The organism is Streptomyces sp. NPDC018693 (assembly GCF_044391385.1).
GTDB lineage: Bacteria > Actinomycetota > Actinomycetes > Streptomycetales > Streptomycetaceae > Streptomyces.
The window spans coordinates 170975-227323 of record NZ_JBIRZZ010000006.1; the positions used below are offsets into that span (position 1 = coordinate 170975).

Annotated in this window: 56 protein-coding genes (2 of these 56 only partly in view); 41 read left to right on the forward strand and 15 right to left on the reverse strand. The window is 71.9% G+C overall.

The features are described from left to right. Positions 1-173, forward strand: the 3' portion of a protein-coding gene (gene prcB, locus ACH5AC_RS18185; RefSeq protein WP_398862876.1) for a proteasome subunit beta. The gene continues 673 nt to the left of window position 1, outside the view; only the last 173 of its 846 coding nucleotides appear in the window; its start codon lies beyond the left edge, outside the window; its stop codon occupies positions 171-173. 59 nt (positions 174-232) lie between these two features. Further along, positions 233-970 carry a proteasome subunit alpha gene (gene prcA / locus ACH5AC_RS18190; RefSeq protein WP_398862877.1) on the forward strand — a complete coding sequence of 246 codons (738 nt, stop codon included), beginning with the start codon at positions 233-235 and terminating at the stop codon, positions 968-970. 74 nt (positions 971-1044) lie between these two features. Here the strand turns inward: prcA and ACH5AC_RS18195 are convergent, their stop codons facing one another. After that, positions 1045-2061, reverse strand: a complete 1017-nt coding sequence (locus ACH5AC_RS18195; protein ID WP_398862880.1) for a LacI family DNA-binding transcriptional regulator — start codon at positions 2059-2061, stop codon at positions 1045-1047. A 135-nt stretch (positions 2062-2196) separates the two neighbouring features. Between ACH5AC_RS18195 and ACH5AC_RS18200 the strand changes: the two genes are divergently transcribed. The 17 genes from ACH5AC_RS18200 to ACH5AC_RS18280 all read left to right on the forward strand — a co-directional run bounded on the left by ACH5AC_RS18200 (position 2197) and on the right by ACH5AC_RS18280 (position 19487). Further along, positions 2197-3456 carry an MFS transporter gene (locus ACH5AC_RS18200; protein WP_398862881.1) on the forward strand — a complete coding sequence of 420 codons (1260 nt, stop codon included), beginning with the start codon at positions 2197-2199 and terminating at the stop codon, positions 3454-3456. A gap of 9 nt (positions 3457-3465) precedes the next feature. Beyond that, positions 3466-4827 carry a Pup--protein ligase gene (gene pafA, locus ACH5AC_RS18205; RefSeq protein WP_398862882.1) on the forward strand — a complete coding sequence of 454 codons (1362 nt, stop codon included), beginning with the start codon at positions 3466-3468 and terminating at the stop codon, positions 4825-4827. Positions 4828-4956: 129 nt separating this feature from the next. Further along, positions 4957-5958, forward strand: a complete 1002-nt coding sequence (locus ACH5AC_RS18210; protein ID WP_398862883.1) for an FKBP-type peptidyl-prolyl cis-trans isomerase — start codon at positions 4957-4959, stop codon at positions 5956-5958. A gap of 60 nt (positions 5959-6018) precedes the next feature. Next, a complete protein-coding gene (locus tag ACH5AC_RS18215) occupies positions 6019-6390 on the forward strand; it encodes an FKBP-type peptidyl-prolyl cis-trans isomerase (protein WP_398862885.1) in 372 nt (123 codons plus the stop codon). A 129-nt stretch (positions 6391-6519) separates the two neighbouring features. Further along, complete coding sequence (locus tag ACH5AC_RS18220) at positions 6520-7488, forward strand: helix-turn-helix transcriptional regulator (RefSeq protein ID WP_398862887.1); 969 nt, start codon at positions 6520-6522, stop codon at positions 7486-7488. Positions 7489-7507: 19 nt separating this feature from the next. Next, positions 7508-8635 (forward strand): helix-turn-helix transcriptional regulator, encoded by a 1128-nt coding sequence (locus tag ACH5AC_RS18225; RefSeq protein ID WP_398862888.1) that lies wholly within the window; start codon positions 7508-7510, stop codon positions 8633-8635. Next, positions 8632-8940, forward strand: a complete 309-nt coding sequence (locus ACH5AC_RS18230; RefSeq protein WP_398862889.1) for a hypothetical protein — start codon at positions 8632-8634, stop codon at positions 8938-8940. Before ACH5AC_RS18225 ends, ACH5AC_RS18230 begins: the two co-directional genes overlap by 4 nt. Before the next feature lie 41 nt (positions 8941-8981). Then, positions 8982-9176 (forward strand): hypothetical protein, encoded by a 195-nt coding sequence (locus ACH5AC_RS18235; RefSeq protein WP_398862890.1) that lies wholly within the window; start codon positions 8982-8984, stop codon positions 9174-9176. 260 nt (positions 9177-9436) lie between these two features. After that, complete coding sequence (gene tatA / locus ACH5AC_RS18240; protein WP_398862892.1) at positions 9437-9724, forward strand: Sec-independent protein translocase subunit TatA; 288 nt, start codon at positions 9437-9439, stop codon at positions 9722-9724. Between the two features lie 47 nt (positions 9725-9771). Then, the gene (tatC, locus tag ACH5AC_RS18245; RefSeq protein ID WP_398862893.1) at positions 9772-10719 is read left to right on the forward strand and encodes a twin-arginine translocase subunit TatC; all 948 of its coding nucleotides are present in this window, start codon (positions 9772-9774) and stop codon (positions 10717-10719) included. A 31-nt stretch (positions 10720-10750) separates the two neighbouring features. Continuing rightward, positions 10751-11641, forward strand: a complete 891-nt coding sequence (locus ACH5AC_RS18250) for a diacylglycerol kinase (RefSeq protein ID WP_398862894.1) — start codon at positions 10751-10753, stop codon at positions 11639-11641. A gap of 40 nt (positions 11642-11681) precedes the next feature. Next, on the forward strand, positions 11682-14534 hold the full coding sequence (locus ACH5AC_RS18255; RefSeq protein WP_398862895.1) for a DEAD/DEAH box helicase: 2853 nt from the start codon (positions 11682-11684) through the stop codon (positions 14532-14534). A 308-nt stretch (positions 14535-14842) separates the two neighbouring features. Continuing rightward, on the forward strand, positions 14843-16495 hold the full coding sequence (locus tag ACH5AC_RS18260) for an ATP-binding protein (RefSeq protein ID WP_398862896.1): 1653 nt from the start codon (positions 14843-14845) through the stop codon (positions 16493-16495). After that, on the forward strand, positions 16492-16899 hold the full coding sequence (locus ACH5AC_RS18265; RefSeq protein WP_398862897.1) for a roadblock/LC7 domain-containing protein: 408 nt from the start codon (positions 16492-16494) through the stop codon (positions 16897-16899). Before ACH5AC_RS18260 ends, ACH5AC_RS18265 begins: the two co-directional genes overlap by 4 nt. Further along, a complete protein-coding gene (locus ACH5AC_RS18270; RefSeq protein ID WP_398862898.1) occupies positions 16896-17321 on the forward strand; it encodes a DUF742 domain-containing protein in 426 nt (141 codons plus the stop codon). Before ACH5AC_RS18265 ends, ACH5AC_RS18270 begins: the two co-directional genes overlap by 4 nt. Beyond that, positions 17302-17922: a GTP-binding protein gene (locus ACH5AC_RS18275; RefSeq protein ID WP_398862899.1), complete on the forward strand. Its 621-nt coding sequence runs from the start codon at positions 17302-17304 to the stop codon at positions 17920-17922. Before ACH5AC_RS18270 ends, ACH5AC_RS18275 begins: the two co-directional genes overlap by 20 nt. Before the next feature lie 77 nt (positions 17923-17999). Continuing rightward, positions 18000-19487 carry a cytochrome P450 gene (locus ACH5AC_RS18280; RefSeq protein ID WP_398862900.1) on the forward strand — a complete coding sequence of 496 codons (1488 nt, stop codon included), beginning with the start codon at positions 18000-18002 and terminating at the stop codon, positions 19485-19487. A 9-nt stretch (positions 19488-19496) separates the two neighbouring features. Here the strand turns inward: ACH5AC_RS18280 and ACH5AC_RS18285 are convergent, their stop codons facing one another. After that, positions 19497-20450, reverse strand: a complete 954-nt coding sequence (locus tag ACH5AC_RS18285) for an RluA family pseudouridine synthase (protein ID WP_398862901.1) — start codon at positions 20448-20450, stop codon at positions 19497-19499. A gap of 68 nt (positions 20451-20518) precedes the next feature. Between ACH5AC_RS18285 and ACH5AC_RS18290 the strand changes: the two genes are divergently transcribed. Next, the gene (locus ACH5AC_RS18290) at positions 20519-21100 is read left to right on the forward strand and encodes a GNAT family N-acetyltransferase (RefSeq protein ID WP_398862902.1); all 582 of its coding nucleotides are present in this window, start codon (positions 20519-20521) and stop codon (positions 21098-21100) included. Positions 21101-21122: 22 nt separating this feature from the next. Here the strand turns inward: ACH5AC_RS18290 and ACH5AC_RS18295 are convergent, their stop codons facing one another. Next, positions 21123-21971 (reverse strand): siderophore-interacting protein, encoded by an 849-nt coding sequence (locus ACH5AC_RS18295; protein ID WP_398862903.1) that lies wholly within the window; start codon positions 21969-21971, stop codon positions 21123-21125. 77 nt (positions 21972-22048) lie between these two features. Next, positions 22049-22978 carry a 5'-3' exonuclease H3TH domain-containing protein gene (locus ACH5AC_RS18300; RefSeq protein WP_398863134.1) on the reverse strand — a complete coding sequence of 310 codons (930 nt, stop codon included), beginning with the start codon at positions 22976-22978 and terminating at the stop codon, positions 22049-22051. A gap of 590 nt (positions 22979-23568) precedes the next feature. On the opposite strand from ACH5AC_RS18300, the gene ACH5AC_RS18305 reads away from it, so the two are divergent. Next, positions 23569-24135 carry a helix-turn-helix domain-containing protein gene (locus ACH5AC_RS18305; RefSeq protein ID WP_398862904.1) on the forward strand — a complete coding sequence of 189 codons (567 nt, stop codon included), beginning with the start codon at positions 23569-23571 and terminating at the stop codon, positions 24133-24135. Beyond that, positions 24132-24866 carry a helical backbone metal receptor gene (locus ACH5AC_RS18310; RefSeq protein ID WP_398862905.1) on the forward strand — a complete coding sequence of 245 codons (735 nt, stop codon included), beginning with the start codon at positions 24132-24134 and terminating at the stop codon, positions 24864-24866. Before ACH5AC_RS18305 ends, ACH5AC_RS18310 begins: the two co-directional genes overlap by 4 nt. Here the strand turns inward: ACH5AC_RS18310 and ACH5AC_RS18315 are convergent. Continuing rightward, a complete protein-coding gene (locus ACH5AC_RS18315; protein ID WP_398862906.1) occupies positions 24778-25902 on the reverse strand; it encodes a TDT family transporter in 1125 nt (374 codons plus the stop codon). The genes ACH5AC_RS18310 and ACH5AC_RS18315 overlap by 89 nt on opposite strands. Before the next feature lie 70 nt (positions 25903-25972). On the opposite strand from ACH5AC_RS18315, the gene ACH5AC_RS18320 reads away from it, so the two are divergent. Then, the gene (locus tag ACH5AC_RS18320) at positions 25973-26905 is read left to right on the forward strand and encodes a LysR family transcriptional regulator (protein ID WP_398862907.1); all 933 of its coding nucleotides are present in this window, start codon (positions 25973-25975) and stop codon (positions 26903-26905) included. Positions 26906-27145: 240 nt separating this feature from the next. Here the strand turns inward: ACH5AC_RS18320 and ACH5AC_RS18325 are convergent, their stop codons facing one another. The 3 genes from ACH5AC_RS18325 to ACH5AC_RS18335 form a co-directional block, all read right to left on the reverse strand. Continuing rightward, positions 27146-27829: a gamma-glutamyl-gamma-aminobutyrate hydrolase family protein gene (locus ACH5AC_RS18325; protein WP_398862908.1), complete on the reverse strand. Its 684-nt coding sequence runs from the start codon at positions 27827-27829 to the stop codon at positions 27146-27148. A 27-nt stretch (positions 27830-27856) separates the two neighbouring features. After that, a complete protein-coding gene (gene eat / locus ACH5AC_RS18330) occupies positions 27857-29314 on the reverse strand; it encodes an ethanolamine permease (RefSeq protein ID WP_398862909.1) in 1458 nt (485 codons plus the stop codon). Positions 29315-29447: 133 nt separating this feature from the next. Then, positions 29448-30194, reverse strand: a complete 747-nt coding sequence (locus ACH5AC_RS18335; protein WP_398862910.1) for a FadR/GntR family transcriptional regulator — start codon at positions 30192-30194, stop codon at positions 29448-29450. An 85-nt stretch (positions 30195-30279) separates the two neighbouring features. On the opposite strand from ACH5AC_RS18335, the gene ACH5AC_RS18340 reads away from it, so the two are divergent. The 3 genes from ACH5AC_RS18340 to ACH5AC_RS18350 are packed head-to-tail and all read left to right on the forward strand — an operon-like array spanning position 30280 to position 33876. Further along, positions 30280-31644 carry a glutamine synthetase family protein gene (locus ACH5AC_RS18340; protein ID WP_398862911.1) on the forward strand — a complete coding sequence of 455 codons (1365 nt, stop codon included), beginning with the start codon at positions 30280-30282 and terminating at the stop codon, positions 31642-31644. Between the two features lie 34 nt (positions 31645-31678). Further along, complete coding sequence (locus ACH5AC_RS18345; RefSeq protein WP_398862912.1) at positions 31679-33070, forward strand: aldehyde dehydrogenase family protein; 1392 nt, start codon at positions 31679-31681, stop codon at positions 33068-33070. After that, positions 33067-33876, forward strand: a complete 810-nt coding sequence (locus ACH5AC_RS18350; protein WP_398862913.1) for a 3-oxoacyl-ACP reductase — start codon at positions 33067-33069, stop codon at positions 33874-33876. Before ACH5AC_RS18345 ends, ACH5AC_RS18350 begins: the two co-directional genes overlap by 4 nt. A gap of 51 nt (positions 33877-33927) precedes the next feature. Here the strand turns inward: ACH5AC_RS18350 and ACH5AC_RS18355 are convergent, their stop codons facing one another. Continuing rightward, complete coding sequence (locus tag ACH5AC_RS18355; protein ID WP_398862914.1) at positions 33928-35130, reverse strand: amino acid deaminase/aldolase; 1203 nt, start codon at positions 35128-35130, stop codon at positions 33928-33930. Positions 35131-36457: 1327 nt separating this feature from the next. Between ACH5AC_RS18355 and ACH5AC_RS18360 the strand changes: the two genes are divergently transcribed. From ACH5AC_RS18360 to ACH5AC_RS18370, 3 genes are all read left to right on the forward strand, one after another. After that, complete coding sequence (locus tag ACH5AC_RS18360) at positions 36458-37558, forward strand: hypothetical protein (RefSeq protein WP_398862915.1); 1101 nt, start codon at positions 36458-36460, stop codon at positions 37556-37558. Further along, entirely contained in the window at positions 37555-38736 is a 1182-nt protein-coding gene (gene mycP, locus ACH5AC_RS18365) for a type VII secretion-associated serine protease mycosin (RefSeq protein ID WP_398862916.1), read from the forward strand. Before ACH5AC_RS18360 ends, mycP begins: the two co-directional genes overlap by 4 nt. 61 nt (positions 38737-38797) lie before the next feature. Beyond that, complete coding sequence (locus ACH5AC_RS18370) at positions 38798-39187, forward strand: hypothetical protein (protein ID WP_398862917.1); 390 nt, start codon at positions 38798-38800, stop codon at positions 39185-39187. On the opposite strand, the gene ACH5AC_RS18375 is transcribed toward ACH5AC_RS18370, so the two are convergent. Further along, complete coding sequence (locus ACH5AC_RS18375) at positions 39173-40150, reverse strand: serine hydrolase (RefSeq protein ID WP_398862918.1); 978 nt, start codon at positions 40148-40150, stop codon at positions 39173-39175. The two genes, ACH5AC_RS18370 and ACH5AC_RS18375, sit on opposite strands and share 15 nt — an antisense overlap. A gap of 150 nt (positions 40151-40300) precedes the next feature. On the opposite strand from ACH5AC_RS18375, the gene ACH5AC_RS18380 reads away from it, so the two are divergent. Further along, the gene (locus ACH5AC_RS18380) at positions 40301-41035 is read left to right on the forward strand and encodes an SseB family protein (RefSeq protein ID WP_398862919.1); all 735 of its coding nucleotides are present in this window, start codon (positions 40301-40303) and stop codon (positions 41033-41035) included. A gap of 6 nt (positions 41036-41041) precedes the next feature. Here the strand turns inward: ACH5AC_RS18380 and ACH5AC_RS18385 are convergent, their stop codons facing one another. Then, entirely contained in the window at positions 41042-41419 is a 378-nt protein-coding gene (locus ACH5AC_RS18385; RefSeq protein ID WP_398862920.1) for a DUF1844 domain-containing protein, read from the reverse strand. Positions 41420-41813: 394 nt separating this feature from the next. Here ACH5AC_RS18385 and infC point away from each other — a divergent pair, with 394 nt between their 5' ends. From infC to ACH5AC_RS18435, 10 genes are all read left to right on the forward strand, one after another. Further along, positions 41814-42458 carry a translation initiation factor IF-3 gene (gene infC, locus ACH5AC_RS18390; RefSeq protein WP_398863135.1) on the forward strand — a complete coding sequence of 215 codons (645 nt, stop codon included), beginning with the start codon at positions 41814-41816 and terminating at the stop codon, positions 42456-42458. Between the two features lie 111 nt (positions 42459-42569). After that, positions 42570-42764: a 50S ribosomal protein L35 gene (gene rpmI / locus ACH5AC_RS18395; protein ID WP_007829094.1), complete on the forward strand. Its 195-nt coding sequence runs from the start codon at positions 42570-42572 to the stop codon at positions 42762-42764. A gap of 102 nt (positions 42765-42866) precedes the next feature. After that, positions 42867-43250, forward strand: coding sequence for a 50S ribosomal protein L20 (gene rplT, locus ACH5AC_RS18400; protein ID WP_398862921.1), 384 nt, complete (start codon positions 42867-42869; stop codon positions 43248-43250). 286 nt (positions 43251-43536) lie between these two features. Continuing rightward, positions 43537-44385 carry a TrmH family RNA methyltransferase gene (locus ACH5AC_RS18405; protein ID WP_398862922.1) on the forward strand — a complete coding sequence of 283 codons (849 nt, stop codon included), beginning with the start codon at positions 43537-43539 and terminating at the stop codon, positions 44383-44385. Between the two features lie 43 nt (positions 44386-44428). Beyond that, the gene (locus tag ACH5AC_RS18410; protein WP_398862923.1) at positions 44429-45568 is read left to right on the forward strand and encodes an ATP-binding protein; all 1140 of its coding nucleotides are present in this window, start codon (positions 44429-44431) and stop codon (positions 45566-45568) included. A 128-nt stretch (positions 45569-45696) separates the two neighbouring features. Further along, positions 45697-46818, forward strand: coding sequence for a phenylalanine--tRNA ligase subunit alpha (gene pheS, locus ACH5AC_RS18415; RefSeq protein WP_398862924.1), 1122 nt, complete (start codon positions 45697-45699; stop codon positions 46816-46818). Further along, positions 46818-49385 (forward strand): phenylalanine--tRNA ligase subunit beta, encoded by a 2568-nt coding sequence (gene pheT / locus ACH5AC_RS18420; protein ID WP_398862925.1) that lies wholly within the window; start codon positions 46818-46820, stop codon positions 49383-49385. The genes pheS and pheT overlap by 1 nt, the downstream gene beginning before the upstream one ends. Positions 49386-49618: 233 nt before the next feature. Continuing rightward, on the forward strand, positions 49619-50626 hold the full coding sequence (locus tag ACH5AC_RS18425) for a PP2C family protein-serine/threonine phosphatase (RefSeq protein WP_398862926.1): 1008 nt from the start codon (positions 49619-49621) through the stop codon (positions 50624-50626). 176 nt (positions 50627-50802) lie between these two features. Next, positions 50803-52143, forward strand: coding sequence for a transcriptional regulator (locus tag ACH5AC_RS18430; protein ID WP_398862927.1), 1341 nt, complete (start codon positions 50803-50805; stop codon positions 52141-52143). Positions 52144-52207: 64 nt separating this feature from the next. Then, entirely contained in the window at positions 52208-52738 is a 531-nt protein-coding gene (locus ACH5AC_RS18435) for an NUDIX hydrolase (RefSeq protein WP_398862929.1), read from the forward strand. Here ACH5AC_RS18435 and ACH5AC_RS18440 read toward each other — a convergent pair. Further along, positions 52735-52992, reverse strand: a complete 258-nt coding sequence (locus ACH5AC_RS18440; RefSeq protein ID WP_398862930.1) for a hypothetical protein — start codon at positions 52990-52992, stop codon at positions 52735-52737. The two genes, ACH5AC_RS18435 and ACH5AC_RS18440, sit on opposite strands and share 4 nt — an antisense overlap. Before the next feature lie 229 nt (positions 52993-53221). Next, entirely contained in the window at positions 53222-54082 is an 861-nt protein-coding gene (locus ACH5AC_RS18445) for a 3-hydroxybutyryl-CoA dehydrogenase (RefSeq protein ID WP_398862931.1), read from the reverse strand. A 181-nt stretch (positions 54083-54263) separates the two neighbouring features. Here ACH5AC_RS18445 and ACH5AC_RS18450 point away from each other — a divergent pair, with 181 nt between their 5' ends. Next, the gene (locus ACH5AC_RS18450; protein WP_398862932.1) at positions 54264-55499 is read left to right on the forward strand and encodes a glycoside hydrolase family 10 protein; all 1236 of its coding nucleotides are present in this window, start codon (positions 54264-54266) and stop codon (positions 55497-55499) included. A gap of 1 nt (position 55500) precedes the next feature. On the opposite strand, the gene ACH5AC_RS18455 is transcribed toward ACH5AC_RS18450, so the two are convergent. Together ACH5AC_RS18455 and ACH5AC_RS18460 are read right to left on the reverse strand one after the other, a co-directional pair. Beyond that, the gene (locus tag ACH5AC_RS18455; RefSeq protein ID WP_398862933.1) at positions 55501-55698 is read right to left on the reverse strand and encodes a DUF1918 domain-containing protein; all 198 of its coding nucleotides are present in this window, start codon (positions 55696-55698) and stop codon (positions 55501-55503) included. 91 nt (positions 55699-55789) lie between these two features. After that, a protein-coding gene (locus ACH5AC_RS18460) for a DMT family transporter (RefSeq protein WP_398862934.1) crosses the window boundary here: on the reverse strand, positions 55790-56349 show its 3' portion. Its footprint extends 361 nt past the window's final position; 560 of the gene's 921 nt are visible here — the last part of the coding sequence; its start codon lies off the right edge, out of view — the gene reads right to left on this strand; it ends in the stop codon at positions 55790-55792.

Below are 56349 nucleotides of genomic sequence, written 5' to 3' on the forward strand. Positions count from 1 at the left end.
ACGACTCGGCGACCGGTGGTCCCGATGTCGCCCGCCGGATCTACCCGATCGTCACCGTGATCACCGAGGACGGTTTCCGCCGGCTCACGGAGGACGAGTCCTCCGAGATCGCCCGCTCGGTGCTGGAGCGCCGGCTGGAGCAGCCGGACGGTCCGCGGGCCGCGCTGCTGTAGCCGGCCGCCGTTCTTGGCAAGGTGATCCAGTGACTTCCACAGAAAGGGACGGATAACCGGTGTCGACGCCGTTCTATGTCTCACCCCAGCAGGCGATGGCGGATCGCGCGGAGTACGCGCGCAAGGGCATCGCCCGTGGCCGCAGCCTGGTCGTCATGCAGTACGCCGACGGCATTGTGTTCGTCGGTGAGAACCCGTCCCGCGCGCTGCACAAGTTCAGCGAGATCTATGACCGGATCGGTTTCGCGGCCGCCGGCAAGTACAACGAGTACGAGAATCTGCGGATCGGCGGTGTCCGGTACGCCGACCTGCGCGGTTACACCTACGACCGGGACGATGTCACCGCCCGTGGTCTGGCCAACGTGTACGCCCAGACGCTGGGCACGATCTTCTCGTCGGCGGCTGAGAAGCCGTACGAGGTGGAGCTGGTGGTGGCCGAGGTGGGGGAGACCCCGGAGGGTGATCAGATCTATCGGCTGCCGCATGACGGTTCGATCGTGGACGAGCACGGTTCGGTCGCGGTCGGTGGTAACGCCGAGCAGATCAGCAGTTATCTGGACCAGCGTCACCAGGACGGTATGAGCCTGTCCGAGGCGCTGAAGCTGGCTGTGCAGGCGCTGTCGCGGGACACGAACGGCAGTCAGCGGGAGATTCCCGCGGAGCGTCTGGAGGTCGCGGTGCTGGACCGTACGCGGCCGCAGTCGCGCAAGTTCAAGCGGATCGTCGGCGCGCAGTTGTCGCGGCTGCTGGAGTCGGACGGTCCGGCGACCGAGGCGGAGAGTTCCGAGGAGAGCTGACCGCCGGGGGGAATCCCGACCCGCTGTGCCCTGTCCGTGCCCCGGCCGAGTCCTCGGCTGGGGCACGGGGCGTCTCAGGAGGCTCTGGGCGCCCCTGTGGAGGCTCGGACGACCAAGTCGACGGGGATGTCCCCCGCGTCCGGTGTACGGCCGTCCAGGACCGCCAGGAGGGCCCGCATGCCGCGTTCGCCGAACAGTTCGGCGTCGAGTCGGACGGTGGTGAGCTCGGGGTCGAGGGCGGCGGCGAGGGCGATGTCGTCCACGCCGGTGACCGAGATGTCGTCGGGGATGCGCAGTCCTCGTCGTCGTACGGCCTTGTAGACGCCCGCGGCGAGTTTGTCGTCGTCGCAGACGACGGCGGTGGGCAGGGGGCCGGGGGCGGCGAGTGCGGCTTCCGTGGCCGTGAGGGCGTCTTCGATGCTCAGTGGGGTGTGTGCGACGCGCAGTGACGTGCCCGGGGCGGCGGCGAGCCGGGCGGCCAGTTCGCGCTTGCGGACTTCGAAGGTCCAGGACGGGATGTCTGCGGCCACGTGGAGGAAGCGGCGGTGGCCCAGCCCGAGGAGGTGTTCCGCGGCCTGTCGGACGCCGTCGGCGATGTCCAGGTTGACGGTGGCGGCGCCGAGGCTGCCGGTGGGGTCGCTGTCGAGCATGACGAGGGGGAGTTGGTCGCCGCGGATGGCGGTGAGGGCGTCGGCGGCCATGGAGGAGGCGATGACGCCGTCGAGGGCGGCCTGGGCGGAGGCGAAGGGGTCGCGGGCGGGGCCGATGCCTTCGGGGGAGGGGTAGAGGACGACGCCGAAGCCGTGGTCGGCGGCGACGCGGGCGGCGCCGGTGTAGACGCCGGCGAAGAACTCCGTGGTGAGGGCGGGGACGACCAGGAGGACCGTGCGTGTGCGGCCCAGGCGCAGATGGCGGGCGGCGAGGTTGGGTCGGTAGCCGAGTGCGCGGGCGGCTTCGCGGACGCGTTCCGCTGTGGTCTCGGAGACGCGTCCTCGCCATTTGTCGCCGAGGACGAGTGAGACGGCGGCCTGTGACACTCCCGCGGCGTGTGCGACGTCACGGCTGGTGGGGCGGGTGCTGCCTCGTGCCACCGGGGGCCTGCGCTTTCGTCTGGGCTGGTGCACACCTGGACTGGTGAACAGCGGACATGGTACGTATGACCGTGGACGTTATACGTAAAACTCCGGGGTGGGCCGAGGCCCCGGCGAGCCGTTGGAGGCGAGGCCATGGCCGCGGGCTACCTGGAGATCCTGAGGGCGCGGCATGCGGCGCGGCTGCTCACGGGCACGCTCGTGGGCCGGCTGCCGAACGCCACCGCCGCGATCGCGATCGTGCTGTTCGTGCGCGCCGAGGGCGGCGGCTACAGCCTCGCGGGGGCGCTGGCGGCGGTGTACGGCGTGGCCAATGCCGTCGGTCAGCCGGTGCTCGGCCGGCTGGTGGATCTGCGGGGCCAGCCCCGTGTGCAGCTGCCCGCCGCGCTCGCCTCGGCGCTCGCGATGGCCGTGTTCGCGTTCACCGGCCTGGAGGCGCTGCCGCTCGCCTATGCCGCCGTCGGGGCCGCCGGTCTGTTCACGCCGCCTCTGGAGGGCGGTCTGCGGGCTCTGTGGCCGTCGGTGCTGCGCCGCGAGGACCAGGTGCACACGGCGTACGCGATGGACGCGGTGGCCCAGGAGGTGATGTTCACCGTCGGTCCGCTGCTGGTGACGCTGTGCGTGTCGGTGTGGTCCGCGCAGGCGGCGCTGCTCGTGCTGAACGCGGTGGGGGTGGTCGGCGCGTTGTCGGTGGTGCTGTCGCCGCCTTCGCGTGCGTGGCGCTCTGCGCCGCGTGAGGCGCACTGGCTGGGTGCTCTGCGCTCGCGGGGTCTGCTGGCGCTGCTCGGCGCGTTCCTGTTCGTGGGGATCGCGCTGGGCTCGATCACGGTCGCCTCTGTGCCGTACGCGGATGACCACGGTGGTGACGCGGTGTACGGCTGGCTGATGGCCGCGTTGGGGCTGGGTGCGTTGATCGGTGGCACGGTGTACGGCGCGCGGCCCTGGCCGGGGGTGCCGGAGCGGCGACTGCGGGTGCTGGTGGCGTTTCTGGCGGTGTGTTATCTGCCGCTGATGCTGATGCCGGGTGCGGTGGCGATGGTGGCGTTGACCGCGCTGGCCGGTGTGTTTCTGGCGCCGGCCATCGCGTGTGCCTTCGTCATCGTGGACCGGCACGCTCCGCGGGGGACGGTGACGGAGGCGTTCTCGTGGCTGGTGACGACGTTCACGGTGGGCCACTCGCTGGGTACGGGGCTGGCGGGGCCGGTCGTGGAGGCGGGCGGCGCGCTGTGGGGTTTCGCGGTGCCGGGGGTCGCGGGTGGTGTGTCGTTGCTGGTTTTGCTGGCCACGGGGCGGGTAATGGCGGTGTCCGCCGCGCACACGGTTGTTGCGTCTTCATCGGAAAATGATCCGAACCGAGCTGTCGAACCTCGTTTCAGCTCGGGGGATCGGGCGTAATGTTCACTCATGGACCGCCGCATTTTCGGGCTGGAGAACGAGTACGGCGTCACGTGCACGTTCAGGGGACAGCGCCGTCTGTCGCCTGACGAGGTGGCGCGGTACCTCTTCCGCCGTGTCGTGTCATGGGGCCGCAGCAGCAATGTGTTTCTGCGGAACGGAGCCCGTCTGTATCTGGACGTGGGCTCCCACCCGGAATACGCGACACCCGAATGTGACAACGTGATCGAACTGGTCACCCACGACAAGGCCGGCGAGCGCATTCTCGAAGGACTCCTGGTCGACGCGGAACGCCGCCTGCATGAGGAGGGAATCGCGGGCGACGTCTATCTGTTCAAGAACAACACCGACTCGGCGGGCAACTCCTACGGCTGCCATGAGAACTACCTGGTGGCGCGGCACGGGGAGTTCTCGCGGCTCGCGGACATCCTGATCCCGTTCCTGGTGACGCGGCAGCTGCTGTGCGGCGCCGGCAAGGTGCTGCAGACCCCGCGGGGGGCCGTGTACTGCGTCAGCCAGCGGGCCGAGCACATCTGGGAGGGCGTCTCCTCGGCGACCACCCGATCGCGGCCCATCATCAACACCCGTGACGAGCCGCACGCGGACGCCGAGCGCTATCGCCGGCTGCATGTCATCGTGGGCGATTCGAACATGTCCGAGACGACCATGCTGCTGAAGGTCGGTGCGACCGATCTGGTGCTGCGGATGATCGAGGCGGGCACGGTGATGCGCGATCTGACCCTGGAGAACCCGATCCGGGCGATCCGTGAGGTCAGTCATGACATCACCGGTCGGCGCAAGGTGCGGCTGGCGAGCGGCCGTGAGGCGTCGGCGCTGGAGGTGCAGCGCGAGTACTACGAGAAGGCCGTGGACTTCTGCGAGCGCCGCGGGATCCGCACCGGTACGGTCGAGCGGGTGCTGGAGCTGTGGGGTCGTACGCTGGACGCGATCGAGTCGGAGGACCTGGACCGTATCGGTACCGAGATCGACTGGGTGATCAAGTACAAGCTGCTGGAGCGCTACCGCGCCAAGCACAACATGACCATGTCGCATCCGCGGGTGGCGCAGATAGACCTCGCCTACCACGACATCCACCGGCGTCGTGGCCTGTACTACCTGCTGGAGAAGAAGGGTCAAGCGGCTCGTGTCTGCGACGATTTGAAGATCTTCGAGGGCAAGTCGGTGCCGCCGCAAACCACTCGGGCGCGGTTGCGCGGGGACTTCATCCGCAGGGCCCAGGAGCAGCGCCGTGACTTCACGGTCGACTGGGTGCACCTGAAGCTGAACGACCAGGCGCAGCGCACGGTGTTGTGCAAGGACCCGTTCCGTTCGGTGGACGACCGGGTGGAGAAGTTGATCGCCGGGATGTGAGCGAGGCGTTTCGCGGAGAGGTTCGGAACGCAACACGGGCGCCGTACGTTTCGCGTACGGCGCCCTTCTCACGCCGTAGAGTTGCGCGCACTGCCATCCGCAAGATCGATCGATTACGAGGCCCCCACCGTGCGCCGACGCTCTCTTCTTCTCGCCGCCGTTCCCGCAGGACTGGTCACGCTCGCCGGATGCGGTGACGACAAGTCCGACTCCGAGGCGAGCGACAGCGCGTCGCCCTCCGCCCCGGCGGACACAGCGGTGCCCGCGCCGAAGATCGTGGACGGTCCGCTGCCGGCCATCACGGCGGGTGCGAAGTTCGACGAGAAGCCGACGGTCGCCAAGGGCAGCGGGGATCCGTCCGACCAGCTCGCGGTGAAGACGGTCGTCGCGGGTGGCGGTCGTACGATCGCGGAGAAGGACTTCGTCGTCGCCCATTACCTCGGTCAGATCTGGGACAGCGCGAAGGTCTTCGACAACTCCTACGACCGTAAGGCGCGGCTGGCGATCCAGCTGTCCGAGGGCACCATCATCGATGGCTGGCGGTATGCGCTGGCGGGGAAGAAGGCGGGCAGCCGGGTCGAGTTCTCGGTGCCGCCGACCTGGGGTTATGGCACGAGCGGCAATGAGCAGGCGGGCATCAAGGGGACCGACACGCTGGTGTTCGTGGTCGATGTGAAGGACACCTTCCCGACCAACAGCTCCGCCAAGGGCAAGGAGGTCGCCCAGGACGACGCCGCGCTGCCGAAGGCCGGTACCAACACCGACGGCAAGGCGCCGTCCATCGAGATTCCCAAGGCGGAGCCGCCGAAGAAGCTCGTGGCGAACTACGTCCTGGAGGGTGACGGTGAGGAGCTGACGGCCGACAGCAGCGCCCTGGTGCAGTACAAGGGCGTGGTGTGGAACACGGGCAAGGAGTTCGACTCCAGCTATGCGCGCAGCTCGCTGGCGTCGTTCGGGCTCGGTGAGGTCGTGAAGGGCTGGGCGCAGGGTCTGACGGGCAAGAAGGTGGGCAGCAGGGTTCTCATCGTGATTCCGCCGGAGCTGGGTTACGGCGACAATCCGCCGCAGGGCAGCGGGATCGAGAAGGACTCCACGATGGTGTTCACGGTGGACATCCTCGCGAAGCTGTGACGGCGTCGGGATGCAAGACTGTGGGTGTTGCCTTTCCGACAACAAGCAGGAGCTAGAGACGTGAGCATCGACAAGCCCGAGATCGACTTCCCCGGCGGCGAGCCCCCGGCGGACCTCGAGATCAAGGACATCTGGGAGGGCGACGGCGAGGTGGCCAAGGCGGGTCAGACCGTCACGGTCCACTATGTGGGTGTCGCCTTCAGCACGGGCGAGGAGTTCGACGCGAGCTGGAACCGGGGCACCCCGTTCCGCTTCCCGCTGGGCGGGGGCCGCGTCATCAAGGGCTGGGACCTGGGTGTGCAGGGCATGAAGGTCGGCGGCCGCCGTCAGCTGACAATTCCGGCGCACCTCGCCTACGGCAACCAGAGCCCCACCCCGGCGATCAAGCCCGGCGAGACGCTGATCTTCGTGGTGGACCTGCTCGGGGTCTGAGCAGTCTCCGATCGGAGCCGATCACCTCGGGTCCATGCCTGTCCGGGCATGGGCCCTCGGCTTTTGCCGCGCCACTTCGGGGCGGTACGGTCATCGTTCGTAAGCACCTTAGGGAGGCGAAGGGCGTCGATGGCCATTGCCAAGGCCGAGCGGCTGATGAACCTGGCGCTGTGTCTGCTCGGGACGCGTCGGCCGCTCAGCAAGCGTGAGCTGCGCGAGTCCATCGAGGCTTACGTGGAGGCATTCGGGTCGGGCGCAGGAGGCGACGACTCCTTCAACCGCATGTTCGAGCGGGACAAGGACGATCTGCGGGAGCTCGGCCTGGTCATCGAGACCGTGGAGAGCGTCGACGGCGAGGTCGGCTATCTCGCCCGCCGCGACAGCAACCGCCTCCCGCCCATCACCCTGGACGCCGAGGAAGCCGCCGCGCTCGGCCTGGCCGCCAAGGTGTGGCAGCAGGCCCGACTCGCCGGGGCCGCCTCCGGCGCTCTGCAGAAGCTGCGCGCGGCCGGCCTGCCCGAGGACGTCGACCCGTACGGCGCGCACAGCGCGCTGGAGCCCCGTATCCCGGTGCACGAGGCGGCGTTCGAGCCGCTGATGCTGGCCTGCCGGGACCGCCGCCCGGTCGTGTTCGACTACCGCAAGGCCACCGCCGCGCACCCCGAGCCCCGGCATGTCGAGCCGTGGGCCCTGGAGTGCTGGCGCGGCCACTGGTACCTGGCGGGTTTTGACCGCGAGCGGGGCGCGGAGCGGGTGTTCCGGCTGTCGCGGATCACCGGCAAGGTCCGCTCCCGCGGCGGCCGCTTCACCGCGCCCGTCCCCGACGTCGTCACCGTGCGTGAGACCGTGGCGAGCTGGGCGGGCGAGACCGCCGACCGCAGCGCGCGGATCCGGCTGCGTTCGGGCGCCGGTTACCCCCTTCGGGCGAAGGCCACCGCCGTACGGGAACTCGGTGACGGCTGGGACGAGTTGGAGATTCCGTACGGGCACGGGCTGGACGCCTGGCTGGTGGAGTTCGGGCCGGACGTGGTCGTCATGGAGCCCGCGGAGCTGCGGGCGGACGTCGTGGACCGGCTACGGGCCGTGGCCAAGGGCTGAGGGGGAGCGGAGCAAGACAGTGGCAGGCAAACCGGTCAGACCGGCGAACGCGATCGACCAGACCCGGCGGATGCTCTCCCTGGTGACGTATCTCAGGGAGCGCCCCGGCGCGCGCGTCGAGGACGTGGCCCGTGCCTTCGGGATCACCGAGGACGAGCTGGTCTCGGACCTCGATGTGCTGCCGATGTGCGGCACCAGCTTCCGCGGCGGCGATCTGCTCGACATCGACACCGACGGCGAGCGCATCTGGTGGCACAACCCGGCCGCGCTGGGCGCCGAGGCCGCCGAACCGCTGCGGCTGGCCGCGGACGAGGCCACCGCGCTGCTGGTGGCGGCCCGCGCGGTGGCGACGCTGCCCGGGCTGCGGGAGAGCGACCGGCAGGCCCTGCTGCGGGCCACCGCGAAGGTCGAGACCGCGGCCGGAGAGGCGGCGGGCGCCAGCTCCCGGCTGTCGGTGACCTTCGAGTCGGAGGGCGGGGTCTTCGCCGATGTCGACCGGGCCATCTCCGAGCGCCGCCGGCTGTGGATCCGCTACTACTCGCCCGCGCGGGACGAGGTGACCGAGCGCGAGATCGACCCCATCCGCCTGGTCAGCGTCGGGCACACCTATGTGGAGGCGTGGTGCCGCCGCTCCGAGGCGCGCCGCACCTTCCGGCTGGACCGGGTGGCCGAGATCAGAATCCTGGACGAGCCGTCCGCGCCACCGGAGATCGAGCTGCGGGACCTCTCGGAGGCCCTGGTGCAGCCGGCCGCCGAGGACCCGGAGGTCGTCGTCGAGGTCGGCCCGGCCGGCCGCTGGGTCGCCGAGTACTACCCGCACGACAGCGCGGACGAGCTCCCGGACGGCGGGCTGCGCATCACCCTGCGCACGCCCGACCCGGCCTCGCTCAGACGCCTGGCCCTGCGGCTCGGCCGCGACGGCCGGATCGTCGCGCCGCAGGACCTCGCCGACAGCGCCCGCCGGGCCGCCCGCGAGGCGCTCGCCGCGTATGACGGGATCGACGCGGAGTCGGCGAGTACGGGAGGTGAGGCGTCGGGCACGCGGCACGGCGCGCTGGGCGCGTCGCATGATGTGCCGGCCACGCCGCATGGCGCGTCGGGTGCCGGGCTGACCAGGCAGTTCGACGGACAGGAGCAGGGGCTGTGAGTGAGTCGGCGGCGTCCGGTGCCCGGGGGGTCTCGGTGGCCTCCGCGTTCGCGGGGATGCGGCACGCGGCCCCGGCCGTGCTGGCCCCGATGGTGTTCCGGGCCGGCTGCCCGGACTGCCGCGGTCGCTTCGAGCTCGCCGCGGGCGCTCTGATGCTGGCCATCGGCGCCACCAGCCGCAGCACCTTCTACTCCTTCACCTGCCCCGACTGTGGCGCGGCCGTGCGCAAGCCGGCGGGGGAACGGATCGTGGACCTCCTCACCCGGGGCGGGGTGCGGACCCTGCGGCTGCAGTCCACGGTCTGAGCGGGTCGGTCCACGGTTCCCAAGGGTCTAGGCTCGGGGCCATGTTCTGGCCGATGTTCGCGGTAGCCGTGGGTTTTGTGGGACTCCTCGTCCTGGGGGTGCTCGCCGTACGGGTCTTCCTGGAGGCACAGCGGCTCGGCCGGCAGGTCGCGGACTCGGCGCGTCGCATCAACCGGGCGGCCGAGGATCTGGAGCGGGCGGCGGTGAGCGCGGCCCGCACTGTGGACTCGCTGTGAGTCCTGCCGTGAGGACTCTGTGAGTCCTGCGTGGAATGCGATGTGGGCGACTTCTCCCTCCCACGCCGGTGGTCACGGCAGGTACGCTGCTGGTCGCGGCCCGGAGAACGAGGCCCGGTCCGCTGACGGGAGTACGCACGGGGATTGCCTCAGGTTTACCCCTGAGCGTTACGATCGCTGCCAAGACGATCGTTCGGACAGGTGTCCGACCGGTCGGACAGCAGCCCCACCCAGCCGCCTCGGTGAGAAGGTAAAGACTTATGTTCGGAAAGCTCGGTGCCCCCGAGATCATTCTCATCCTCGTCGTCATCATCTTGCTGTTCGGCGCGAAGAAGCTTCCGGACATGGCCCGTTCGCTCGGCAAGTCCGCGCGCATCCTCAAGAGCGAGGCCAAGGCGATGAAGGAAGAGGGCAACAGCAACCCGGCGCCGACCGCCCCGCCGAACCCCGGTGAGGAGCCCCCCGCGCAGCGCACCATCCAGGCCGCTCCCGGCGATGTGACCAGCTCCCGCCCGGTCACCGAGCCGACGGACACCACCAAGCGCTGACGCAGGGCCGGTGACCTCCGGCCCGCCGCACGAGATGGGAACGTGGGTTGCTGAAGCCTGCCCGCAACAAGGAGAAGGATCCCGAGGGGCGGATGCCCCTCGCGGAACACCTTCGTGAGCTCCGCAACCGGCTCGCGAAGGCGCTGCTGGCCATCGTCCTGATCACGGTGGTCGCCGCCTTCTTCTACAAGGACATCATCAACTTCCTCACCCAGCCGATCCTCGACTCGGTCGGCTGTGAGAAGACCTTCGAAGAGCTGGCGAACACCTCGGGCGAGGACCAGTGCGCCCGGATCACCATCAACGGCCTCCTCACGCCGTTCACGCTGGCCCTCCAGGTCTCGCTGATGGCCGGCATCGTGTTCGCCTCGCCGGTCTGGCTCTACCAGCTGTGGGCGTTCATCGCCCCGGGCCTGCACAAGCACGAGCGCAAGTACGCCTACGCCTTCGTCGGCACCGGTGTGCCGCTCTTCCTCGGCGGCGGCTACTTCGCCTACCGGGTGCTGCCCACCACCGCGAGCGTGCTCATCGAGTTCACGCCGAACGGCGTCGACAACCTGCTGCCGCTCGACGACCTGCTCCAGCTCGTCACGCGCATGGTGGTCGTCTTCGGTCTCTCCTTCGAGCTGCCGCTGCTGCTGGTCATGCTCAACATGACCGGCGCCATCACCGGCAAGCGGATGCTCGGCTGGTGGCGTGCCATGATCATCGGCATCACCGTCTTCGCCGCGGTCGCCACGCCCAGCACCGACCCCATCTCGATGCTGGCGCTCGCCGGGCCGATCTGGGTGCTGTACTTCGGCGCGGTCGCCTTCTCGCTGCTGAACGACCGGCGCCGGCGCCGCCGCGAGGCCCTGGGCCCCGCCGACGACGAGGCGGCGGAGCTGGACCTCACCCCCGAGGACATCGGCGAGGTCGAGACGGTCGCCGCGAGCCGCGCCCTGCCCGAGCAGTCGCGCACGGACCGGGTCAACGGTTATGACGACGTGACCTGAGGACCGTAAGGGAGCTCTTAGGGTCACTCCCGTGACCAGCGAGATCACTCTCTTCGTCAACCCCACCGCGGGTCGCGGCCGGGGCGCCGACGCGGCGCAGCCGGCCGCTTCCGCTTTCCGGGACGCCGGCTATTCGGTGCGCACGGTCGTCGGCGAGGACGCCCCCGACGCCCTCGCACGCGCGCGTGCCGCCGTCGCCGACGGCACCGGCGCCCTGGTCGCCGTCGGCGGGGACGGACTGGTCCACCTCGCTCTGCAGGCCGTCGCCGGCACCCGCACCCCGCTCGGCGTGGTCGCCGTCGGCACCGGCAACGACTTCGCCCGCACCCTCGGCCTGCCGGTGGGCGCACCGGACACCGCCGGCCGGCTGATGGCCGAGGGTCTCAAGGGCTCCCACGTCCGGGACATCGACCTCGGCCGGGTCGGCGACCGCTGGTTCGGCACCGTCCTCGCCTCCGGCTTCGACTCCCGGGTCAACGACCGCGGCAACCGCATGAGATGGCCCGCCGGCCGCGCCAAGTACGACCTGGCGATGCTCGCCGAGCTGGCCGCGTTCCGGCCCTTCCCCTACCGGATCCGGCTGGACGGCGGCGAGGTCCGGGAGATCGAGGCCACCCTCGTCGCGGTCGGCAACGGATCGTCGTACGGCGGCGGCATGCGCATCTGCCCCGGCGCCGATCCCGCCGACGGTCTCTTCGACGTCACCGTGGTCGGCGACTGCTCCCGCAGGACGCTGCTGCGGGTCTTCCCGCGCGTGTACCGGGGCACCCACGTCGAGCATTCCAAGGTCACCGTGTTCCGGGCGGCCGAGGTGGAGATCGCGGCGCCGGGCGTGACGGGGTACGCCGACGGGGAGCCGCTGGGCGCACTGCCGCTCACCGCGCGCTGCGTGCCCGGGGCGGTGCGGGTCATAGGCCCCTGAGCTGCGCGGATCCAAGGTTTGCGCGAGCCCGATCCGGATAATGATCGTCCTGTTGTCAGTATGGCCCGGTACGCTCGAAAGCACGATGACACAGGACCTCTCACCGGCCGAGCGGTACGCGGCTGCGCGCAGGCGCGCTGTCGAGCAGGCCACCGCGCTCGCGTCCTTCCGCGAGATGTACGACTTCGGCCTCGACCCCTTCCAGATCGAGGCGTGCCAGGCCCTCGAGGCGGGCAAGGGCGTCCTGGTGGCCGCACCCACCGGCTCGGGCAAGACGATCGTGGGCGAGTTCGCCGTCCACCTCGCCCTGCGGCAGGGCAAGAAGTGCTTCTACACCACGCCCATCAAGGCGCTGTCCAACCAGAAGTACGCCGACCTGTGCCGCCGCTACGGCGCGGCCAAGGTCGGCCTGCTCACCGGTGACAACAGCGTCAACTCCGACGCCCCGGTGGTCGTGATGACCACCGAGGTCCTGCGCAACATGCTCTACGCCGGGTCGCAGACCCTCATAGGGCTGGGCCATGTGGTCATGGACGAGGTGCACTACCTCTCCGACCGCTTCCGCGGCGCCGTCTGGGAGGAAGTCATCATCCACCTCCCCGAGTCGGTCACCCTGGTCTCCCTCTCCGCCACCGTGTCCAACGCCGAGGAGTTCGGCGACTGGCTGGACACCGTGCGCGGCGACACCGAGGTGATCGTCTCCGAGCACCGCCCGGTGCCGCTGTTCCAGCATGTGCTGGCCGGACGGCGGATGTACGACCTGTTCGAGGAGGGCGAGGGCCACCGCAGGGCCGTCAACCCCGACCTCACCCGGCTGGCCCGCATGGAGGCGAGCCGCCCGTCGTACCAGGACCGCAGGCGCGGGCGCGCCATGCGCGAGGCCGACCGCGAGCGGGAGCGCCGGCAGCGCTCCCGGGTGTGGACGCCGGGCCGCCCCGAGGTCATCGAGCGCCTCGACGCCGAGGGTCTGCTGCCGGCCATCACCTTCATCTTCAGCCGCGCCGCCTGCGAGGCCGCCGTCCAGCAGTGCCTGTACGCGGGCCTGCGGCTCAACGACGAGGTGGCACGCGAACAGGTCCGCGCCCTCGTCGAGGAGCGCACCGCCGCCATCCCCAGCGAGGACCTGCACGTCCTCGGCTACTACGAGTGGCTGGAGGGCCTGGAGCGCGGCATCGCCGCCCACCACGCGGGCATGCTCCCGACGTTCAAGGAGGTCGTCGAGGAGCTGTTCGTCCGCGGTCTGGTCAAGGCCGTCTTCGCCACGGAGACCCTGGCGCTGGGCATCAACATGCCCGCCCGCTCGGTGGTCCTGGAGAAGCTCGTCAAGTGGAACGGCGAGCAGCACGCCGACATCACCCCGGGCGAGTACACCCAGCTGACGGGGCGTGCGGGCCGCCGGGGCATCGATGTCGAGGGCCACGCGGTCGTGCTGTGGCAGCGCGGCATGAACCCCGACCAGCTGGCCGGCCTCGCGGGCACGCGCACGTACCCGCTGCGGTCCAGCTTCAAGCCGTCGTACAACATGGCGGTCAACCTGGTCGAGCAGTTCGGCCGGCACCGCTCACGCGAACTGCTGGAGACCTCGTTCGCGCAGTTCCAGGCCGACCGCTCGGTCGTCGGGATCTCCCGGCAGGTGCAGCGCAACGAGGAGGGGCTCGCGGGCTACAAGGAGTCCATGACCTGCCACCTCGGCGACTTCGAGGAGTACGCGCGCCTGCGGCGTGAGCTGAAGGACCGTGAGACCGAGCTGGCCCGGCAGGGCGCGGCCCAACGCCGCGCCGAGGCCGCGGTCGCCCTGGAGCGGCTCAAGCCGGGCGACGTGATCCATGTGCCGACGGGCAAGTACGCGGGGCTGGCGCTGGTCCTGGACCCGGGTCTGCCCGCCGGCCGGGCCAACGGCCACCGCGGCTTCGAGCACCACGACGGGCCGCGCCCGCTCGTCCTCACCGCCGAGCGGCAGGTCAAGCGGCTGGCGTCGATCGACTTCCCGGTGCCGGTGGAGCCGCTGGACCGGATGCGCATCCCGAAGTCCTTCAACCCGCGCTCGCCGCAGTCCCGCCGCGACCTCGCCTCCGCGCTGCGCACCAAGGCCGGGCACATCCCCCCGGACCGCCACCGCAAGCGGCGCTCGCAGGCCGCCGACGACCGGGAGATCGCCCGGCTGCGCACCGCCCTGCGGGCCCACCCCTGCCACGGGTGCGACGAGCGAGAGGACCACGCCCGCTGGGCCGAGCGCTACCACCGGCTGCTGCGCGACACCTCGCAGCTGGAGCGCCGTATCGAGGGGCGGACGAACACCATCGCGCGCACCTTCGACCGGATCGTCGCCCTGCTGACCGAGCTGGACTATCTGCGGGGCGACGAGGTCACCGAGCACGGCAAGCGCCTCGCCCGGCTCTACGGCGAACTCGACCTGCTGGCCAGCGAATGCCTGCGCGCCGGCGTCTGGGAGGGCCTCGCCCCGGCCGAACTCGCCGCATGTGTCTCGGCGTTGGTGTACGAGGCGCGGGTCGGCGACGACGCCCTCGCCCCCAAGCTGCCGTCCGGCAAGGCGAAGGCCGCGCTGGGGGAGATGGTGCGGATCTGGGGCCGACTGGACGCCCTGGAGGAGGAGTTCCGCATCAACCAGACCGAGGGCGTCGGCCAGCGCGAACCCGATCTCGGCTTCGCCTGGGCCGCCTACATGTGGGCCTCCGGCAAGGGCCTGGACGAGGTGCTGCGCGAGGCGGAGATGCCGGCGGGCGACTTCGTGCGGTGGTGCAAGCAGGTCATCGACGTCCTGGGGCAGATCCAGGCGGCGGCTCCCGCCGCGGGGTCGAGCGTGCCCAAGGCCGCGCGCAAGGCCGTTGAGGGGTTGCTGCGGGGAGTGGTCGCCTACTCGTCGGTGGGCTGACGCCCGTCTCGCCGGTGCGGGGCGCGGGGACTGGTCGTGCCGGTTCCCGCGCCCTTTCGTATGCCCGTACGCCACTACTCACTGTGTTCGAATGAAGTCGCAGCGTGTAAATGGGACTGAGCCTACTGCAGTCCCGAGGTGGGTTTCAGGCGGTCGCCGAATATGACACAGCGATGATCCGGTCGGACTAAGCTCGCCCGCAGCGCACCGAGTTGAGGTAATTCGTGCGTTTGTTCCCCGTTATGGATCCAGTGTCCTGAGTATTCCCAGATAACGAAGATGCGAACCGAATCCGACAGAGGGCCCACATGGTGAGTGTTCAGTCCCCACCCGGTCGCCGTGAACTTCCCTACGCGCGCGTGCTGTTGCCGCCGGCGATACTGCTGGCCGCGGCAGCCGGGGCGGCCACCGCCCTGGTGCCGGTGGCCACCCGGCTCGCCGTCGGTGTCTGCGGCGCCGTCGCCACCGCGCTGGTGCTGGCCACGATGACCGGAGCGACGCGCCGCGGCCGGCGACTGCGTCGGCTGTACGACGAGAAGGAACGGCGCGTCGCCGAGCTGGAAGGGCGCTTCGCCCACCACGACGCGCTCAACCGCCGTATCGCCGACGTCTATCTGCCCGGAGCCGTCGCCTCGCTGCGCCGCGGGGCTTCACCCGACGACGTGATGCGCTACTACGCCAGGCAGGATCCCTCCTATCGTGAACTCGACGAGTCCCAGCGGACGATGCTCTACAACCTGCTGAAGATCGTCGACTTCGAGCAGGACCTGCGTGACTCCTCCCAGCGCGCCTTCGTCAGCGTGGCCCGCCGTATCCAGGCCATCGTCCACCAGCAGAACAAGGAACTGCGGGAGATGGAGGAGGACCACGGCCGCAACCCGGAGGTCTTCGACGACCTCCTGCGTATCGACCACGGCACCGCGCTGATCGGCCGTCTCGCCGACTCCATCGGCGTGCTCGGCGGCGGGCGGCCCAGCCGCCAGTGGCCCGCACCCGTGCCGCTGTACAGCGTGCTGCGCGGCGCCATGTCCCGCATCCTGGAGTACCGCCGCATCAACCTGGACTCCATCGCCAAGGTCAACATCCGCGGCATCTCCGTCGAGCCGGTCATCCACGCCCTCGCCGAACTCCTCGACAACGCCACCCGCTACTCGCCGCCGGCCAGCAAGGTGCACGTCAACGCCGTCGACGTGCAGACCGGTGTCGCCATCGAGATCGAGGACGCCGGCGTCAGCCTCAGCGAGGAGATGCGCAACAAGGCCGAGGGCATGCTGGAGGACGCCATGCAGGGCGTCGACATGCAGGACATCAACGACACCCCGCGCCTCGGCCTCGCGGTCGTGGGCCGTCTGTGCACCTCGTTCAACATGCAGATCGCACTGCGCCAGTCCGCCTACGGCGGTGTCCGCGCCGTACTGATCGTCCCGACCGAGATGCTCACCGACGGCCCGACCTCCATCTACGCCCACGGCATCGGCGCCGGCTCCCTGCCCACCCAGACCCTCCCGCCCGACACGGACATCCCCCAGCGCAAGCCCAAGAAGCGCCGGCCCACCAACCCGATGATCCCGGCCGGGGTGTCCCTGGAGGACGACGTCCCCGTGGTCACCGAGTGGACCGAGGAAGGGCTGCCGCAGCGCCGCAGCAAGGCCACCGTCTCCATCGCCGACCGGTACGTGGAGGCGTACCGCGCCCAGGAGCGCGCCAAGCGTGGCGAGGAGGACATGTGGGACGTGGCCGCCAAGCGTCAGGAGCAGCGGGCCGCCGAGGCCAAGTCCGAGGCGGAGAAGGAGGACCGGGCGCCCGGACTGTGGGTCGAGGCGTTCTGGGAGGGCCTGAAGAAGGACAACCCCGCCGACGACCCCACCGACTTCACCCGCAACCCCACCAAGTACCTGCACCTGATCGAAGACAAGGACAAGGCCCGCACCGAGGCCGACGACGAGGGGGACCTCACGTGATCCAGCAGCGCGCCAACTTCGACTGGCTGCTCAAGGAGCTCTACGACGGAGTCCCGGGCATCGAGATGATCGTGGTGCTCTCGGCCGACGGACTGCGCATCGCCCGCTACGCAGGCGACGCCGACGCCGCCGACCGGGTGGCCGCCGCCTGCGCCGGACTGCAGAGCCTCGCACAGGCCGTCGCCCAGGAGATCCCCACCACGGACGGCGACATGAAGCTCGTCGTCATCGAGATGAACGGCGGCTACTTCTACCTCATGGCGGCCGGCGCCAACGCCTACCTCGCGGTCCTCGCCGATGTGCGCTGCGAGCCGGGCCACATGAGCGCCATGATGCGCGACCTCGTCGTGCGGATCGGCTCGCACTTGACCAGTCCGCCGCGTCACAACGGGCAGACCGTATGACGCCTCCGCAACGCCGACGGCGATTCCCTGTCCGGCAGACACCCCCACCGCCCCCGCCGCCCGCTCCCACCGAGGAGGCCCCCCAGGGGGAGGGCGAACGGAAGAACCCCGAGCGGCTGTTCGTCATCTCGGGTGAAGGGGAGCGCGTACCCGTCGATCTCGTCACCTTAATCGTGGCGCGCACCGAGCTGCCCTCGTCATCCACCACCCCGGAACAGGCGGCGGTGCTGCGGTTGTGCGCCTCCCCGCTGTCCGTGGCCGAGGTCTCGGCCTATCTCAGACTGCCGTTCAGCGTGGTGACCGTGCTGCTCACCGACATGCTGGCGGCCGGACTGGTCCAGGCGCGCGCGCCCATCGTGCGGCAGCAGCTCCCCGACCGTTCCCTTCTCGAAGCGGTGATGCATGGACTTCAAAGGCTCTGACACGCTCCCCGGCCCACGGGCCGAGGACCATCTGCCGCACACCACCGAGGCCGCGGCGAAGATCGTCATCGTGGGAGGCTTCGGGGTCGGCAAGACGACCATGGTGGGCTCGGTCAGCGAGATCAGGCCGCTGACCACCGAGGAGACCATGACCCAGGCCGGCCTCGGCGTCGACGACAACTACGGCTCGGACACCAAGACGGCCACCACCGTGGCCATGGACTTCGGGCGGATCCGCATCACGGACAAGATCGTGCTCTATCTGTTCGGCACCCCCGGGCAGGAGCGCTTCTGGTTCCTGTGGAACGGCCTGTTCGAGGGGGCGCTCGGCGCGGTCGTCCTCATCGACACCCGGCGCCTGGAAGTCAGCTTCGAGGTCATGGGCCGGCTGGAGGAGCGCGGGGTGCCCTTCGTGGTCGCCGTCAACACCTTCCCCGACGGCCCCCGCTATCCGCTCGACACGCTGCGCTCGGCCCTCGACCTGTCGCCCGAGATCCCGATCGTCGAGTGCGACGCCCGCCGCCGCGCCTCCAGCCGCGACGTGCTCATGACGCTGATGCGGTTCCTGAGCACGCTCGCCGTGCGTGGCAGCCTCACCTGAACACCCCACCCCCGCACGGCCGTTCACCCACCCCCACCCCGGACCCCGGATCCACCACAGCCCTGAAAGCGACCCCCGTGACGTCTGAACACCACTCCACGACCGGTACGGAAGACCTCACCCTCGACCCGCCCCCCGGCTGCCCCGCCCACCACCGCGGCCCCGGCGGGTTGGCCCGGCTCTTCGGCCCCGGCGCGGAGGACCTGGCCGAGCTGTACGAGAAACTCCGGGCGGAACACGGTCCGGTGGCCCCCGCGCTGCTCCACGACGACGTGCCGATCTGGGTGGTGCTCGGCCACGCCGAGAACCTGCACATGGTCCGGACACCCTCGCACTTCACCCGGGACAGCCGCATCTGGACCCCGCTCCTGGACGGCCAGGTCAAGCCCGACCACCCGCTGATGCCGCACATCGCCTGGCAGCCCATCTGCGCGCACGCCGAGGGCGACGAGCACAAGCGGCTGCGCGGGGCGGTCAAGGCCGCCATGGCGACCATCGACCACCGCACGGTGCGCCGGCACATCTACCGGCACACGCACGACCTGGTCAACCGCTTCTGCGGGGAGGGCCGCGCCGACCTGGTCGGCCAGTTCTCCGAGCATCTGCCGATGGCCGTGATGTGCGAGGTCCTCGGCATGCCGGAGGAGTACAGCGACCGAATGGTGCATGCCGCCCGGGACGCGCTCAAGGGCACCGAGACCGCCATCGCCAGCCACGGGTACGTCATGGACGCCCTGAGCCGGCTCACCGCCCGCCGCCGAGCCCAGCCCGCCGACGACTTCACCAGCCACCTCATCACCCATGAGGCCCGTCTCACCGACGACGAGGTCCGCGAACACCTGCGGCTCGTCCTCTTCGCCGCCTACGAGGCCACGGTGAACCTGCTGGCCAACGTGTTGCGGCGGGTCATCGTCGACCCGCGCTTCTACGCCCGGCTCAACGGCGGCCAGATGACGGTGCCGGAGGCGGTCGAGCAGTCCCTGTGGGACGAGCCGCCGTTCAGCGCGATCTTCGCCTACTTCGCCAAGCAGGAGACGGAGCTGGGCGGCCGGCGCATCCGCAAGGGCGACGGCCTGCTGTTCGCACCCGCGCCGGGCAATGTGGACCCGCGGATCCGGCCCGACCTCTCCGCCAGCATGCAGGGCAACCGCTCCCACCTCGCCTTCGGCGGCGGTCCGCACGAGTGCCCCGGTCAGGACATCGGGCGCGCCATCGCCGACGTCGGCGTCGACGCGCTGCTGACCAGGCTGCCGGACGCCCAGCTCGCCTGCCGGGAGGACGAGTTGCGCTGGACGGCCTCCATCGCCTCCCGCCACCTCGTGGCTCTTCCGGTGCGCTTCGAACCCAAGCCGCAGCAGGAGGTCACGCACCACTCGGAGCCGCTCAGCCCGGTCCCGCCGCCGCGCGACGGACGGCTCCCCGACGAGGAACCCCAGCTCCCCGGGGCACCCACCCTGGACGTACGGCCGGATCCGGCGCCGGCGGCCCATCAGCCCGAGCAGGGCGATCCGGCCCGCCGCCCGAACGCCTGGCAACGCTTCCTGGCGTGGTGGCGGGGGTACTGACCGGACGGGCTACGACCGCCCCGCCCACTCCTCGTACGCCGCCCACGCCTCCAACTCCCGCTCGCTGCACAGCCGGTGCGGCACACCCGTGACCGGGTCCGTGAACTCCAGCTCCCGGGCGAGGAGCTGGAGGGGGCGGCGGAAGTCGCCGGGGCGGGCGGGGGCGGCGACCGTCGGATAGAGGGGGTCGCCGAGGATGGGGACGCCCAGGGCGGTCATATGGACCCGCAGCTGGTGGGTCTGGCCGGTCCGCGGGGTCAGCCGGTAGCGGGCCCGTCCGTCCGGCCGGTGCGCCACCAGCTCGACGCGGCTGACCGCGTTCGGCTCGCCCGGCACCTCCCGGGCGGTGAGGACCCCGCGCTCCTTCACGATGCGGCTGCGCACGGTGCGGGGCAGGGCGAGCCCGGGATCGTACGGGGCGACGGCCTCGTAGGTCTTGCGGACCCGCCGGTCCCGGAACAGTGTCTGGTACGCGCCCCGCTCCTCCGGCCGCACGGTGAACAGCACCAGCCCGGCCGTGAGCCGGTCCAGCCGGTGGGCGGCGCTCAGTGCGGGGATCCCCAGCTCGCGGCGCAGCCTGGCCAGCGCGGTCTCGGCGATATGGCTGCCGCGCGGGGTGGTGGCCAGGAAGTGCGGCTTGTCGGCGACCACGATGTGCTCGTCCCGGTACACCACCCGCACCGGGAACGGCACCGGCACCTCGGTCGGCAGTTCGCGGTGGAACCACACGTACAGCCCGGGTACGTACGCAGCGTCCGGCGCCACCGGCCGGCCGTCCGCCCCGACGATCTCGCCCGCCGCGAACATCCCTTCCACGACCCCGGCGCCCGCCCCGGACAGCCGCTCCACCAGATGCTCCCGCACCGTGGTCCACGACCCGGCGGCCGGCAGCCGCACCCGCACCGGGTCGACTCCGTCGCGCTGGGGCAGCGGGGCGGGCGGGGGCGGCGTACGGCGTCTCATCGCGACCAAGCGTACGGCGCCGGAAAACCGCTGGGCCCGTGCGTCGCCCATTGGGCAGGACGCCGCTCATGCCCTGTCTCACCAGCCCGGTCCTGCCGGCCGGCATCCTCTCCCGCAGCCCTCAGCCCCTGCTCCCCACCGGTGACGGGCTGCTCCTGCGTCCCTGGCGGGCCGAGGACGCGGCCGCCGTGCACGCCGCCTTCCAGGACCCGCTGCTGCACCGGTGGCACGTCCGGGCCGCCGACTCCGAGGAGGAGACCGCCGGCTGGATCGAGGAGTGGCGGGCGGCCTGGGCGGGGGAGCACACCGCGCAGTGGGCCGTCGTCGACGCGGACACCGATCTGCTCCTCGGGCGGGTCGCCCTGCGCGACATCGTGCTCGGCGACGGCGTGGCCGAGGTCGCGTACTGGACCGTGGCGGCGGCGCGCGGCCGGGGCGTCGCGGTCCGCGCCACCGCGGCCCTGACCCGGTGGGCCTTCGACGAGATCGGCTTCCACCGTCTGGAGCTCACCCACGCCACCGTCAACGAGGCGTCCTGCCGCGTCGCCTCCAGGGCGGGCTACGCCCTGGAGGGCACCAAACGCAGCGCTGTCCTGCACGCCGACGGCTGGCACGACATGCATCTGCACGCCCGGGTGCGCGGCGACTGAGGGGGCGGCCGTCAGGACATCGTCAGGAGGCCGCCGGCTCGGGGGTCTCCTGCTCCGCCTCGATGCGCGCGTTCCACTCCCGCTTCGACGCCTGCCACCCGTCCTCGTTGTGGCCGAGCCGCCAGTAGCCGGATATGGACAGGTCCTCGCGCGGGACATGGCGCTCGACCCGCAGCAGATGGCGCAGCTGCTTCACGAAGTGCGCCTCGCCGTGCACGAAGGCGTGCACCCGGCCCTCGGGGAAGGGCAGCGACCGCACGGCCTCGACGAGCCGCTCGCCGACCGGCCGGTCGCCGCGGTGCAGCCAGACGACCTCCACATCGGAGTCGATCTTCTGCTCGTCCTCCGGGCCGGAGACCTCCACGAAGGCGTGCGCCACCGCGCCGGCCGGCAGGGCCTCCAGCGAGGCGGCGATCGCCGGCAGCGCGCTCTCGTCGCCGGCCAGCAGATGCCAGTCGGCGTCCCGGTCGGGGGCGTAGGCGCCGCCGGGGCCCATGAAGCGGACGGTGTCGCCGGGGCGGGCGCGCAGCGCCCAGGGGCCGGCCAGGCCCTCGTCGCCATGGAGGACGAAGTCCAGGGTCAGCTCGCGGTGCTCGCGGTCCCAGAAACGCACGGTGTAGGTGCGGGTCACGGGCCACTGCTCCCGGGGGAACTCGGCGCGGACGCGCTCCATGTCGAAGGGCTCCGGGTAGGTCACGCCGTCGGCGGGGAACAGCAGCTTCACATAGTGGTCGCTGCAGGTGTCGGCGGAGAAGCCGGCGAGCCCCTCGCCGCCGAGCACCACGCGCTGCATGTGCGGGCCGAGCCGTTCGGTGCGCACGACCTGCGCGGAGTGCGCTGTCCGCGGCTTCCGTGCCGGGCGTTCTGCCATGACGGCCTCCCAGTGACTGCGAGCTTAGGCTTACCTAAGTTAGCACTTCCCCCCTCGGAGAAACACCAGAACCCGCCTCACGCGGCCAACGTGGTCAGCAACCGCTGCAGCGAACCGCCGAGCCCCCACCGGGCCCCCAGCTCCGCCACCGCCGCCGGGTCACGAGGAGTGCGCGGCAGCACCGTGCGCACCGCGGGCAGCGGCACGTCGTCGGCGACCCGGACCACCTTCGGCGCGACGTCCAGGTAGGGCCGCGCCTCGGTGAGCCGCTTGCGCTGCGACGGCGTGAGCCGCGCCGCCGGATCGTCGACGGCCGCCCTGATCCCGGCCAGGTCACCGAACTCCGCCAGCAGCTTGGCCGCCGTCTTCTCGCCGATGCCCGGCACACCCGGCAGACCGTCACTCGGGTCGCCGCGCAGCAACGCCAGATCCGCGTACCCGCGGCCGTCGACGCCATACTTCCCGCGCAGCACCGCCTCGTCCGTCAGCTGCAGCGTGCCCACACCCTTGAGCGGGTACAGCACCCGCACCCCGCGCGCGTCGTCCACCAGCTGGTACAGATCGCGGTCACCGGTGACGATGTCGACCGGACCCGTCGCCCGCGCGGTGAACGTGCCGATCACATCGTCGGCCTCGTACCCCGCGACACCCACCCGGGCGATGCCGAGCGCGTCGAGGACCTCCTCGATGACCGGGACCTGCGGCGACAGCGTGTCCGGCACCTCCTCCTCGTCCGGCCCCACCTCATGCTCCTCGGCCACGCGGTGGGCCTTGTAGGAGGGGATCAGCTCGACCCGCCACGCAGGGCGCCAGTCGGCGTCCATACAGGCCACCAGCTCGTCCGGCCGGTGGTCGCGGACCAGCCGGTCGATGAACTCCAGCAGTCCGCGCACGGCGTTCACCGGAGTACCGTCCGGTGCCCTCACGGAGTCGGGCACGCCGAAATAGGCGCGGAAGTAGAGCGAGGCGGTGTCGAGGAGCATCAGTCGTCCGGTCACGTCCGGCATCATGCCGCACGGCGCCGACAGTCACCTGTTCGGTGCCCCGCGCGCCGGGGTACGGCGCAACCCGACCCGCCACGCACCGCCTCCGGACCGTGCGCCCGGTCGCGTGATCCGGCGTGTCCGGCCACGGGCGGGATCCGGCCAACCACGCAGAGCCACGCCGTCACCCCGACTCGGCGCCACCCGGCCCGGGGAGCAGCCCACCCGGCACCTGCCCGGAACACCGGGGCCCGCCGGAGCATTGAACCGAAGGACCGGAGCGTGTGACCGAAGGACCGGTGCATTGAACCGAAGGACCGGAGCATTGAACCGAAGGAGGGGACCGTGCGAATCTGCCCGCACCGGGCGGCTCCACGGAAAAGATCGACTGGCGCGAACTGTCCACTCCGGGGCCGCCCGATGTGTCGTCGATGTGACGGGCACATGAAACGGTTTGCCGAACATGCATAGGGTGCAGACAACTCATCAGAGGACGGGCGCCCGCAGCCGGGCCGCCCGCGGATGACCGATCATGGACCACTGATCACCGACCACCCGGCACGGACCACCGAGCACCGACCACGGACCGACGAGCGAAGGAGGGAGCCGGAGCGATGGGCGACCACAAAGAGCAGCCCCTGCGGGTGGGCGCGGCCGTGCGGCGGCGCCGTCGGGCCCTGGAGCTCACCCTCGCCGTCGTGGCCGAGCGCAGCGGCCTGTCGGTCCCCTTCCTGAGCCAGATCGAGAACGACCGCGCGCGACCCAGCCGCAGCTCCCTGGAGCGGGTCGCCGACGCGCTGCGCACCACCGCCGTCGAACTCCTCGCCGCCGCCGACCCGGCGTGCAGCGTCGACGTCGTCCGCGCGGAGGTGCTCGAACCGGGACCCGAGCCGCAGTCCCGGTCGCTCGTGCGGGGGCACCACCAGATGCACGCGACGGAGTTCACCGGTGAGCATGACGCGGGGCGTGAATTCCGGTACCGCAACGACCAGTTGATGTACGTCGCCGATGGTGCTGTGGAGATCGAGGCCGAGGGGCGGGTCTATCGGCTCGGCCGTGGGGACACGCTCTACCTCACCGGCGGGGTGCGGCATCGGTGGCGGGCCGCGGGGCCGGACACGCGGCTGGTGATCGTGGCGGTGGCCGAGCACATCGAGGCGGTTCGGGGTCGCAAGGGGTGAGTTCGCCGCGCGTCGTTTCCTTGGTCCCGTCCCTCACCGAGGCCGTCGCCGCCACCGTCCCCGGCGCGCTCGTCGGGGTCACCGACTGGTGCAGCCACCCGGCGGATCTCGACGTCGCCCGGGTGGGCGGCACCAAGAATCCCGACCTGGACCGGATCGCCGCCCTCGCTCCCGATCTGGTCATCGCCAACGAGGAGGAGAACCGTCCCCCCGACCTGGCCGCCCTGCGCGCGGTCGGCTACGAGGTGCTGGTCACCGAGGTGCGGGACGTGCCACAGGCGTTCCGGGAGCTGGATCGCGTCGTGACGGCGTGCGGGGCGGACCGGCGGCCGCGCTGGCTGGACGAGGCGGAGGCGGTCTGGGCGGATCCGCCGCGGCCTGACCCCGGGCGCCGCACGACGGCCGTGGTCCCGATCTGGCGTCGGCCGTGGATGGTCCTGGGCCGGGACACGTTCGCGGGCGATGTGCTGTCCCGCCTGGGAGTGGAGCAGCTGTACGCCGGTCACGCGGACCGCTACCCGAGGATCCCGGTGGCCGAGCTGAACGCGGCACGGCCGGACGTCGTGGTCCTGCCCGACGAGCCGTACCGCTTCGCCCCCGACGACGGCCCCGAGGCGTTCCCGGGGCTGCCCTGCGCGCTGGTCAGCGGACGGCACCTGACGTGGTACGGCCCCTCGCTGGCCGAGGCGCCGGCGGTGCTGGGCGCGGCCCTGCGAGCAGCTCGCCGCTGACCAGCCCGCGCAGGGTGCCTGCGGCGGCCACGGTCCAGGCGGCGACGAGCGCGCCGTACAACGCGACGGCGAGGACGTCGTACGCGGCGAGCCCGGTGTGGCGGGCCAGTGCCTGGGCGCCGGTGACACAGGTGCCGACCGGGAAGGTGAACGCCCACCAGGTCATCGCGAAGCCCATGCCGTGCCGCCGGGCGCGCAGCACATGCGCGCCGGCCAGGCACAGCCACAGCAGCGCGAAGCCCATCACGGGCACGCCGTACAGCACGGCGAACACGCGCAGGCCGTCCGCGTGCGGAGCGGGCAGGACCCCCGGCGCCACGTCCGCGAAGCTGCCCACGGCGGTGGTGGACTGGCCCAGCGGGCCCAGCACCAGGAACAGTGTCGGGGTGAGGGCGAGCGGCAGCGGACCGCGCGTCACCAGCCGGGCGAAGACCAGCGGCAGCATCAGGAAGGTCGCCAGCAGACTCAGCCCGAACAGTGCCAGACAGGCGAGCAGCAGGGTCTCGCGGGGCTGCCCCGCCGGCAGGTACGGCACCAGTGCCGGCCCCAGCGCGGCGGACACCATCGGCGCGACGAGGGGCAGCAGCCAGACGGGCGTCGCCTGTTCCGGCGCGACACGATGGCGTACGGCCATGAGGTACGGCACCGCGACAGCGGCCGCCAGCCCGATGGCCGTACCGGCGCCGAAGAGCACGGCATCGAGAGCCACCGCCGCCTCGGTCCCGGTCCAGTGCCGCCCGACGGTGAGTGCGCCGCCGCCCACCGCCGGCAGGGCCATCGCCAGGCAGCCGTAGAAGGGGGCCGTCGCCGGGTCGAGGAGATGGGCGCGGGCCTGGTCGCGGTGGTGGGTCCAGTGCAGGGCGCGGGCGGCGAGCAGGAGCACCAGGAGGGCGAGGGACAGGGCCCAGACCGCGGTGCAGGCGGTGCGCAGTCCCGGGAGGGGGAGAGGGAGGCCGGCGCCCGCCGTGGCGACGATCGCGGTGCCCATGACGGCGGAGTACCAGTGGGGGCCCAGGTGGCGGACGGCGTTGACCATGCCTGCACGGTGTCTTTCCGGCGCCGTCCCGACCAGGGAGTATGACTCTATGAGGGCATAAACTTGCCTTATGGGCAGTGCGGAGACAGCAGGTGAGGGGCGTCCGGCCGGCGGTTCGCTGGCGCACCGGGTGCCGGATCTCGGAGCGCTGGAACTGCTGCTGACGGTGGCCCGGCTGGGCAGCCTGGGGGCGGCCGCGCGGGAGCTGGGCATCACCCAGCCCGCCGCGAGCAGCCGGATCCGTTCGATGGAGCGTCAGCTGGGCGTGGCGCTCGTGGACCGCTCGCCGCGCGGGTCGCGGCTGACGGACGCGGGCGCGCTGGTGACCGACTGGGCGCGGCGGATCGTCGAGGCGGCGGAGGCGTTCGACGCGGGGGCGCAGGCGCTGCGGGACCGGCGGGACTCGCGGCTCCGGGTCGCGGCGAGCATGACGATCGCGGAGTATCTGCTGCCGGGGTGGCTGCTGGCCCTGCGCGCCCAGCGGCCCGACACGGCCGTCTCCCTGCTCGCCGGGAACTCGGCGGCGGTCGCGGAGCGGCTGCTGGCGGGGGAGGCGGACCTGGGGTTCGTCGAGGGGCTGACGGTGCCCTCCGGGCTGGACTCGGTGGTGATCGCCCATGATCGGCTGATCGTCGTCGCGGCACCCGGCCATCCCTGGTCCCGTCGCCGGCGCCCGCTGTCCGCCGAGGAGCTGGGGGCCACGCCGCTGATCCTGCGGGAGAAGGGCTCCGGCACCCGCCAGGTCCTCGACACGGCCCTCGGCGGGCTGGCCCGTCCGCTCATCGAGCTGTCCTCCACCACGGCGGTGAAGGCGGCGGCGGTGAGCGGGGCGGGGCCGGCGGTGCTGAGCGAACTGGCGGTGGGGGAGGAGCTGGGAATGCGGCGGCTGGTCCGCGTTCCCCTGGACGGTGTCTCCCTGGCGCGGGCGCTCCGCGCGGTGTGGCCGACGGGCCACCGCCCGGTGGGGCCGGCCCGGGAGCTGCTGTCCCTCACCCGCACGTGACCCAGGGGGGCTCCCGCCCCCCTGGACCCCCCGGTCTATGCCCACCCACCACCGGTTTCCACTGGGGAAAAACTGGCGCTCGAAACGCCGGTCCGCTTCGCTCAGCCCGTCCGGCGATTGAGGACGAGGCCCCTTAAGGGCCGAAGCGGGGGTTCAGGGGGCGGCAGCCCCCTGGCGGGGTCGAAGGGGCGGAGCCCCTGGGGGATGGGAATGGGTAGGGGCGGCGGGGGCGAGCAGCCCTCACCCGGTCGCCGCCAGCACCAGCGCCCGCATCACTCGCGGATCCTCACCCATCTCCGGATGCCACTGCACGCCCAGCACCCACCCCGCCGAAGGGAGTTCCACCGCCTCCGCCGTGCCGTCCTCCGCATACGCCGAGACCACCAGCCCCGCCCCCAACCGGTCCACGGCCTGATGGTGGTAGGTCGGTACCGAGGTCTCCTCGGGCACGACACCCGCGTAGAGCGTGCCCGGCACCGGCTTGACCGGGTGCCGGCCGAACACGCCGGGCAGCTCGGCATGTCCCTCGACATGCTGGACCAGCGTGCCACCGAGCGCGACGTTCAGGAGCTGCATGCCCCGGCAGATGCCCAGCAGCGGCACCCCCGCCGACAGCGCCGCCTCGATGAGCGCCAGCTCCCACGCGTCCCGCTGCCGTGCCGGCGGCCCGGTCCGAGGATGCGGCTCGGCGCCGTAGCGCACCGGCTCCACGTCCGGCCCGCCGGCGATCACCAGCCCGTCCAGCCGGGCCACGGCCGCCGCCGCGTGCTCCGGCGCGTCCGGCGGAAGCATCGCCGCCAGCCCGCCCGCCCGCTGCACGAGCCGCGGATAGCCGACCGGCAGCAGCGCCGCGTCCAGCTCCCACACGCCCCAGCGCGCCCCGGACTCCAGATAGGTGCTGACCCCGATCAGCGGCCTGGCCACAGCGACTCCCTCACTGACATCGACGCCTCAGTCTCTCGCCAACTCTGCCTCGGCCGCCGCCAGCGCCGCGAACTCCTCCTCCGGGGCCTTCGCCACCAGGCGCTTGCGGCTGTACAGACCGAAGTAGGCGATGGCCACCACGTACACCAGCAGCGCGATGAACGCCGCCGTCACATCCACCAGGAACGTCGCCACCAGCGCCGCGCAGGCCAGCACCAGCGCGACCGAGGACGTCAGCACCCCGCCCGGCGTGCGGTAGGGCCGCGCCAGCTCCGGCTCCCGGCGGCGCAGCACGATGTGGGACAGGGACATCAGGGCGTACGAGATGGTCGCCCCGAAGACGGCGACGTTCAGCATGCGTGCCCCGTCCCCGGTGATCGCCGCCAGCAGGAAGCCGATCGTGCCGGGCACCAGCAGACCGAGGTACGGGGCCTTGCGGCGGCTGGTCAGGGAGAGGAACCGGGGGAGGTAGCCGGCCCGGGACAGCGCGAACAGCTGGCGTGAGCCCGCGTAGATCAGGGAGAAGAAGGACGCCACCAGGCCGGCCAGACCCGCGTAGTTCACGATCCGGCTCAGCACGGTGGCCTCGCCGTCCGGCTGGAGCGCCTCCACCAGCGGGTTGCCCGCCTCCTGGATCGCCGCCGAGCCGCGTGCCCCGGCCGCCGCGAAGAAGGTGACGACGGCCAGGACCACCAGGATGCCCATCGACCAGCGGATCGCCCTGGGCAGCGTACGGGCCGGGTTCCTGGTCTCCTCGGCGGCCAGCGGCACGCCCTCCACGCCCAGGAAGAACCACATGCCGAACGGGAACGCCGCCCAGATGCCGAGCAGCCCGAACGGCAGCCAGGAGCTCGCACCGGCGGCCGACGTGTCCACCGGGATGTCGTCCAGGGAGCCGAAGCTGAAGTCGGGCAGCGCGGCCGCCGCGAACACCACCAGGGCCACGACCGCGATGCCGGTCACCACGAAGCTGAAGCGCAGCGCCTCGCCCACGCCCCACAGATGGATGCCCAGGAAGATCGCGAAGCAGACCAGGTACATCGGCCAGCCGGACTCCAGGCCGAACAGGCCGAGCGACTCGACGTAGTCCCCGATGAAGATGACGATCGCGGCGGGCGCCAGCACGTACTCGATGAGGATCGCCGTGCCCGTCAGGAAGCCGCCCCACGGGCCGAGCGCCCGGCGCGCGAAGCCGTAGCCGCCGCCCGCCGTGGGGAGGATCGCGGACAGCTCGGCGAGGGCGAAGACCATGCAGCAGTACATGGCGCCCATCAGCACCATGGCGATGGCGAGGCCGCCGAAGCCGCCCTCGGCCAGGCCGAAGTTCCAGCCGGAGAAGTCGCCGGAGACGACGTAGGCCACGCCGAGACCGGTCAGCAGCACCCAGCCGGCGCTGCCGCGGCGCAGCGCTCTGCGCGCCAGATAGTCGTCGTCCGCCTCTTCGGCGGTGGGTGTACCGGGCGTACTGGTGGATTCCAGGGACATGGGCAGGACTCCCCACGGGGCGGCGGACAGCGGCGGACAGAGCTCAATGGAATGGAGCCATACCTTTGCGGGGCCCCTCGGGGGAAAGCAATACCCCTGCGTTAAGCGTCGGTAAATCCGCGCCGCCGCGGGCTCAGCCGAGGAAGCCCCGCAGCAGCGCCGCCGTCCCCGCGCAGTGCTCACGCATGATCTCCCGCGCCTGCTCGGCGTTGCCCTCGATCACGGCCTCCACCAGGGCGGTGTGCTGGCGCTGGGAGTGCTCCAGATTGCGTACGAGCAGCGGGATGCAGTCCAGCAGGTCGTTCACCGTCGCCCGGACGGCCGCGTACTGCGCGGTGAGCGTGGGGGAGCCGGACAGCTCGGCGAGGGTGAGGTGCAGCAGCGTGTCCTGGCGGCGGTACTCGGTCAGCGGCGCGTCATGCGTACGGGCCAGCGCCCCGCGCAGCAGGTCCGCCCGCTCCCCGTCCAGGCCGTGCGTCGCGCACAGCCCGGCCGCGCCCACCTCCAGCACCTCCCGGAAGCGCAGGGTGTCCTCGACGTCGACGTCCGCAAGGCGGCGGCGCAGCTCCTCCTCGCCGGGGGTGTCGGTGCGCGGCAGCACGAAGGTTCCGCCGTAGCGCCCGCGCCGGGACTCCACCAGCCCCTGGTCCTGCAGGACCTTCAGCACCTCGCGGAGTGTCACCCGGCTGATGCCGAGGCGGTCCGCCAGTTCGCGTTCGGCCGGCAGCCGCCCGCCGCCCGGCACCAGGCCGAGCCGGACGACCTGGAGGATCTGCTCCAGCGCCTCCTCGAAGCCGTTGCCGGCCCGCACCGGGCGCAACACCGACGTCAGCCGGTCGTCACCCTGGAGGGTGTCGTGCCCCGTGTCGGCCTGCGACATGTCGCCGACCCCCCTTCCCAAGTAATGGTCCCTGGCAATACCTTATGGCTTCCGGCTGACCGATGAAGCCTGAGGAGGCTCTCCCGTGGCAGACCGCACAGCCCCGCTGAGCGTCGAGGAGCTGCACGCCCTCGTCGCCGGCGGTGAGATCGACACTGTCGTCCTGGCCTTCCCCGACATGCAAGGGCGGCTCCAGGGCAAGCGGTTCGCCGCCCGCTTCTTCCTCGACGAGGTCCTCCACCACGGCACCGAGGGCTGCAACTACCTCCTCGCCGTCGACGCCGACATGAACACCGTCGACGGCTATGAGATGTCCTCCTGGGAGCGCGGCTACGGCGACTTCGCCATGCACCCCGACCTGTCCACCCTGCGCCGTGTGCCCTGGCACCCCGGCACCGCGATGCTGATCGCCGACCTCGCCTGGGAGGACGGCTCCCCGGTGGTCGCCGCACCCCGCCAGATCCTGCGCCGCCAGCTGGAGCGCCTCGCCGACCTCGGCTACACCGCCCAGGTCGGCACCGAGCTGGAGTTCATCGTCTTCAAGGACACCTACGAGCAGGCGTGGGACGCCAACTACCGGGGCCTGACCCCGGCGAACCAGTACAACATCGACTACTCCATCCTCGGCACCGGCCGTATCGAGCCCCTGCTGCGCCGCCTGCGCAACGACATGGCCGGCGCCGGCCTCACCGTCGAGTCCGCCAAGGGCGAGTGCAACCCCGGCCAGCACGAGATCGCCTTCCGCTACGACGAGGCCCTCGTCACCTGCGACCAGCACGCCGTCTACAAGACCGGCGCCAAGGAGATCGCCGCCCAGGAAGGCGTCTCGCTGACCTTCATGGCCAAGTACAACGAGCGCGAGGGCAACTCCTGCCACATCCACCTCTCGCTCACCGACGCGAACGGCACCAACGTCATGGCCGGGGACGGACCCGGCGGCATGTCCGACGTCATGCGCCACTTCCTCGCCGGGCAGCTGGCCGCCCTGCGCGACTTCTCGCTCCTCTACGCGCCCCACATCAACTCGTACAAGCGGTTCCAGCCGGGCTCCTTCGCCCCGACCGCCGTCGCCTGGGGCCACGACAACCGCACCTGCGCCCTGCGCGTCGTCGGCCACGGCCGCTCGACACGCTTCGAGAACCGGCTGCCCGGCGGCGACGTCAACCCGCACCTGGCCGTCGCCGGACTGGTCGCGGCCGGCCTCCACGGCATCGAGCAGAAACTGGAACTGCCCGAGCCCTGCCCCGGCAACGCCTACACCGCCGAGTACGCCCACGTCCCGACCACCCTGCGGGAGGCCGCCGAGCTCTGGGAGAACAGCCCCATCGCCAGGGCCGCCTTCGGCGACGAGGTCGTCGCGCACTACCGCAACATGGCACGCGTCGAGCTGGCGGCCTTCGACGCCGCGGTCACCGACTGGGAGCTGCGCCGCTCCTTCGAACGCATGTGAGCCGTTCCTTCCAACGCAGGTGAAAGGTCATCCCTTGTCCGACCCGCACGAGCCCTCCGGCCTTCACGAGCTGAAGGTCCTCAACCCGGCCACCGAGGAGGTCGTCGCCACCGTCCCCGCGGCCGACGCCGCCGACGTGGACCGGGCCGTCGCCCGCGCGAGCGCCGCCCAGACTGCCTGGGCGGCCGCCGCACCCGCCGACCGAGCCCGGCTGCTGCGCCGCTTCGCCGACACCGTCGACGCCCACGTCGAGGAGCTGGCCCGGCTGGAGGTCCGCGAGGCCGGCCACCTCCTCGGCAACGCCCGCTGGGAGGCCGGCAACGCCCGCGACCTCCTGCTCTACGCCGCCGGAGGCGCCGAACGCCTCCTCGGCAAGCAGATCCCCGTCCCCGGCGGCTGGGACGTCACCTTCCAGGAACCCCTCGGCGTGGTCGGTGTGATCGCCCCGTGGAACTTCCCGATGCCCATCGCCGCATGGGGCTCCTTCCCGGCGCTCGCCGCCGGCAACGCGGTCGTCCTCAAGCCCGCCGAGACGACCCCCCTGACCGCGCTGCGCCTCGCCGAGCTGGCCCTGGAGGCGGGGCTCCCCGAAGGACTGTTCCAGGTCCTGCCCGGCTTCGGACACATCGCGGGCCGCGCGCTCGTCGACCACCCCGGCGTGGCGAAGATCGTCTTCACCGGCTCCACCCGCACCGGCCGCGAGGTCATGGGGCGCTGCGCCCGCCAGGTCAAGCCGGTCACCCTGGAACTCGGCGGCAAGAGCCCCAACATCGTCTTCGCCGACGCCGACCTGAAGGCCGCCGTCGACCCCTTCTCCTTCCTGGACAACTCCGGCCAGGACTGCTGCGCCCGCACCCGCATCCTCGTCCAGGAGACGGTCTACGACGAGGTCGCCGAACTGCTCGCCGACGCGCTGTCCGCCGTGGTGGTCGGCGACCCCGCCGACGAGAGGACCCAGATGGGCCCGCTGATCTCCCATCAGCAGCTGGACCGGGTACGGAGCTTCGTCCCCGACGACGCCCAGGCCCTGCGCGGCACCTCACCCGACGGGCCAGGCTTCTGGTTCCCGCCGACCGTGCTCACCGGCGAGCGGCCCGACTCCGACGCGGCCTGCGAGGAGATCTTCGGCCCCGTGGCCGTCCTGCTCCCCTTCACCGACGAGGCGGACGCGATCCGCCTCGCCAACGACACCCCGTACGGCCTCGCGGGCTCCCTGTGGACCCGGGATCTGGGCCGCGCCCTACGGGTCTCCCGGGCCGTCCGCGCCGGGAACCTGTCCGTCAACTCCCACTCCAGCGTCCGCTACTGGACCCCGTTCGGCGGCTTCAAGCAGTCCGGCCTCGGCCGGGAGCTCGGCCCCGACGCGCTCACCGCTTTCACCCAGACCAAGAACGTCTTCATCAGCACGGAAGGCCCCGCACAGTGACCGAAGCGACCCAAGCGACCGAAGCGACCGAAGAGATCGTCTGCCGCCGTCTGGTCGGCCGCACGGCCGTCATCACCGGGGCCGGCAGCGGCATCGGGCTCGCCGCCGCGCGCCGGCTCGCCGCCGAGGGCGCGCACGTCGTCTGCGGCGACGTCGACGAGACCCGCGGCAAGGCGGCCGCCGAGGACGTCGGCGGCACCTTCGTGAAGGTCGACGTCACCGACCCCGAACAGGTCGAGGCGCTGTTCAAGACCGCCTACGACACCTACGGCAGCGTCGACATCGCCTTCAACAACGCCGGTATCTCCCCGCCCGACGACGACTCCATCCTGGAGACCGGCCTGGAGGCGTGGAAGCGCGTCCAGGAGGTCAACCTCACCTCCGTCTACCTGTGCTGCAAGGCCGCCATCCCCTACATGCGGCGCCAGGGCAAGGGCTCGATCATCAACACCGCGTCGTTCGTGGCGAGGATGGGCGCGGCGACGTCCCAGATCTCGTACACCGCGTCCAAGGGCGGAGTCCTCGCCATGTCCAGGGAACTGGGCGTGCAGTTCGCCCGCGAGGGCATCCGCGTGAACGCGCTCTGCCCCGGGCCGGTCAACACGCCGCTGCTCCAGGAGCTGTTCGCCAAGGACCCCGAGCGTGCCGCCCGCCGCCTCGTCCACATCCCCGTCGGCCGGTTCGCCGAGGCCGAGGAGATCGCCGCCGCCGTCGCCTTCCTGGCCAGCGACGACTCCTCCTTCGTCAACGCCACCGACTTCCTGGTGGACGGCGGCATCTCGGGGGCGTACGTCACCCCGCTGTAGGCGTGACCGAAGCCGGCCGCCGGACCGGCGACGCGGACACCGGCGGTGGGGTCACAGGAAGGTGTGGCCCTCACCCCGGTACGTCGGCACGGTCCCCGTCACCCGGTCGCCCTCGACCAGCTGCAGCGCATCGAACCGCTCGCACAGCTCACCGGCCTTCGCGTGCCGGAACCACACCTTGTCGCCGATCAGCAGATCGTCGGCCGGCGAGCCCAGCAACGGCGTCTGGACCTCGCCGGGCCCCTCCTGGGCGTCGTAGCGCAGCCCCTCCGGCAGGTACGGCACCGGCAGCCGGTCCCGCCCCGCCGCGCCCGAGGCCGGGTACCCGCCGCCCAGCACCGTCACCACGCCGACCCCGGGCCGCCGTACCACCGGCTGCGCGAAGAGCGCGGCCGGACGCCCGGTGAACGACGTGTAGTTGTCGAACAGCCGCGGGACGTACAGCCCGGAGCCGGCCGCGATCTCGGTGACCGCTTCCTCGGCGGCCGTGCTCTGCACACTGCCGGTCCCGCCGCCGTTGACGTACTCCAGATCCGGTACGACGGCCCGCACCGCGCGCACCACCGCCGCGCGCCGCTCGGCCAGTTCACGGCGGGCCGCGGCCTGCATCAGCCGGATGGCACGCGACCGGAACGGCCGCCCGGCGAGGCTGTCGCCGACACCCGCGACATGACCTTCGTACGCCATGATCCCGACCACCTTGAAACCCTGACGCCGCGTCACCGCACGGGCCACCTCGGCGACTTCGGCGGCGGAGTGCAGCGGCGAGCGGAGCGCCCCGACCCGGATCCGGCCGCCGAGCAGCTTCAGGGAGGTGTCCAACTCCAGGCAGACGCGGATGACTTCGCGTCCGTCGCCGCGCGCGGCATCGATCAGGTCCAGCTGGGCGACGTCGTCGACCATGACGGTCACGGCGGACGCGAGCTTGGGATCGGCGGCCAGTTCGGCGTACCCGGAGCGGTCCGCCGACGGGTACGCCAGCAGGATGTCGTCGAAACCGGACCGCGCCAGCCACAGGGACTCGGCGAGGGTGAACGACATGATGCCCGCGAATCCGTCCTTCGCGAGGACGCGTTCGAGCAGCGCGCGGCAGCGCACCGACTTGCTGGCGACGCGGATCGGCTTGCCCGCGGCGCGGCGGACCAGGTCGTCCGCATTGGCGTCGAAGGCGTCCAGGTCCACGATCGCGAGAGGGGCGTCGAGATGGGCGGTGGCCCGGTCGTAACGGGCCCGGTCGGCGGCGCGCGCAGTCATGACCGAAGCCTGCCAGACCCGATTACCGCAGGGTAGGGGGACGATCCGGGCAGATGCCCCGAGCGTGCGGACTGGTTCCCGCTGGACCAGGAACACGCCGTAGAGTGACGCGCACGTACGGAGGACGGCTCCGGCCGGACGCCCGCGCCGGGATGCCGGTCCGTCCGTGCGGGTATGCGTGCCAGGGCGGGCCGTCGCGTCCGCTCCCGGCCGCCACGGCACGAGGCACGAGGGCGCTGCCCACGACGGAAACGGCCCGTGTACGACGGACACGACCGCCCGGGCGTGAAGAAACGTCCCGGGCGAGAGAAACGGGGGGTGCATGAGCACGGAAGCACGCCGCGCCTCGGTCCCCCCACGCCCGGACACCCCACCCCGCCCCACCGCCCCGCCCCGCCCCACCGCACCCCCACGACCGGCGGGCCCGCCGACACAGCCCGCGCCGGTCACGCCGACGGACGCGGTGAGCGACGACCGGGGTCCCGACGCGGGCAGTGGCAGTGGCACCGGGGCCGCGTCGAGCGCGCCTCGGCGTCCGGCGGCCCCTGTGTCGAACGGGCGCCCAGTGAACCCCCGTCCGACCCGTGTGCCCGCTCCGGCCGAGAGGCCCGCTGACGTGGCGCCTTCCCGTGCGGGGCGCGGCGGGGAAGCGCCGCCTTCGAGCGGGGGCCTTTCCCGCGCGGCGCGGGCGGCGGACGGGGGCGTTCCCGGTTCCGTTCCCCGCACTCCGGGGCGCACTGTGCACGGCACCGGTTCCTCCCCGGGCGGGCTTCCCGGCGCCGCTGGGGCCTCGGACTCCGGTCCGCGTGGGGCCTCCGGCGCGGGTGGGGGCTCCGGCTCGGGCGCGTCTTCGGGTTCGGGTCGGCGTTCCGGTGCGCCTGGGGCTTCCGGCGCGGCTGGGCGTTCCGGCTCAGTCGACGCTCCAGGTCCGGCCAGGCGTTCCGGTTCTGCCGGGATCTCCGGTTCCGCCGCGCCTTCCGGCTCCGGCGCTGTTCCCGGCCCGTCCAGCCCCACCTCGTCTCGTACCGGCTCGTCCCGCCCCGCCGAGACCCGTACCGCCTCCGGCACCGCGGGTTCCTCGGCGCGGTCGTCTTCCCAGCCTTCGGGTTCCTCGGCGCGGTCGTCCTCCCATTCCCCGGGTTCCTCGGCGCGGTCGTCCTCCCAGTCCCCGGGCTCCCCGGCGCCGTCCCCCTCCCCGCACCTGGACTCCACGACCCCGCTTCCCTCGCCGCCCCCGCCGCCTGCCTCGGCGCGCTTCCCGGACGCTCCGCCGGTTCCGGGGCGTCCGGCCGTCTCCGACGAGGCGGCGGACAGGGGCCGGCCCTCCGTGTCCGGTGCCGCGTGGACGCCGTTCTCACGCAGCGGCCTGCTCACGCCGGGCCCGTCGCCCCGCGAGGGCGAATCCACGGCCCCGGCCGAGCGCGGCTCCTCGGCACCCTCGGTGCCGGACACCGAGCCCGCCTGGACGCCCACCGCACCCGTCCGGCACCCCGACTTCACCGCCCCGTCAGCCACCACCGGCGCTTCCGCTCCCCCCGACGGCCAGCCCGCCCCCGCTCCCGACCCGGCGCTCTCCTGGAGCGCCCCCATGGCCCCGGGCGGGGTCCCCGGAGCCACCCGTCCCGTCGTGACGTTCGGGCAGCCCGAGGGGTTCGGGGACGCCCCGCGGGTGCGCGGGCCGAAGGGCAGGGTCGTGGCGGCCGCCACCTGCGTGGTGCTCGGGCTCGGGCTCATAGGCGGGGCGATAACCGGCAGTTGGCTGGTGGGGGACGCCGCGTCCGGCGGCGCGTCCGGCGCGTACGCCGCGGCCGGCCGCCTCTGGCACAACCTGCCCGTCGACCAGCTCTTCCCGCCGACCGTCGACGGCCAGGGCGCCGGGCCCGGCGGCTCCGACCGCACCTGGACCCGGATCGCCGTCGCCCCGGACGGCGACTGCGCCGACGCCTTCGACCCGCTGCTGGCCCAGGTCCTCGCCCCCGTCGGCTGCGAACGCCTCCTGCGCGCCACCTACACGGACGCGACCCAGAGCTACGTCACCACCGTGGGCATGCTGTTCACCACGGCCGACGCCACCGCCATGCGCACCCTGGACACCCGGTTCGACAAGGAGGGCCTCGCCCGCCGCACCGACCTCCTGCCCCGCCCGTACGCGGCGCAGGACACCGTCGCCGCGGCCTTCGGTGACGCCCAGCGCGCCTCCTGGACGATCTCCGTCCTCACCGACGCGCCGGTGATCGTGTACGCCGTCTCCGGCTGGGCCGACGGCCGCGCCGTCGACAGTCCGCAGTCCGCCGCCGAGGCCACCGCGTCCGGCGCCACCACGGCCCCCGCCCAGGCCGGCCTCGGCCACGAGGCGCAGGGCCTGGCCGACCGGGTCGAGCGCGGCCTGCGCAAGGCCGCCGTGTCCCCCTCGGAGCAGCCCTCATGAGCCGCAGCCGTACGGCGTGCCGGGCCGGCGCCCTCAGCTGTCTGCTGGCCGCCGCCGTCGCCCTGGTCCCGCCCACCACCGCGCACGCCGACGCGATCCGCGCCCGGCAGTGGGCCCTGGAAGCCATGCACACCGCCGAGGCATGGCAGACCACCAAGGGCAAGGGCATCACCGTCGCCGTCCTGGACACCGGCGTCGAGGCCGACCACCCCGACCTCGACGGCAACGTCCTGCCGGGCAAGGACCTGATCGGCTTCGGCGCCAAGGAGGGCGACCGCGCCTGGGCCCGGCACGGCACCGCGATGGCCGGCATCATCGCCGGCCACGGACACGGCTACGCGGGCGGCGACGGCGTCATGGGCATCGCCCCCGAGGCAAGGATCCTGCCCGTCCGCGTGATCCTGGAGGACGGCGACCCGGCCCGCGCCCGCGCCCGCGACACCCGCGGCAACGCCCTCGCCGAGGGCATCCGCTGGGCCGCCGACCAGGGCGCCGACGTCATCAACCTCTCCCTCGGCGACGACTCCGAATCCGCCCACCCCGAACCCGCCGAGGACGAGGCCGTCCAGTACGCGCTCAAGAAGGGCGCCGTCGTCGTCGCCTCGGCCGGCAACGGCGGCGAGAAGGGCGACCACATCTCCTACCCGGCCGCCTACCCGGGCGTCATCGCCGTGACCGCCGTCGACCGCTACGGCACCCGCGCCCCCTTCTCCACCCGCCGCTGGTACGCCACGGTCAGCGCCCCCGGCGACGACGTGGTCATCGCCGACCCGGACCACAAGTACTACGAGGGCTGGGGCACCAGCGCCGCCGCCGCCTTCGTCTCCGGCGCCGTCGCCCTGGTCAAGGCCGCCCACCCCGGCCTCACCCCGGCCCAGGTCAAGACGCTCCTCCAGGACACCGCCCGCGACGCCCCCACCGGCGGCCGCGACGACTCCCGCGGCTACGGCTTCGTGGACCCGGCCGCCGCCATCAAGGCCGCCGCCGGCCTCAAGCCCCGGGGTCTCCAGTCCCAGTCGTACGCCAAGCAGTACTTCGGCCCCGGCCCCGACGCCCCCACATCCGACACCGACACCGCCGACTGGGCGGGCCCTCTGGCAGGCGGCACGGGCGGGGTCCTGCTGGTCGCGGCGGTCGTCCTGTGGCGCGGCCGACGGGAGCACGGCAGCACCCCCTGACGGGTCCGTGGCCCGCGCGCCGCCCGCCCCGGCCGGGCCTCCGGCGCTACCTTCGGGCGGCGTGACCGAACCCCTCTTCTACGTCGACCACTCGGACATCCTCGCCGGCAAACTCGCCGCGGTGCGGACCGGAGTGCGCGACCTCGCCGCCTTCACCGAGGAACACGAACCGCAGCTGATCGCCTACCACTTCTACATCGACACGACCGAGTCCACGATGACCACGGTGGCCGTCCATCCCGACCCCGCGTCGCTCGACCTGCACATGCGGATCGGTGAGCAGCGGTTCCGCGCGTTCGGCACGCTGATCCGCATGAGATCCATCGACGTGTACGGCGACCCGGGCCGCGCCGTCATGGACAGCCTCCGCCACAAGGCCGCGTACCTCGGCGGAGGCACCGTCACCCTCCACACCTGGCAGGCGGGCTTCAGCCGACTATCCCGGCACTGACGCGGACGCGGCCGGGGAGGCGTCGGGGGAGGGGGACGGGTCCCCGGTGAACACCGACACCGCCGCCCGCGCCGCCGCCTCCACCAGCGCGATGCCCGTCGCCTGGGTCGTGGTGCCGTTCGACAGCGCGGCCACCAGGTAGTCATGGCCCCCGACCGTCACCCGCCCGATGCTGTTCACGTCCCACAGCCCGGTCGTGCTGCGGGGCAGCCACCCGTTCTTCAACGCCCACGCGGAGCCGTCCGCGACGGCCGAGACCCCCCACCGCTGCCCGACCGCGATCTGCTCCATCAACCCCTGGACGTACGCCCGCGAAGCCTCACTCAGCTCCGACTCCTCCCCGAACACCTGCCGAAGCAGCGCCAGCTGATCCCTCGCCGTCGTCTGCGTCAGCCCCCACAACGCGCCCTGCCCACCGGAGGTACCCGACAGCCCGAACCGCTCGTTCGCCGCGTCCAGTCCCTCGGCCCGCCCGATAGCGTTCCACAGCGCCGTCGCGGAGTCGTTGTCGCTGCTGCCGATCATCGCGGTGGCGTACGCCTTCTCCCGCGCGGTCAGCTGCCGCCCGTCGTCCTGGGCCCGCAGCAGCAGCGCCGCCAGGATGTCGACCTTGACGATGCTCGCCGTGTCGAAGGTGCCCTCGCCGTACACCGCGCTCTCGCCGCTCTCCGGGTCCAGCACCGCCACGGACACCGCCGCACCCTCCGGCACGGCCACCGACTCCATCGCCGCCGCCAGCAGACCGTCGTGGTCGACGGCCTCCGGCTCGACCACAGGCTCCACCGATGCCTCCCCTGGCTCCCCGCTCGCCGGCACGGACACCGACGATACGGCGCTCACGCCGGGCTCGGAATGCGCCCGCGCGTTCACATACACGGCGCCCGTGCCCGCCGCACCGGCGGCGACCACGACGGCGAGGGCGGTGCGCAGAAGGGCACGGCGACGGCCTCTGGAAGACTCCATGCCCGTGATCGTGGAGGCGCTCGCTGTGTCCGCCGTAAGACGGACGTTAGATCTGCGTCAGGGCGGTCTGAGAAACCCGTGAAAGCGGTGACCCCCGTGTTTCCGGCCCCGCACAAGCGCAGCAGCATCCCCCCGATAAGGTCGGTGACCGTGGCGAACAAGAACATTCCCGACCCCGGCTACTCCGACGACGACGGCTCGGCCGACCCCCGGCTGAGCGCCGCGCTCGCCGCCTGGGCCGAGGACCGTACGGCCGTGGGCCCCGTCCTGCAGGCACTCAAGGGCACCCGGCTGCTCGTCCCTGTCGTCGCCGTGCTCGGCGAGGTCGAAGAGGGCGAGAACGGGCTGCGCCGCGAGAAGACCAGCGACATGGCCGTGCCGACGCTGAAGGCCGGCAACCGCACCGCCCTGCCCGCCTTCACCTCCACCGACTCCCTGGCCCGCTGGGACCCGGAGGCCCGCCCCGTCGCCGTACCCCTGCACCAGGCGCTGCAGGCGGCCGCGCACGAGAAGGCGGACACCCTGCTGCTCGACATGGCGGGACCGGTGCCGTTCGAGCTGACCGGACCGGCGCTGCTGGCCCTCGCGGAGGGCCGGACGAGCACCGACCCGCTCGCCGACCCGGCCGTCGTCGAGGCGGTACGGGCCGCGGTCGCCGCCGAGCCGGCCGTGCTCCGCGCCCACCTGGGGCCCGGACAGGCCGACGGCACCCTCGCCCTGGTCCTCGACCCGGCCACCGCGCCCGCCGAGGCCGCCCGCGCCGTCGCCCGGCGCCTCGCCGCCGACGAAACGCTCAGGGCCCGCCTGGTGCGCGGCCTCGACCTGGCACTGCTGCCGGCCGGGACGACGCCTCCGGGCGAGCCCCTCCATGTGAAGCAGGTCTAGCCGTTTCTAGCCGTAGACCGGGCCCGTGTACTTCTCGCCCGGGCCCTGGCCCGGCTCGTCCGGGACGATCGACGCCTCGCGGAACGCCAGCTGCAGCGACTTCAGGCCGTCGCGCAGGGGCGCCGCGTGGAACGAGCTGATCTCGGTCGCGGAGGCGTCCAGCAGACCGGCCAGCGCGGTCACGAGCTTGCGGGCCTCGTCCAGATCCTTGTACTTGTCGCCCTCCTCGGTCAGACCGAGCTTGACCGCGGCGGCGCTCATCAGATTGACGGCGACCGTCACGATCACCTCGACCGCGGGGACCTCGGCGATGTCACGGGCCATCTCGTCGAAATCCGGCTGGTCGGGCTGCTCGGGGGAGCTGGAGGGGGAGGTGTCACTCATGCTCCACACGATAGGGGCCCTCGGCGGCGCTCTTGACAGCAGGCGGCGCGCGCCGGCGGATTAGCGCCTGCCTTCCGGTCCTGCTAGCCTGGTGTAACGACCGGCCGGACACCTGCGTGCTCGGCCCACAAGTGGAGGCTCCGAACTCCCACCCGACCACCCTCCGGGGCGGCGGGTCATCCGGTCAGGCGGCCCGCCATCGTTCCGTACGGACGATGGAGAGCCGTCCGATGTCGCGCCCCGCGGTCCCCGCGGCGGTGCTCCGGTAGTGCGAGGAGCCCCGCCTGTGATCGTCCGGGGCATTTTTTCTGCTTCGGCGCGGTTAGGTCTAACGAAAACACACGTATCGCGGCCCTCAAGCCAGAGAGTCGCGTGGTGCTACCGAGGAGGATCCATCAGCGCCGAGCCCCGCATCAACGACCGGATTCGCGTTCCCGAGGTGCGACTTGTCGGTCCCAGTGGCGAGCAGGTGGGCATTGTCCCGCTGGCCAAGGCACTGGAGCTTGCGCAGGAGTACGACCTGGACCTGGTCGAGGTCGCGGCGAACGCCCGCCCGCCGGTCTGCAAGCTCATGGACTACGGGAAGTTCAAGTACGAGTCGGCCATGAAGGCCCGTGAGGCGCGCAAGAACCAGGCGCACACGGTCATCAAGGAGATGAAGCTCCGGCCGAAGATCGACCCGCACGACTATGACACCAAGAAGGGTCACGTCGTCCGGTTCCTCAAGCAGGGCGACAAGGTCAAGATCACGATCATGTTCCGTGGTCGCGAGCAGTCCCGGCCCGAGCTGGGCTACCGACTGCTGCAGCGTCTCGCGGAGGACGTCCAGGACCTCGGTTTCGTCGAGTCGAACCCGAAGCAGGACGGCCGGAACATGATCATGGTCCTCGGTCCGCACAAGAAGAAGACCGAGGCGATGGCCGAGGCCCGCCAGGCGCAGGAGGCCCGCAAGGCCGAAGCGAAGGCCAACCCCGGCCGCTCGCAGAACCCCGCGGACGCCGATGCCGCGGCCCCTGCAGAGGCTTCCGCCGAGGCGTGATCTGTGGGGACTCCGGTCCCCCCGGACATAACCGATACAAGAGCGACGCTCCACCGTGCCCGGTTTCACGACCGGGCACCGGAGCGCCACCCACGAGGAGAGAACGGCGCTATGCCGAAGAACAAGTCGCACAGCGGTGCCAGCAAGCGCTTCAAGGTCACCGGCTCCGGCAAGGTGCTCCGTGAGCGCGCCGGCAAGCGCCACCTGCTCGAGCACAAGTCGTCCCGTCTGACGCGTCGCCTCACCGGCAACGCCGAGATGGCCCCGGGCGACGCCAAGAAGATCAAGAAGCTTCTCGGCAAGTGACATCGGGCGCGAAACGTCATCTCGCGCCTGATCTCTGACCGGGACCCAATCGTTTCCGGGTCGTGTGAGCACAACCACGGCCCCGCTACAAGGAGTTAACAAGTGGCACGCGTCAAGCGGGCAGTCAACGCCCACAAGAAGCGCCGGGCGATCCTCGAGCAGGCATCCGGCTACCGCGGTCAGCGTTCGCGTCTGTACCGCAAGGCCAAGGAGCAGGTCACCCACTCGCTGGTCTACAACTACAACGACCGCAAGAAGCGCAAGGGTGACTTCCGCCAGCTGTGGATCCAGCGCATCAACGCCGCTGCCCGCGCCAACGGCATGACCTACAACCGCTTCATCCAGGGTCTGAAGGCCGCGAACATCGAGGTCGACCGCAAGATCCTGGCCGAGCTGGCGGTCAACGACGCGAACGCGTTCGCCGCGCTGGTCGAGGCCGCGCAGAAGGCGCTGCCCGCCGACGTGAACGCGCCGAAGGCCGCGTGACGCTGCGCCGGCTCTGAGCCGACGTGACTGAGGACCCGCAGGTGCAAAGCCTGCGGGTCCTGCTGTTGCCGCTGCAGGCGCTGCACGGGTGGGCGCTGGGGGTCCCCCCTCCGGGGGAGGCACCCCGCCACCGCGGGCGAGCGGACCCGTAGCGGCAGCCGTCCCCCGCTGCGCGTTCCGACCGACGGTTCGGCACCGCTGAAATCCGCCGTGGTGGTTGATCGCCGTCGCGGCGGCGAACAGGCAGAGAAGCCGCGGTGGAAGAGAACTACTGAAGGTGAATCCCATGCCCCCGGCCAGCCCCGAGCTGATCTCCCCCCGTTCCCCCCGTGTCTCCGCCGCCCGGCGGCTCGCCAAGCGGAACTTCCGGGGGAAGGAACGGCTGTTTCTCGCGGAGGGGCCGCAGGCCGTGCGGGAGGCGGCGGCGCACGGGGACACCCTCGTCGAGCTGTTCGCCACCCTCGACGCCGCGGAGCGGTACGCCGACATCATCGGCGAGGCCCGCACCGCCGGAGCCCGGGTGCACCTGGCCGCCGAGCAGGTCATCGAGGACATCTCCACGACCGTCACCCCGCAGGGCCTCGTCGGGATCTGCCGGTTCCTGGACACGCCCTTCGAGGAGATCCTCGCGAGCCGGCCCAAGCTGGTCGCCGTGCTGGCGCATGTGCGGGACCCCGGGAACGCCGGCACCGTGCTGCGGTGCGCCGACGCCGCCGGCGCCGAGGCCGTCGTACTGACCGACGCGTCCGTCGATCTCTACAACCCCAAGGCCGTACGGGCTTCGGTCGGCTCGCTGTTCCATCTGCCCGTCGCCGTCGGCGTGCCCGTCGAGCAGGCCGTCGAGGGGCTGCGGGGCGCCGGAGTGCGGATCCTCGCCGCCGACGGGGCCGGGGACCGCGACCTCGACGAAGAGCTCGACAACGGCACCATGGGCGGGCCCACCGCCTGGGTGTTCGGCAACGAGGCGTGGGGGCTGCCCGAGGAGACCCGGGCGCTCGCCGACGCCGTCGTACGGGTTCCCCTCCACGGAAAGGCCGAGAGCCTGAACCTCGCGACCGCCGCCGCCGTATGTCTCTACGCCTCGGCCCGTGCACAGCGCGCCTCCGGAGGGTGCCGCACCGTCACCGAGAGCTAGTAGGGTGACCAGCTCGGGGTCCTCTGGGAGGTGGGGTACGGGGATGAGTGTGGGCATGAGCAGCACGCCGGAGGCCCGGGACGTGCGGCGCCCGCCGGCGGCTCGACCGTCCGCTGACCCTGCCACGACCGGCATCGACCCCGACGAGCTGCCCGACGGCCTCGTCGTCGCCGACGAGCAGGGCCGCGTCGTCTGCTTCAACGCCGCCGCCGCATGCATCACCGACACCCCCGCCGCCGACGCCCTCGGGCAGCCCCTGGACCGAGCGCTGCCCTTAGAGGACCTGGAGGGGCGGCGCTGGTGGCAGCTGACCGACCCGTACGGCGGGCTCGCCATCCGGGTCCGGCAGCCCGAGCGGAACCTGCTGCTGCCGGGGGGACGGGAGGTCCTCGTCTCCGCGCGCTACGTCCGCTCCCGGCCCACCGGCCCCGTCCAGCGGGTCGTCGTCTCGCTCCGCGACACCGAGGCCCGCCGCCGCACCGAGCGCTCCCACGCCGAGCTGATAGCCACCGTGGCCCACGAGCTGCGCTCACCGCTCACCTCCGTCAAGGGCTTCACCGCCACCCTCCTCGCCAAATGGGCGCGGTTCACCGACGACCAGAAACGGCTGATGCTGGAGACCGTCGACGCCGACGCCGACCGCGTCACCCGCCTCATCGCCGAACTCCTCGACATCTCCCGCATCGACTCCGGACGGCTGGAGGTACGCCGCCAGCCCGTCGACATGGGCGCCGCCGTCGGACGGCACATCCAGGCGTACGTCGCCGCCGGACAGCCCGCCGACCGGTTCCTGCTGCGCATCGAGCAGCCGCTGCCCGCCCTCTGGGCCGACCCCGACAAGATCGACCAGGTGCTCAGCAACCTCATCGAAAATGCCGTGCGGCACGGCGAGGGAACCGTCACCATTGAGATCACGCCCGCCGCGTCCCCCCGCGAGGGAGAGGACACCGGCACATCGGTCACCGTGAGCGACGAGGGCACCGGCATCCCGGAGGAGTCCATGAACCGCGTCTTCACCCGCTTCTGGCGGGGCAGCAAGCGCGGTGGCACCGGCCTCGGGCTGTACATCGTCAAGGGCATCGTCGAGGCCCACGGCGGCACCATCACGGTCGGCCGCGCCCCCGGCGGCGGCGCGGAGTTCCGATTTACGTTGCCCGTGGCCGCGCCGGCGTATCTCGCCTGACGGCCGCGGGCGCGTTCGCCCACCCTCACCCCGTTAGACTCGGCCTTTGGCACCTTTGTGTCCCAAGGACGGCCCTCAAGAGTCGGTGACGGGGACCTTCAGCCAGCCAATCGGAAGCACGGGAAGAGATGTCGGCACCCAATAAGTCGTACGACCCTGTCGAGGTCGAGGCGTTGAAACCGGAAGAGATCGAGCGCATGCGGGACGAGGCGCTCGCCGCCTTCGCCGCCGCGGACTCCCTCGACGCGCTCCAGGAGGCCAAGGTCGCCCACACCGGCGGCACCTCCCCGCTGGCCCTCGCCAACCGCGAGATCGGCGCGCTGCCCCCGCACGCCAAGGCCGCCGCCGGCAAGCTGGTCGGCCAGGCCCGCGGCGCAGTGAACAAGGGCCTCGCCGCCCGCCAGACGGAGCTGGAGGCCGAGCGGGACGCCCGCGTGCTGGTCGAGGAGGACGTGGACGTCACCCTGCCGTACGACCGCGTACCGGCCGGCGCCCGCCATCCGCTGACCACGCTCTCCGAGCGCATCGAGGACATCTTCGTGGCCATGGGCTACGAGGTCGCCGAGGGCCCCCAGGTCGAGGCCGAGTGGTTCAACTTCGACGCCCTCAACATCGGCCCGGACCACCCGGCCCGCGGCGAGCACGACACCTTCTTCGTGCAGGGCCCGGAGGGCGGCACCGAGTCCGGCGTCGTGCTGCGCACGCACACCTCCCCGGTGCAGATCCGCTCCCTGCTCGACCGTGAGCTGCCGGTCTATGTGATCTGCCCCGGCCGCGTGTACCGCACCGACGAGCTGGACGCCACCCACACCCCGGTCTTCCACCAGGTCGAGCTGCTCGCCGTCGACGAGGGCCTGACCATGGCCGACCTCAAGGGCACCCTGGACCACATGGTCCAGTCGCTCTTCGGCGAGGGCATGAAGACCCGGCTCAGGCCGAACTTCTTCCCCTTCACCGAGCCGTCCGCCGAGATGGACATGGTGTGCTACGTCTGCCGCGGCGAGTCCGTCGGCAACCCCGACCGGCCCTGCCGCACCTGCTCCTCCGAAGGCTGGATCGAGCTGGGCGGCTGCGGCATGGTCAACCCGCGGGTGCTCACCGCCTGCGGCGTCGACCCGGAGAAGTACAGCGGCTTCGCCTTCGGGTTCGGCATCGAGCGGATGCTGATGTTCCGCCACAACGTCGATGACATGCGAGACATGGTCGAGGGTGACGTCCGGTTCACCCGGCCGTTCGGGATGGAGATCTGATGCGGGTCCCGCTTTCTTGGCTGCGGGAGTACGTCGACCTGCCGGCGACTGAAACCGGGCGCGACGTCCAGGAGAAGCTGGTCGCGGCCGGCCTGGAGGTCGAGACCGTCGAGCACCTCGGTGCCGATCTGAAGGGCCCGCTGGTCGTGGGCCAGGTGCTGACCATCGAGGAGCTGGAGGGCTTCAAGAAGCCGATCCGCTTCTGCACGGTCGACGTCGGCCAGGCCAACGGCACCGGCGAGCCCCAGGAGCTCATCTGCGGTGCCCGCAACTTCGCCGTCGGCGACAAGGTCGTCGTGGTTCTCCCGGGTGCCGTCCTGCCCGGCAACTTCGCGATCAGCGCCCGCAAGACCTACGGCCGCACCTCCCACGGCATGATCTGCTCCAGCACCGAGCTGGGCATGGGCGACGACGGCACGCACGGCATCATCGTGCTGCCGCCGGAGACCGAGGTCGGCCGGGACGCCATCGAGCTGCTGGAGCTGGTCGACGAGGTCCTGGACATCGCCGTCACCGCCAACCGCGGCGACTGCCTGTCCATCCGCGGCGTCGCCCGCGAGACCGCCATCGCCTACGGCCTGCCGCTGCGCGACCCGGCCCTGCTCGACGTGCCCGCCCCGAACGCGTTCGGCTACCCGGTCCAGGTCACCGACCCGGCCGGCTGCGACCGCTTCACCGCCCGCACCGTCAGCGGTCTGAGCCCGGAGGCGCGCTCCCCGATCTGGCTGCAGCGCCGGCTGCAGAAGGTCGGCATGCGCCCGATCTCGCTCGCCGTGGACGTCACGAACTACGTGATGATGGAGCTGGGCCAGCCGCTGCACGCCTACGACCGGGGGCTGGTCCAGGGCACCATCGGCGTGCGCCGGGCCGAGCCGGGCGAGAAGCTCACCACCCTCGACGGCGTGGTGCGCACCCTCGACGCCGAGGACCTCGTCATCACCGACGAGCGGGGCCCCATCGGCCTCGCGGGTGTCATGGGCGGCGCCAACACCGAGATCGCCGACCATGACGACCTCGAGAACGCCACGACCGAGGTCGTCATCGAGGCCGCCCACTTCAACGCCGTCGCGATCGCCCGTACGGCCCGCCGGCACAAGCTGTCCTCCGAGGCGTCGCGCCGCTTCGAGCGGGGCGTCGACCCGTCCGCCGCCGCGGCCGCCGCCCAGCGGACCGTGGACCTGCTGGTGCTGCTCGCGGGCGGCACGGCCGACGCGGGCGTCACCGAGGTGATCGCGCCCTCCGCGCCGCGCACCATCACCATCCCCGCCGACCACCCGGACAAGGTGGCGGGTGTCGCCTACGGCCGCGAGACCGTCGTACGACGGCTGCAGCAGATCGGCTGCGACGTGTATGGAAGTGCTGCCGCGTGGAACGCGTCGTTGGGGGGTGGTGGTCGGCAGACGGGCGGGCAGGACGAGCTGATCGTCACCGTCCCGTCCTGGCGCCCCGACCTCCTCGAGGCCAACGACCTCGCCGAAGAGGTCATCCGCCTGGAGGGTTACGAGGAACTGCCCTCCACGCTGCCCAAGCCGCCGTCCGGCCGGGGCCTGACCCACCGCCAGCGGCTGCACCGCCGCGTGGGGCGTGCCCTGGCGGGCGCCGGCTATGTCGAGGCGCCGAGCTACCCCTTCGTCGCCGAGCAGGTCTTCGACCAGCTCGGTCTGGAGGCCGACGACCCGTGCCGCCGGGTCGTCAAGCTCACCAACCCGCTCAACGACGAGGAGCCCGCGCTCCGTACGACGCTGCTGCCGGGCCTGCTGGGCGCGCTGCGGCGCAACGACGGCCGGGGCTCGCACGACCTGGCGCTCTTCGAGACGGGACTGGTCTTCCACCCCCGCGACGAGCAGAAGGTCGCCGTCGCGCTGCCCGTCGACCGGCGTCCCACCGACGAGGAGATCGCCGAACTGAACGCCGCGCTGCCCGAGCAGCCGCGCCATGTCGCCGCCGTCCTCGCGGGCGCCCGGGAGCAGGCCGGCTGGTGGGGCAAGGGCCGCCCGGCCGACTGGGCCGACGCGGTCGAGGCGGGGCGCACCGTCGCGCGTGAGGCGGGTGCGGAGCTCGTCGTCCGCAAGGGGGCGTACGGGCCGTGGCACCCGGGCCGGTGTGCCGAGTTCGTGGTCGTCGTCGACGGTACGGAGACCGTGGCCGGCCATGCCGGTGAGCTGCACCCGCGGGTACTGAAGGCGCTGGGGCTGCCCGCGCGTACCTGCGCGATGGAGCTGAACCTCGATGTCCTGGAGCGGGTCGGCGACGACACGCCTCAGGCGCCGGGCATCTCCACGTTCCCCGTGGCCACGCAGGACGTCGCCCTCGTGGTGGACAAGCCGGTGCCGGCGGCGGAGGTCGAGGCCGCGCTGCGTGACGGTGCGGGTGAACTCCTGGAGAGCATCCGGCTGTTCGACGTCTACGTCAACGACGACCAGCTCGGTGAGGGCAAGAAGTCGCTGGCGTATGCGCTCCGCTTCAGGGCCGGGGATCGGACTCTGACGGTGGACGAGGCTTCGGCTGCTCGGGATGCGGCGGTCGCCCTTGCGGGGGAGCGGACCGGGGCTGTGCTTCGGGGCTAGTCGTCGTAGGGGATCTGTTGTCGGCCGGCTGCGGGCTCGTTGTGGCTGGTCGAGCAGTTCCCCGCGCCCCTTCTGGAGGCTTTGCCCCCAGGCCCCCTGATCGGTTACTTCACTCATCCGGGTGACAAATTCGGGTGATATGGCCCTCCTGGGTCATGGTCCGGACAGAATCAGACCGGCCTTTCGGGGCCGGTCTGACTGCGCTGTGCGGGCCTATATGGGGGGCCATCGACATGTTCGGCATCGGGCGGCCGCTGCGTCGGGTCCTCGCACTGGGGTTGCCCACGGTGTGGGGCGCCGTGGCGATCACCTTCAAGCTCGTCTGCCCGCTCGCCCAGCAGACCTCGCTGGGCGCACGGGCCGTCACCAGCGTCGTCTTCTTCGCCGTGGGCACCGCGCTCATCCTGCACGTACGGCAGGTCCTGCTGCGGGAGCTGCGGCAGGCCCGCCGGGTCGCCGGGGCCGCGCAGAGTGTGCTGCTGCGGCCGCTGCCCCCGCGTGTCGACGGGCTGAACGTCGCCGCCGCACAGGTCTCCGCCGACCGTGGCGCCACGGTCGGCGGAGACCTGTACGAGGTGATCGCCGGAGAACACGGCGTACGGGTGGTCATGGGCGACGTCCGCGGACACGGACTGCCCGCCCTGGCCACCGTCGCCGCCCTGCTGGGCAGCTTCCGCGAGGCCGCGCACGACGAACCCGACCTCGGGGGAGTGCTGCGCCGTCTGGAGCGCGCGCACGCCCGCCATCTTCGACAGCGGGCCGGGGAGGAGCATCCGGTCACGGAGGAGTTCGTCACGGTCCTGCTCCTGGAGATCGCCCGCGACAACGGGGTCCAGGTCCTGAACTGCGGCCACCCATGGCCGTACCTGATCCACGGCGACCGCGTCGAGCCCCTGTGCCCGACGGATCCCCTGCCGCCGCTGGGCCTGTTTCCCCTCCCGGCCGATCTGCCGCCCACGCCCTGCGGGCAGTTGCTCCCGGGCGAGTCGCTGATCCTCTACACGGACGGCGTGGAGGACGCGAGGGATGCGAGGGGCCGGTACTTCTCGCTCCAGACGGCCCTCTCGCAGGCCGCGCACCAACCGACCCGGACGATCCCGCGCACCGTCGTGTCAGCCCTCGTCCGCCACACGGCGGGCAGGCCGAAGGACGACATGGCCCTGCTGGCACTTCACAACGACCGTGCACGACAAGTCCCTTCAGGGGCGAGTGTGGGACAAGCCGCGACAACGCGCCCCTGACGGCTGAACCGGGCCGCCGCATGTACGAGGGGGAGCCGACGGCCCGGCATTTCAGTCAACCGACCCCAAACACTCCGCAACAGCGCGCGCACCCCGCGAATGCGGGCACTCCGTTCACACCCCGTGTGAAGGCGGACGCACTACGCTGTCGGCACCGAGGCGACCGGGGGGCACCCATGCAGCCCAACACTCTGCTCGACGCGATCCTGGACGAGGCGGGGATCTCACACGCGGGCCTCGCCGCCCATGTCAACCAGGCGGGACGCGCACGCGGACTCTCCCTGCGTTACGAACACACGGCGGTCGCACGCTGGTTGAAGGGCCAGCGGCCGAGAGGTCAGGTGCCCGACCTGATCTGCGAGGTGCTCGCGGCCCGGCTGCACCGCCCGGTCACCCTCGACGACATCGGCCTCGGTGTCCCGGGGGAGCCGGCCACCCCGCACGGCACCTCCCTGTCCGGCTTCGTCGAGCGGGCCACCGCGCTGTGGCGCTCCGACGAACAGCAGCGCCCGCACCTCCTCGGCGCCCCGGCGGTCACCGGGACGCCCGCCGTGATGCCGGTGTGGGAGTGGGAGAACCCGCCCGAGGACGTCGATGTCTCCCGGGGCGGCCGGCACCGCGTGACGCCCGCCGACATCGAGATGCTGCGCGCGGCCCGCACCCACTACGAGCAGATGTACCGCAAGGCCGGCGGGGTCGCGACCCGCGCCCGGATCGTCGGCTTCCTCAACGCCGAGGCCGCGCCGCTGCTGCGCGGCGGCTACACGGACGCCACCGGCCGCCAACTGCACCGCGCCACGGGCGGGTTGGTCGCGGTCGCCGGTATCTGCGCGTACGACTCCGACGCGCACGGTCTCGCCCAGCGCTACTTCCACCAGGCGCTCAGGCTCGCGAAGGCCAGCGGGGACCGGGGCCTCGGCGCGTATGTCATCGCGCTGCTGGTCAACCAGTCGCTGTTCATGCGGGAGTACCGGCAGGCCGTCGCCTTCGCCGAGGCGGCGCTGCGCGCCGCCGGCGGCGACATCACGCCCGCCCTGGTCTCCGACCTGTACGCGATGCAGGCCAAGGCGTACGCCCACCTCGGTGACGGCACGAGCGCGCTGTCGTGCATCCGGCGCGCGGAGGAGGCCGCCGAACGCATCCGGCGCGGCCGTGAGCCCGACGAGACCGGCTATGTCCAGCCGGGCCTGGTGAACGTCCAGGTGGCGGAGGCCCTGCTCAGTCTGGGCGACCTCAGCGCGGCCGCCGAGCATGCGATGGCCGCCGTCGACAACCCGGCGCACGACCGGGGCCGGGTGCACCGGCTCGCAATGCTGACCACGATCGAGCTGCGCCAGGGCAACGCCGACAAGGCGGTGGTCACCGCGGTGCGGATGGCCGAACAGGCCCGGGGAATGGAGTCGCAGCGGCTGCGCGACAGACTCCGGGCGGTGCGCGAACACCTGGTGCGCAGCGGTGGTGCCGGAACCGCCGAAGCCGCCGAACTGATCGACGGAGCACTGCGCGTACCGCTGTAGGTCCTGACCCATTCCGCGTCCCTGCTGCGATATTGCCCCTTACCCGACGGAAGGTGGCAGAACCGTGCAGTGGACGAAGCAGAACGAACAACCTGTGTATGAAAACCGCTGGTTCAGCGTCAACCTCGCGGACGTGGAGCTGCCGGACGGCCGGCACCTGGACCACTTCGTCATACGGCTGCGGCCCGTCGCCGTCGCCACGGTGGTCAACGAGGCCAACGAGGTGCTGCTGCTGTGGCGGCACCGCTTCATCACCGACAGCTGGGGGTGGGAACTCGCGGCGGGCGTCGTCGAGGACGGCGAGGACATCGCCGTGGCGGCGGCACGGGAGCTGGAGGAGGAGACCGGCTGGCGGCCGGGACCCCTGCACCACCTGATGACCGTGGAGCCGTCCAACGGCCTCACCGACGCCCGGCACCACATCTACTGGTCGGACGAGGGCGAGTACGCGGGTCACCCCGTGGACGACTTCGAGTCGGACCGCCGGGAGTGGGTCCCCCTCAAGCTCGTCCCCGACATGATCGCGCGCGGCGAGGTCCCGGCCGCCAACATGGCGGCCGCGTTACTGCTGCTGTACCACCTCAGGCTCGGCTAACGACCCAGTGCCTGCCAGACGGTCACGATCAGCGCTCCGACGGCCGTGACCGCCGCGAGCGACGGCAGGGGCCAGCGGCGGTGCTCCAGGGTGACGACGCGGGTGCTCAGCTGGTCCAGATCCTTGGCGGTCTCCTTGGTGCGGTGCGTCAGCAGGGCGAAACCTCCCTCGACGCGGGCGTAGGCCACGTCGAGGCGGCGGCGTAACTCTGCGAGTTCCTCGTTGGTCACGGGACGCTCGCGATCGGCGGTCACGGCTTCGTTCCTTTCCGTAGTGGACGCGGGTGAATTCATGTCCCTTGCATGCACATGGAGAGTGAACTCGCCTGGTGGGCGCGTGGGGAGCGTGTGCGAGGGGCATATGCGGGTCCGTCGCGCACACGGTGTGTGAATACGGCGGGCCCGGCACTCCGCGGAGTGCCGGGCCCTTTTCAGCCACTGTCCGTAATCGGCCGTCCTGCCCGATCGGCGCCGTACTACCCCATCAGTCGTACGTGTAGAAGCCCGACCCTGTCTTCCGTCCCAGCCGGCCCGCGTCGACCATGCGCTGGAGCAGCGGGGGAGCGGCGTACAGCGGCTCCTTGAACTCGTCGTACATCGACTGCGCGACCGAGGCGACCGTGTCCAGACCGATCAGGTCGGACAGCTTGAGCGGGCCCATCGGGTGGGCACAGCCCAGCTCCATGCCGTTGTCGATGTCCTCGCGGCTGGCGATGCCGGTCTCGAACATCCGGATCGCGGAGAGCAGGTAGGGGATCAACAGAGCGTTGACCACGAAGCCGGAGCGGTCCTGGGCGCGGATGGCGTGCTTGCCGAGCACCTTCTCGGCGAACAGCTGGGCCCGGCCGAGCGTGCCCTCGGAGGTGGTCAGCGCCGGGATCAGCTCGACGAGCTTCTGCACCGGGGCCGGATTGAAGAAGTGGATGCCGATGACCTGGTCCGGCCGCGAGGTGGCGACCGCCAGCTTCACCAGCGGGATGGAGGAGGTGTTGGACGCGAGGATGGCGTCCGCGCGGGTCACCACCTGGTCCAGGACCTGGAAGATCTCGGTTTTGACCTGCTCGTTCTCCACCACGGCCTCGATCACCAGATCGCGGTCGGCGAATTCGCCGAGGTCGGTGGTGAAGCTCAGCCGCGCCTGGGTGGCGTCCCGCTCGGCCTCGCTGATCTTGCCGCGCTCGGCGGCCTTGGCCAGGGAGTTGAACAGCCGGGTACGGCCGATCTCCAGGGCCTCGCCAGTGGTCTCGGCGACCTTGACGTCGAGTCCGGCACGGGCGCACACCTCGGCGATGCCCGCCCCCATCTGGCCGCAGCCCACCACTCCCACGCGTTCGATGTCGGTCACATCGTTCCCTTCGCTGCTGCGCTATCCCGGCTGTGCGAGGCAGGCCCTCCGGGGTGCGGCACGCCTGCTCCGATCGTGCACGTTACTAGCAAGTATCGATGATCGATCACCGGGGGCGGGCATGCTGGGCGCGGGCGCGATCCGTGACCGGACGGATCCGACGAGTTTCAGGGGTGTGGGCATGGGGCGACTGACCCGACGGGCGTTCGCGCTGGCGGCGCTGACGGCGGTCTCGACGACGGGCTCGGCGGCCACCGCGTCACCGTCCGCCGCGCGCCACCCGAGGGCCGAGCCGGCCGAGATGCGCGGCATGTGGATCGCGACCGTCGCCAACCGCGACTTCCCCTCCCTTGCCGGACTGACCGCCGCCGAGCAGCGCGCCGAGCTCGTCTCCTGGCTGGATCTCGCCGTACGCATGCGGCTGAACACCGTGATCCTCCAGGTGCGGCCCACCGCCGACGCCCTGTGGCCCTCCCCGTACGAGCCCTGGTCGCAGGTCCTGACCGGCACCCAGGGCAAGGCCCCGGGCTGGGACCCGCTGGGCACGGCCGTGCAGGAGGCGCACGCCCGCGGCCTCGAACTGCACGCCTGGTTCAACCCGTACCGGATCGCCAACCACGCCGACCCGACCAGGCTGGTCGCCTCGCACCCCGCCCGCCGCTACCCCGAGTGGGTGGTGCCGTACGCCGGGAAGCTCTACTACAACCCCGGCCTGCCGGAGGTGCGCGCTTTCGTGCAGGACGCGATCCTGGACGCCGTCCGCAAGTACCCGGTCGACGCCGTGCACTTCGACGACTACTTCTACCCGTATCCGGTGGCCGGCCAGACCTTCGACGACACCGACGCCTACGACCGGTACGGCGGCGACCACTCCAGCCGGGCCGCCTGGCGACGCGCCAACGTCGACAGGCTGGTGCTGGAGATGGCCGCGCGGATCAAGGCGGTGCGGCCCACCACCCAGTTCGGGATCAGCCCCTTCGGGGTGTGGCGCAACATCGGCACCGACCCGCGCGGCTCGGACACCCGGGCGCTCCAGTCGTACGACGACATCTACGCCGACAGCCGCAGGTGGGTGCGTGAGGGCTGGCTGGACTACATCTGTCCGCAGCTGTACTGGAACATCGGCCTCTCCACCGCCGACTACGCCAGGCTGGTGCCCTGGTGGGCGGAGGTGGCGAAGGGCAGCAGCACCCGGCTCTACCTGGGTGAGGCCCTCTACAAGGCGGGGGACCCGGCGCAGCCCGCGGCCTGGCAGGACCCGGCCGAGCTGTCCCGGCACCTCACGCTCGCCGACGGCCACCCGCAGGCGCGCGGACATGTCTTCTTCTCCGCCCGCGAAGTGCGGGACGACCGGATCGGGGCCATGGCACGGGTCGTCGCCGACCACTACCCGCGGCCGGCGAAGCCCCCGCGCTGATCTACTGCTGTTCCTTGTCGCGGTGCCGGACCTCGCAGTCGGGGCCCGGGGACATGACGGCCTCGTGGCCGTCGGGGAAGCGGACGCGGTAGGGCGGGTTGCCCTGCTCGCCCATCACCTCGACGACTTCCGAGATCTGGTCGTGCTGGCCCACCACCCTGCCGTGCTGGACCAGCTGGTCGCCCACCGATGCGCGCATCTGACGGCCTCCTCAGGATGTGCCGGAGCAGCTCCGTGGATTTCGAGTCTACGGCGCGGTGGCCTGCCGGGAACGGGCCGTTCGGGCCCCGTCAGCCGCGGGACCGCTGGGTGACCGCGATACAGACCAGCACCGCCGCGGCCGTCAGCGGGGCGGCCGCCGTCAGGTGCTCACCGAGCAGCAGCACCGACCACACCAGTGTGAGCAGCGGCTGCGCCAACTGCAACTGACTGGCCTTCGGGATGCCGATCGCCGCCATGCCCCGGTACCAGACGACCAGGCCCAGGAACTGCGAGCCCGCCGCCACCCACAGCACCCCGGCCACGCTGTGCGCGGTCAGCCGTACGGGTTCGTGGGCGAGCGCCAGCGCGGCGGCCGGGAGGGTCAGCGGCAGGCACAGCACCAGCGCCCAGCCGATGACCTGCCACCCCGGCATCACCCGGGCCAGCCGCCCGCCCTCGGTGTACCCGGCCGCGCACACCAGCAGCGCGCCGAACAGATACAGGTCGGCGGTGGTCAACGCGCCGCCGCTCTGCCGCACGGTGAACACGCCCACCGCGGCGGCGCCCGCGAGGGCCGCCAGCCAGAAGGTGCGCGACGGCCGGGTGCCCATGCGCAGGGCGGACAGCAGAGCGGTCGTCAGGGGCAACA

What these genes read in the sequence shown, in the direction of transcription:
- tatA (WP_398862892.1), top strand. Translation starts at nt 9,437, where the DNA reads ATGTTCGGAAAGCTCGGTGCCCCCGAGATCATTCTCATCCTCGTCGTC.
- ACH5AC_RS18275 (WP_398862899.1), top strand. Translation starts at nt 17,302, where the DNA reads ATGGACTTCAAAGGCTCTGACACGCTCCCCGGCCCACGGGCCGAGGAC.
- ACH5AC_RS18200 (WP_398862881.1), top strand. Translation starts at nt 2,197, where the DNA reads ATGGCCGCGGGCTACCTGGAGATCCTGAGGGCGCGGCATGCGGCGCGG.
- ACH5AC_RS18355 (WP_398862914.1), bottom strand. Translation starts at nt 35,130, where the DNA reads ATGACTGCGCGCGCCGCCGACCGGGCCCGTTACGACCGGGCCACCGCC.
- ACH5AC_RS18255 (WP_398862895.1), top strand. Translation starts at nt 11,682, where the DNA reads ATGATCGTCCTGTTGTCAGTATGGCCCGGTACGCTCGAAAGCACGATG.
- ACH5AC_RS18455 (WP_398862933.1), bottom strand. Translation starts at nt 55,698, where the DNA reads ATGCGCGCATCGGTGGGCGACCAGCTGGTCCAGCACGGCAGGGTGGTG.
- ACH5AC_RS18270 (WP_398862898.1), top strand. Translation starts at nt 16,896, where the DNA reads ATGACGCCTCCGCAACGCCGACGGCGATTCCCTGTCCGGCAGACACCC.
- ACH5AC_RS18385 (WP_398862920.1), bottom strand. Translation starts at nt 41,419, where the DNA reads ATGAGTGACACCTCCCCCTCCAGCTCCCCCGAGCAGCCCGACCAGCCG.
- ACH5AC_RS18430 (WP_398862927.1), top strand. Translation starts at nt 50,803, where the DNA reads ATGCAGCCCAACACTCTGCTCGACGCGATCCTGGACGAGGCGGGGATC.
- pheS (WP_398862924.1), top strand. Translation starts at nt 45,697, where the DNA reads ATGTCGGCACCCAATAAGTCGTACGACCCTGTCGAGGTCGAGGCGTTG.
- ACH5AC_RS18410 (WP_398862923.1), top strand. Translation starts at nt 44,429, where the DNA reads ATGAGTGTGGGCATGAGCAGCACGCCGGAGGCCCGGGACGTGCGGCGC.
- ACH5AC_RS18285 (WP_398862901.1), bottom strand. Translation starts at nt 20,450, where the DNA reads ATGAGACGCCGTACGCCGCCCCCGCCCGCCCCGCTGCCCCAGCGCGAC.
- pheT (WP_398862925.1), top strand. Translation starts at nt 46,818, where the DNA reads ATGCGGGTCCCGCTTTCTTGGCTGCGGGAGTACGTCGACCTGCCGGCG.
- ACH5AC_RS18405 (WP_398862922.1), top strand. Translation starts at nt 43,537, where the DNA reads ATGCCCCCGGCCAGCCCCGAGCTGATCTCCCCCCGTTCCCCCCGTGTC.
- ACH5AC_RS18220 (WP_398862887.1), top strand. Translation starts at nt 6,520, where the DNA reads ATGGCCATTGCCAAGGCCGAGCGGCTGATGAACCTGGCGCTGTGTCTG.
- ACH5AC_RS18300 (WP_398863134.1), bottom strand. Translation starts at nt 22,978, where the DNA reads ATGCCGGACGTGACCGGACGACTGATGCTCCTCGACACCGCCTCGCTC.
- ACH5AC_RS18320 (WP_398862907.1), top strand. Translation starts at nt 25,973, where the DNA reads ATGGGCAGTGCGGAGACAGCAGGTGAGGGGCGTCCGGCCGGCGGTTCG.
- eat (WP_398862909.1), bottom strand. Translation starts at nt 29,314, where the DNA reads ATGTCCCTGGAATCCACCAGTACGCCCGGTACACCCACCGCCGAAGAG.
- ACH5AC_RS18260 (WP_398862896.1), top strand. Translation starts at nt 14,843, where the DNA reads ATGGTGAGTGTTCAGTCCCCACCCGGTCGCCGTGAACTTCCCTACGCG.
- ACH5AC_RS18290 (WP_398862902.1), top strand. Translation starts at nt 20,519, where the DNA reads ATGCCCTGTCTCACCAGCCCGGTCCTGCCGGCCGGCATCCTCTCCCGC.
- ACH5AC_RS18235 (WP_398862890.1), top strand. Translation starts at nt 8,982, where the DNA reads ATGTTCTGGCCGATGTTCGCGGTAGCCGTGGGTTTTGTGGGACTCCTC.
- ACH5AC_RS18335 (WP_398862910.1), bottom strand. Translation starts at nt 30,194, where the DNA reads ATGTCGCAGGCCGACACGGGGCACGACACCCTCCAGGGTGACGACCGG.
- ACH5AC_RS18305 (WP_398862904.1), top strand. Translation starts at nt 23,569, where the DNA reads ATGGGCGACCACAAAGAGCAGCCCCTGCGGGTGGGCGCGGCCGTGCGG.
- rpmI (WP_007829094.1), top strand. Translation starts at nt 42,570, where the DNA reads ATGCCGAAGAACAAGTCGCACAGCGGTGCCAGCAAGCGCTTCAAGGTC.
- ACH5AC_RS18425 (WP_398862926.1), top strand. Translation starts at nt 49,619, where the DNA reads ATGTTCGGCATCGGGCGGCCGCTGCGTCGGGTCCTCGCACTGGGGTTG.
- ACH5AC_RS18315 (WP_398862906.1), bottom strand. Translation starts at nt 25,902, where the DNA reads ATGGTCAACGCCGTCCGCCACCTGGGCCCCCACTGGTACTCCGCCGTC.
- ACH5AC_RS18450 (WP_398862932.1), top strand. Translation starts at nt 54,264, where the DNA reads ATGGGGCGACTGACCCGACGGGCGTTCGCGCTGGCGGCGCTGACGGCG.
- ACH5AC_RS18295 (WP_398862903.1), bottom strand. Translation starts at nt 21,971, where the DNA reads ATGGCAGAACGCCCGGCACGGAAGCCGCGGACAGCGCACTCCGCGCAG.
- pafA (WP_398862882.1), top strand. Translation starts at nt 3,466, where the DNA reads ATGGACCGCCGCATTTTCGGGCTGGAGAACGAGTACGGCGTCACGTGC.
- ACH5AC_RS18375 (WP_398862918.1), bottom strand. Translation starts at nt 40,150, where the DNA reads ATGGAGTCTTCCAGAGGCCGTCGCCGTGCCCTTCTGCGCACCGCCCTC.
- mycP (WP_398862916.1), top strand. Translation starts at nt 37,555, where the DNA reads ATGAGCCGCAGCCGTACGGCGTGCCGGGCCGGCGCCCTCAGCTGTCTG.